We start from the raw sequence: 57,671 nt of genomic DNA on the forward strand, positions 1-57,671 counted from the left end.
ATCACGAATCACTTTTTCTTCCTGTGAAAAGGCCTTCACGATGCGCTGTCCGGAAATTGTTTCTTCAATGAATCCATTCAATTCACCCAGGTTTTTCTGCTGTTCCTTGAAAAGCCTGCCTGTCCGGTTCGTAATCCATTTCAACCCAAAGAACATAAGCGGGACAATGAAAAGGGTTAGAATCGTCAGTAATGGACTCAAATACAGCATGACAGCCAGTGTCCCGACAAGAGTCAGGACGCTTGAAAAGATTTGAATGACCGAACTGTTCAATGTAGAGCTGACATTTTCAATATCATTCGTGACCCGGCTCATCAGTTCCCCATGCTGGCGACGGTCAAAAAAGGGAATCGGCAGCTGCTGGAGCTTCTTGAACAGCTGGTTGCGCATCAGATAAACCGTATCCTGGGCAATCCCGATCATCCAATAGTTTTGTAGCCACATGGACAGTGAATAGAACACATAAACCGCAAGGAGCCCAAACAGCAGATTGATCAAACCATCGCTGTCCTTCGTGACGATATAATCGTCGATGGCCATTCCGACAAGAAATGGACCAAGCAGTCCTAACACTGAACTGACCAGGACCATGAACAGGACCATGACGAGCATACTTCTATTCGTCGTTAAATAAGGGAGGATACGTTTGACCGTGCCTGCAGAATTGGACGGCTTTTTAGCGGGAGACGTTTTTCGTTTCATAGGAAATCTCCTCCTCCCCATATTGTGATGCAACGATTTTCCGATAAAGGGCATTCGTTTTACTCAACTCATCATGCTTGCCTTCCGCGAGTACCTCGCCATCTTCAAGCAATAAGATTTTATCGGCTTTCATCGCTGTACTTATTTTTTGCGTAATGATGAGCGTCGTGCACGTATAGGATTCCAATGCCGTAAGCAGCCTACTTTCCGTATTTAGATCCAAGGCGCTTGTGCTGTCATCCAAAAGGAGGATCTTCGGCCTGCGGACCAATGCCCTCGCAACCGATAGCCGTTGCTTTTGCCCGCCTGAGAGATTCACTCCTTTTTGTCCTAACCGCGTTTCATATTGCTTTGGCAGTCTCATTACCGTTTCATGGATTTGGGCATGTTGGGCAGATATCATGATTTCCTCCAGTGACGCGTCTTCTTTCCCCCAGGCGATATTGGACTGGATGGACCCGGAAAATAGCATCGCTTCCTGCGGCACGTAGCCAATCCTTTTTCGGAGTGAGTCGAGAGGAATGTCCCTCACATCCTGCCCATCTATCGTGATCGTTCCACTCTCCACTTCGAATAAACGTGGAATGAGCTGAAATAGGGAGGTTTTCCCCGACCCAGTCGCACCGATAATCGCGAGAGTTTGTCCCGCTTCGACGGTGAAATCCAAGTGTTTCAATACCTGTTCATCGCCGCCAGGATAGCGGAATGACACATCCTCGAACTCGATATGCCCCTCTTTGATAAGGTCCCCCCTGCTTTCCACCCTACCTTCATCGAGATCAATGGGCGTCTCGAAAATTTCGGTCACGCGGTCAGCTGACGCTTTTGCTCGGGACAAGACCATGATCAACCAAGAAAAGACCGATAAGGAGCCTGCGATTCTTGTGGCATAATTGACAATCGCCACGACTTCCCCGACCTGGATATCTCCCGTCGAGATAAAGCCGCTACCGAACCATAGGACTACAAGGATCGCCACGTTCATGACCAGCATCAGCACGGGCATCGTCGTTTCAATCAAGCGAAGCGATTGGACGGTCTTCATTTTCAATTCATCGTTTGCCCCGTCAAAACGGCCGATTTCATGATCCTTACGAAGAAATGCTTTGATCAACCTCATCCCAATCAAATTCTCACGCATGACACTATTGACGTTATCCAGCCTTTTTTGGACAAGTCGAAACAGCTTTGCCGCACGTTTCATGACCCATCCCAGGAACAGCACGAGAACGGGAATCGAAATGATCAATACAAGGGATAACTTCAGATTGACCGTTATCGCCATGATTGTGCCCCCAAGGACAATCAGCGGTGCCCTTGCCATGATACGCAATCCCATAAATACCGTATTCTGAAGCTGCGTCACATCATTCGTCATCCGGGTGATCAAGGAAGAGGTCGGGATGTTGTTTAAATTGGCAAAAGAAAAGGCCTGGATTTTGCCGAAGAGATTTTTCCTTACTTCATGTCCAAAACTTTGGCTCACATGAGAAGCTGTAAAGGAATTGACGATTCCGCCAAGGAACGAAAATATCGACAGGCCGACCATGATCGCTCCCCACTTTATCACGACGGAAAGGTCTTTTTGTAAAATGCCATCATCAATGATCTTTGCAATGAAGAGTGGCTGTAATAGCTCAACACCGAGCTCGACTAACATTAAAAATAAAGCAAGAGCGATGAAGAGACGATATGGTTTAAGGAACGAAAACAGTTTTTTCATCTACGACACCCTTCAATCTTCATATGTAGGTAACATTTTTATCTTTTCATTATACATTTTTATACAGATTTAATAAAAGAATTAGCAAGCTTGGTTAGCATTGGAAAAAGTTTTTTAATTTTTTTCGAGATCCTCTTGACAAAAAACAGGAAATAAGAGAAAATTCTAATTGATAATGATTTTCAATTTCATTATCGATCTCTGAATTTTGTTAAGTACTACGATAATTTCTTATCGTACCCATTTGATATTGTACATAGATACAATGTCGCCCCGGTCTCTCTGTGCCTAGTAAAAATTATATGCTTAGTTGCGAATGCAAGTCACTAGAATATTGCCCCCTCTTTATTCAAGTCAGTTTATTCAATTTAAAGCATATTAGGCATCCGGGGTCCTTTTTTTTTCAAAAAAACAATTCCTATACATAGATCATTAAGAATAAGGAGAAATACAAATATGAAACTAGAACAAATCATAAAAGAACGACGGAGCATCAAACGATTCAAGGATCAGCCTGTTCCCCTCGAAACCATTCAATCACTTTTGGAAACTTCCACGTGGGCACCCAATCATAAAATGACCCAACCGTGGCGCTTCGTCGTTGTTCACGGTGACAGCCGCGTGAAGCTAGCAGAAGCGACACAGGCCTTTATGGCAGGTAAAGAAAAGGATCCGTCAAAGAAGAAAGAAGCCGGTCAGCGTGGGTACAATAAACTGAACGGCGTTCCGATGTTCGTTACGGTTATCATGGAGGAAAATCCGAATCTCATGACCCGCGAAGAGGATTATGCAGCCACGAGCGCCTTGATCCAGAATTTCAGTTTACTTGCCTGGGAACAAGGAATCGGCATGATTTGGGAAACGTACGGCATGATTCACAGCCAAGAATTCCGCGAAGCCTTAGGCGTAAAACCCGGGGAGAAAATCGTAGGAAGCCTGCACGTCGGATACCCGGACATGATTCCTACGCCCCGTCCGCGTACACCAATAGATGAACTGCTCACCATAATGGATTGAATCGGGAGGAGCCTCCAAGCTTATTGGAGGCTCCTTTTTCAACCCGTTTTTGTCTTTTATCGGTCAAATTAAGTCCTTTATCGGTCAAACTGGACTTTTTATCAGTCAAGTCGCCCCATTTATCGGTCAATCCCTGCATTATATCGGTCTATTGGAAAAAACTCATATGGGGCTTTTCCTGTTTATAATAATCTAGTCTTTCCTTTAGCGTTCCCGTATGGAATTCGAACTTATGGCCATCCAAGTCAGTAAAATAGATGGATTTATTATCACGCTTATTTCTCTCTCTGCCGCTAAGAATATTCACCTGTAAACGCTCAAGCCGGTCCTGGATGCCATCAAAATCCTTTTCGGTAATGGAAAATGCGACATGCGTATACGATTCTTTTATTTCGTTTCTCGGAATATCCTTTTCCAGATTAAGAGCCAGCCATATCCCATTCAGGTCGAAGTATGCCGTTTGGTTCCCTTTCACTAACAATTTCGCCCCAAAAACGGCCTGATAGAATTCACTGGACTTCTCTAAATCCGAAACGGAAAATAATAAGTGATTCAATCCTTGAATATGGATGACCATCCTCCTCCCTTTTCGTACATATAATCTCTTACACGATGGCCGGGACCTTGATTTTCAATATGAATTCCTCGTTCTTATATGTGAAATCCAAATGGCCTTGATGTTTCTTTACGATATCTGAGATGATTTTCGTTCCCATTCCTTCATGTTCCCCACCCTTCGTCGTTTGGCCATGTTTCTCAAACATGGTATCCAAGATAGGGTGAGGAATCGCCAGGCAATGATTGGTGCAAGTCAGAATGTAGACCCCACTTCGTTTGTAAAACTGAAGCGTAACTTGAGCACTCTCCCCTTTTCCTTCCTGCCATCCTTTTGCCGCTTCCACTGCATTGGCAAGCACATTCCCAATCAAGGCGACAAGGTCCTGGTCATAAAAAGGGAGGGACGAGAGCGGCACATCGAAGTGATAGGTCATCTGGATCCGTTCTTCCTTGGCCTTACGGAACATTTGATGCAGGATCCCGGCGACGACCCCTTTTTCTCCTTTAATGGATAGATTCGTTTCTTCAAAGCCATCCACCAACTCATTCATATATTCTTTCGCTGCAGCCATCTCGTCCTGCTCCATCATAAACTGCAACGCTGATACATGTTTCAGGAAATCATGGCGCTGACTGCGGACCACCCGGAACGTTTCATTGACCTGCAGTCGCTCCTTTTCCATTCCTTTTTGCTCTCTTTCTAGACGATCCCCCATTCCAGACATATGGAGGCGGACCGTTTCGATTCCTATAAAAGTCGCAGCTAATCCTAAGTACGAAAGGGAGGGTGGCATGGAAAAATAAAGAAGAATGACGACAAGCTGCATGCCCCATAGAGTTCCTTCCATATAGATTCCTAGGGAAGCTTTTTTATATAAGGGGCGGAACTTGAGGTAAAGTCCCATGCCAATCAGACAAATCAGAAGGATGACTATCGAAGGAGAAATCTGCCAAGGTAATAGTCTAATTATTTCGTAGAGATGCCATACCCCCAATATGGCTATAATGAATGCATGCATAGTTTTCACACCTTAAAAGTATTGGACTTGCAGGAAGTCCACCCTTTCCTTCGTGATCATCGCCTGTTCCTGGATCCCGTCAAAGCTGACGACATACGAGTTTTTGGCGTACAGTGAAAAGTTCTTCACAAAATGAATATTAATGATGAAAGAACGGTGTGAACGGATAAAGTCCCTTTCCCGCAGTTCTCCCTCCAATTCATTCAATGTTTGATAGGTTTTGATAGGACCGTTTTTAGTATGTATGGTCGTTGAACGCCCTGAACGTTCAATGAAAATAATGTCCTTCTTCTGCAAAATATGAATATCATTTTTCTGTTTTATAAACAGCCTTCCCGCCACTTCAGCGGTTCTTGACTTTTCCCGGAACCGTTCGATTGATTTGATGAGCCTGTCTCTCGAATAGGGCTTCATGATATAGTCATGCACATTGAGCTCAAAGGCATGGACGGCGTACCCGCTCGTACCTGTCACGAAAATGACCGCTATGTTCAATGCATGGGAATGGATGATGTCGGCCATTTCATATCCGGACAAGTTAGGCATTTCGATATCCGCAATCAGCAAATCTATCGTTTCCTGTTTGATCTGCTCATACGCATATTCAGCGGAATCCGTAGAAAAAACCAATTCGATGCCAGGCATTTGGGCCACGATCCCATTCAACTTATCCAAATCAATCTTCCGGTCATCCACAAGGCCTACCTTCATCTACAACTCTCCTTCTCTGAAATTACCTTTATTTTACCATCAAAATATGGAAAAACGATACTTTCGCGACATAAAACGGCACTTTCGCGACATAACTACAGATTCCCCTCTCCTTTATTTGTATGATTGAGTTAACCAAAAGAGATGTAGGAGGTTAGAAAAATGATTGAAATACATGAAGTCACAAAAACATTCCAAGATAAAAAAACATTCATCACCGCCCTTAAACACGTTTCCCTTACCATCGGAAAAGGCCAGATTGTCGGATTACTAGGGGAAAATGGTGCCGGAAAGACCACGCTGTTACGTTCGATTGCCACACTCCTGACACCGACAGAAGGGTCTATCAAAGTGGCCGGATTCGATACATTGGATCATCCCAACGAGATCAAGAAAAAGATTGGTGTCCTGTTCGGAGGGGAAACCGGCCTGTACGACCGCTTAACCACACGTGAAAATCTCGCCTATTTCGCCACTCTGTACGGTTTGAGCAAGCACGAAACTAAGGTGAGGATAGAAGAACTGGCCGTCATGTTCGGGATGAAGGATTATCTCGATCGTAAAGTCGGCGGATTCTCTAAAGGCATGCGCCAAAAAGTGGCCATATCGCGGACGCTCATCCATGACCCAGAAATCATCCTGTTTGACGAGCCGACGACAGGACTCGATATCACTTCATCGAATGTATTCCGCCAGCTTGTTCTTCGGCTAAAGAATCAAGGCAAAACCATCATATTCTCAAGCCATATCATGGAGGAAGTGACCCTGCTATGTGACTCTGTAGCCATGATGCACAAAGGGGAAATGGTGTATGAAGGCCAGTTGGAATCTCTATATAAGGAAGAGAATAGCCGTGATCTGAATTATATATTCATGTCCAAACTTGTAAGGGGGAATCAGTCTCATGTTTCTTAATATGTATATAAAAGAGTTGAAGGAAGCTTTACGGGACCGCCGGACGCTATTATTAAGTGTATTTCTTCCCATCCTTTTGTTGACGGGACTGACGTTATTTTATGAGAGCATGATGGCAACGGATGAAGAGGAAACCCATACCCTTGCTGTAGATCCATCATTCACGACGGACGCCAAATCACTACTGAAGGGCTTCCCTCAAATTGATGTCCAATCGTTCAAGAGTCCGACAGACGCTGTCCAAGACGGAAAAGCCGCTGCTGCCCTACAGGTTAGTGATAAGTTCATGGAGCAAATCAAAAAGGGGGAACAAGTCACATTCAGCCTTTCAGGTGACTCCTATAGCCAAGATGGCTCCTTCGTCCTTTCACAGGTCGAGTCAGCCTTAACTCTCTTTGAAAAACAAATCATCCAGGAGCGCTTGCAATCGATCAATGTGGATACTAACATGATCAGCCCGCTAAAGGTCGACTTCAAAGAGGCCGGGATAGATAGCGATAATGGTGCCTCCTTGAGCATACTATCGCTCTTTCTCCCCATGATCATCACGATGGCGATCAGTACGGGTGCCTATCCGCTTGCCTCTGACTCATTTGCCGGGGAAAAAGACCGGAAAACGATGGAAGCTTTACTTATGACACCCGTTAGCCGGGGAAAGATCCTGCTAGCCAAATGGCTGACGATCTCTTCCATCGGGGCCCTGGCAGGAATCGTCTCGATCCTTGTCGTCACCTTGGAACTCATGTTTTTAACGGAGGAATTGAAAAAGGGCTTTCATTTCGGTAGCGACCTATGGTTGATTCTTCCTACCGCCCTATTGATCACCATCTTATTTTCTCTATTCGTAGGGGCCCTGCAAATGTCAGCCAGCATCCTATCCAAAACCGTGAAAGAGTCGCAGAACTACCTATCGCCGATTACGATGCTCGGTGTCCTGCCTGTCCTATTCCTAGGAGGCACTGGCCTGCACGAATTGACGACCAAGCATTTCTTGATTCCATTCTTCAATATATTCGCCCTTTTTAAGGAACTACTTTACGGCGTCATCGACTACCAGAATATCGTACTGACAGCAGGTAGCCTTATCGTCTCCATCGCCATTTTCTTCACTGTATCAAGACTATTATTCTTGAAAGATAAATGGGTATTGAATTAAGCAAAAGACGCGCTGAACTCACCAGCGCGTCTTTCTCATTCAAAATGGATCTTCCGTATGCCTACCAATAAAAACACGAGTCCGAATAACAGTAAGATCGCGATGGATTCAATAGGGAAGGACCCATTGCCCGCAATATCCATCAGTCCCTTCATGGCCCACCTCTGAGGCAGGAACTCCGCCATCTTCTGCATAAAGGCAGGCTCGATTTCCAGTGGCCAATACACACCGGCAATCATGCATGTGGAGATGACGACAAGGTTTCCGATTGCAGACTGTTGCTCGACCGTCTTGACAAAACCCGAAATCATCAGGCCCAGGCCTACAATCGCGAACAACATGGCAGAAACGAAAAGCACCAAATAAATAGGATTCCCCCAGCTTACATCAAAAAAGATAGAAGTCGCCAGCATCAAGATGCCAAATTGAATCCAGCCAATCATGAAGAATGAAAGAAGGTAACCGAAAGCTATCTCAAAACGCGAGGCAGGGGTGGACAGTAAACGGTACCATACGCCGTTACTTCTCGCCTCTAAAATCGTACCCGTGACACTCATCATCGTAATCATCAAAAACATGATGGAAAACCCGGAAGCGCTGCTCGAAAAACCTCCCTGCTCATTAACCTGGCCTCCACCGAGGGTAACCTGTTTCAGACCTGATTCTTCCGTAGCCGATTCCTTTCTCAGCTTTCCATATAGCTTTTTCCAGTCTTCGCCGCTCTGTTCACTCCAAACGAGGGAACCGGCCATTTCGATATTCAGTTTCGAAAGCTTATTTGAAAGATACCCGGTGATCGTTTGGGGCGTGGTGAACTCGGGAATATGTTCAAACCGGACATTGGGAAGGTCCTCCTCCAACATTTTGGCTTCGAATCCCTTACCGACATGAATGACTCCGACAATCTTTTTATTATCAAGATCCGTGAGCGCATCCTGGTTAGAACCCTTTTCCAAGGTGAACAGGGCATTCTTCTCATGCAATTCTTCAAATAGCGATTTCGATAACAAGGACTTATCTTCATCCACGAATGTAACCGCTAGCGGATCTCGATCATCCGATCCCATTAAGGTACCGAATAAAAGTGTAAAAATAAGAGGCATAGCAAACATGATAAGATAGCTCTGCCGTTCCTTAAAGACCCGCTGGATTTCAAAGCGGCAGATGTTCCAGATTTTTCTCAAGCATATCTCCCCCTTAAGCGCCAAGCACCAATCAGCATGGATACAAGCCCTATTAGCCCCAAAACCGAAAACGGCAACAACAGTCCACTCCAGCCCACGCCGGACATGATGTCCAAGAAACCGGTCAGTGCCCAATTATTCGGCGTTAGTGCTGCAATTGTTTTAAGCCGCTCAGGAAACGCATAGATTGGCAGCATCGAACCCCCGACGATTGCAAATAGTTGGATGCCAATCCCGCTGATCAAGTCGGCTGTCTTCTCTTTCCTGATGAAGGCGGCCAACAACATGGACAGACCCGCGACGGCGACGGAATACATGAAACCGAACGCCACCACCTGCCCTCGACTTTCTCCCCAATTGACGTTGAAGAAGAGAGAAGTGGCTACGTAAAAGAGCAATAATTGAATGAATGCGAAATAGAGGGTGCCCAAGAACTTCCCGATAAGGATTGAATATTGATTCATGGGGGCACTGTTCAATCTTGCCAGCGTGTCTGTATGACGTTCCTGGATCATGGATTTGGCTCCCAGAGTCACATTAAAAAGCAAAAACATGACCAGCATCGCGGCCGCATAATACTGCATCGACGAAATGGATGTTTCGCCGACCGATTGATTCCCGACTTCCATGTCCACCTTTCCACTTTCCGTCAACTCCATGGATACTCGCTCTGCAGTTTCCTTGCCAGCGCCTTCGCCCGTAGCGACTGCTTGTGTCTGCGTCGCATTTTTCATGACAGCCTCAGATGTCTTTGAAATCGTCTGTACCCGCTCGGTAAAAGAAGAGACGATCGATTCGACGACCGTCGCTTTTAGTTGAGTATCTTGATTCGAGTAAAGAACGGCCTCATCAAGGTTTGCACCCCATTCAGCCGGGATAAGGATTCCAACTTCAACTTCCTCCTTTTTCACCATTTCTTTAAGCTTCTCTTCACTGTCTACCGTTTTTAGTGTAAGGAACTCCGTCTTTTCTAAGACATCTTGCTTCAATGCATCGGCCATCGGGTCTTTTTTATCCACGTACAGCCCGACCGATGTTTCCTGAAACCCTTCATCTCGACCAAATATATCCTTCAAAGCCATTCCTAAAATCAACGTCAAGATTAAGGGCATAATCAGCATGGTCATGAAACCTCGCCTGTCCATGGCCCGTATCTTAAAATCCTTCCATGCAATCAGAAAGCTCTTCATTCTCCACCCCTCCTAATCACGTAGCGATCTCCCCGTCAATTGTAGGAAAAGACTCTCTAAATTCGGTTCTTTCCTTTCAAAGGACAGCACTTTAACAGTGGACTTCACAGCAGAAGCTATAATATCAGAGACGATATTCGGGTGATTGGTCACCATGACTTCTAGTGTGTGTGTTTCTTCATTGATCACGACTCTATCCACATTCTCCATCCCTTCCAATTCCTTAAGCCACATACCATTGAGGGAATCGACCTGTAGTTTGATGAATATTCCCTCCGCCAACGTGTCACATAAGGCTTCTTTCTTGCCGAGCGCAATGATTTTCCCTTCATCGACGATGGCGATCCGGTCGCAAAGGTGCTCGACTTCCTCCATATAGTGACTGGTATAAATCACCGTCATCCCTTCCCCATTCAACCGCTTCACCGTTTCTAGAATATGGTTGCGCGATTGCGGATCGATTCCGACCGTTGGCTCATCCATGATCAGTAGCTCAGGCTCATGCATTAAAGCGGCTCCGATATTCAGCCTCCTTTTCATCCCGCCCGAGAAGGTTTCGACTTTATCTTTGGCCCTATCCAACAACCCGATGATTTCAAGCACAACCCCTGCCCTTTGTTTCCCTTGTGCCCTCGTCAGTCCCTGCATCCTTCCCCAGAACAGTAAATTATCCTGTGCGCTCATCGTCGGGTACAGGGCAATTTCCTGTGGAACGATTCCAATTTTCTTTTTAACGTCCCTTGGCTGTTTTTTCACCGAAAGACCATCGATAAGGATGTCTCCCGAGTCATAAGGCAACAACCCGCAAATCATGGCAATCGTCGTTGACTTACCTGCTCCATTTGGTCCCAACAAACCGAAGGATTCCCCTTTATCCACCGAAAAGGAAACATCCTGTACGGCCACATGCTTCCCGTATGATTTCCTGACCTCTTTCACCTTTAACACGATACATTCCCCCTCGTATGACGCTTCCCCCTAATTCTATGACCAAAGTAAAAAAAAACCATCTGCCTCAAGGAAGAATTCCACAAAAAAAATGACCTTCGTCTATGCCGAAAGTCATCTATCTTGGATGATATGGAAGTTTCACTCTGTAAACGTAGTGACCCCATATCGTACGGCAAAAACGGCAGCCTGGGTGCGGTCACGTAATTCAAGTTTGGAAATGATATTGGAAACATGGTTTTTCACGGTGCCCTCCGTGATGCACAAAGTGGCTGCGATTTCCTTGTTACTTTTTCCATGGCCAAGATCCCGAAGGACATCATATTCCCTGTTTGTTAAATCACCAAGGACAGCAGGCGATTCACTCGCTTTCCTTTCTTTTTCGCTCCTTAACTCTCGAAGCATGTGTATGGTGATTTCCGGGGGCAGCACCACCCCACCTGATTGAACGGTCCTGATGGCATTTGCAATCATGTCCGCTGACATGTCCTTCAGCAAATACCCGCTCGCCCCTTCCTCCAATGCTGAGAAAATGAGGGCACTATCTTGAAACGTTGTAAGCATCAGCACCTTTGTATGGGGAAGTTTTGATGTAATCAACTTTGTCCCTGCCACACCATTCGTCTGTGGCATCCGGATATCCATCAACACAATATCCGGTTTCATTTCCACTGACCGTTCATAAGCCTCCATGCCGTTACTTGCCACGCCAACCACTTCCAGTTCTGGACGCAAATTCAACAAAGCCGCCAAACCGTCACGGATGAGCGGCTGATCATCAACCACCATTACCCTTATCATCACGTTCCTCCTATCGCCCATTTTTTCTCGTTTAACGGGAACTCTGCGGTCATATGGAACCCTTGGGCTTCCTTGCTTCCATATGACAACACCCCACCCATTTCATTAATCCGGTCTTGCATCGTCTTCAACCCGAACCCTGGAATGATAAGGCTTGCACCCTTGCCGTTATCCTGGATCTCAACCCTCACCATTTCCGGAATGCAGACCAGCCTGATTGAACTAACCGTTGCATTTCCATGACGTTTTGCATTGGTTAGACTCTCCTGAATCACACGGATGAGTGTTGGCTGAAGGGTATGGGGAATATGGCTGGAATCCCCCGAAAGTTCTACAGTCGATTTCAGGCCTGTCGATTGGTGAAATTCATTCAGCAACCTATTCACACTTGTCAGGAAAGCCGTCTCGTCTTCATTCAATGCCTGAACGGAATAGCGAACCTCCTCCAAGGCACCCTGGGCCAAATCCTTGCAAATATTCATCGTACCCTTCGCCTTTTCCAAGTCATGGTCAATCAGTTCATAAGCTAGCTCCATCTGCACGAATAAGGCCGTCATCTTATGTCCCACCGTATCATGTATCTCCCTTGCAATCCGGTTTCTCTCTCTGATTTTTGCCGTTTCCTCTGCCTGAAGGGAATATTCCTGCAACCGTTTATGGGCCACAGACAGCTCTTCATGCGCCTCATTCAATTGTAAGTATTGCTCATTCACCACATCACTGGCCTCAGTGAGTTTCCGGATCAAATTGCCGACTACAGACGTAAAGGCGACAAATGAGAAACTCATGAGGTTATCCATGATATCCAGCGTACCTGTTTGTAAATAGGTCGAAATCATAACCAAACCCCATAGTAATACAAAAAACAAGCCAAATATTCTATGTTTCTTAGACTCCGAGACAAGGATAAACACAGTAATCGCAACGACACCGACTAGAATCATATAAAGGGTAGTCTGGGGGAACAAAAATCCATATACAAAACTGAGGATGCCATCGAAATAGACGATTCGGAGATCATGTTGAATTGAATCCTTATAAAAAAGCAAATAATGATTCAGGATAAAACCAATAGCGATCAAGATGAGCAGGCCTTTTACATATGGATTGGAATCCGGAATCCTCCAGTAATACATAAAGCTGATCATCAAGAACATGGCAATCCGTAGATTGACTAACCACCCCATACCGTCCGCCCTCTTTCCTTCTCTCTTCTACCATCATGCCTAAATTATGGTAGAAAATAAAGAGCTTATTTTTCCAAAAACGAAAAACCCCCCTGTTCAGGAGGGTCTCATATTCTCTTATTCTTAAAAGAACTCATGATATAGCGCCTGGATGGCCGTCTCTTCACTATGACCCTTCACACCGAACATCATGCTCACTTCGGAAGAACCTTGGTTAATCATTTCAATGTTGACCTTAGCATCGGCCAACGCTTTCGATGCCCTTGCCGTTGTTCCCACATTATGACGCATGCCTTCACCGACGACCATGATCAAGGCCAGATTATGTTCAACAATGACTTGATCGGCATGAAGCTCCTGCTTAATGCGCGAAACAATTTTCGCCTCGGCCTCTTCACTCATTTGATCTTGACGGAGGATGATCGTGACATCATCAATGCCAGATGGGGCATGTTCATAAGATACACCGTAATCTTCAAGAATATGAAGCAATTTACGACCGAATCCAACTTCACGGTTCATCAAGTATTTATTAATGTAAATACTGCAAAACCCTTTGTCACTCGCAATCCCTACGACGGGCCCATTCATATTATCACGGGTACTCACAATCCTTGTCCCCTGTGCACTCGGATTGTTCGTGTTCTGTATATGTACTGGAATACCAGCACGGAATGCAGGGATTAACGCTTCATCGTGAAAGACCGAAAAACCGGCATAAGACAGTTCTCGCATTTCCCGATACGTCAATTCACGTATTCCCTTCGGATTGGACACCACATGTGGATTCACTGCGTACACGGCATCCACGTCCGTAAAGTTCTCATATAAGTCTGCCTTGACGCCATTTGCAAGAATCGAACCCGTAATATCCGATCCGCTCCTTGAAAAGGTTAAAACATCCCCATCCATTGTATATCCGAAGAATCCGGGGAATACCACGATACCCGGCTCCTCACGAAGTGCATATAAACGCTCATATGATTCAGGAAGCACCTGTGTATATCCGCCCTCATCCGTCACAATCAAGCCGGCTTTCATCGGGTCCATATACTGAGCCTCTACCCCACGACTCCGAAAATAGGCTGAAACCAGCTTCGCATTATTATCTTCTCCGCTCGCCTTCAAGGCATCCAAATAACGCTTCGGTTTACTCTGGTCTGCATGCAGCAGGCTATATAAATTGTCACGTATCTCCGCAATGACCTCTCCTGAAATGTCTAACTCCTCAGCAATACTCGCATATCGAGAAACGACATCTTCTATTAAAAGCCCACCATCATCCCCATGCAACTGGCGTTCCGCAGCGGCAATCAGTAAATCCGTCACCTTTATATCATCAGAATTGCGTTTCCCTGGTGCTGAAACAACGATGACTTTTCTCTCTGGATCTGAAACCACAATTTCGAATACCTTCTTCAATTGTTCTCCCGACGCGAGTGAGCTCCCGCCAAACTTTGCTACTTTCATCCCGACAACCCCTATTTTTAGAAATATTCTGTCAAAATCAACTCTCCCTATTATTACGCTTTTTTACGAAACAATCAAGGATTAATTCCATTATATGAGGACATATGTATTTTTGATAAAGACAATTCGAATGAAATTTTCATGATGGTTAAATTGCCTTATCCTATCCGCCCAATTTAAGTTCTACACATAAAAAAGCTTCCCGAAAAATCGAGAAGCTAAATCATTAAAGCCCACATTTCACTTACCGATTATCCACAGTTTCTGGATACAAGTCATGGTTCATCAACCGGTAACTCGCCATTTCTTCAAACTTCGTCCCTGGTTTTCCATAGTTCGTATAAGGATCAATGGAAATGCCACCCCGTGGAGTGAACTTGCCCCAGACCTCAATATACTTCGGATCCATCAATTCGATTAAATCATTCATGATGATATTCATGCAGTCTTCGTGAAAATCTCCATGATTGCGGAAAGAGAACAAATACAATTTCAACGACTTGCTTTCGACCATTTTCACACTCGGAATGTAGCTGATATAGATGGTCGCAAAATCAGGCTGCCCCGTAATCGGACATAAACTCGTAAACTCCGGGCAATTGAACTTGACGAAGTAATCCCTGTTCGGATGCTTATTATCAAAGGACTCCAAAATCTCCGGTGCATAATCAAAGGAATATTGTGTACCCTGGTTTCCTAGTAGGGTGATATCCTTTAATTCTTCTTCTTTTCTTCCAGACATATAAACGTCCTCCTCTTCCACGTATCCAGGGAGGTTCATAATGGGGCCTCTACACAAATAAAAACCATATCTCCTTAAAGATATGGTTGATTCGCAAAATATCAAGCCATAGTTTTTTTAAGAGGGTGATGCTATGAACCTCTCCCGTTTATCGGGAATTCATTTGATTTTATCATGTGTAAATATAGTAGATAAACTCAATTCTGTCAATATCAAACTTTGAAACTTTCTTATCTTAAGCTAGAATATATAAAGAGTTTATCCTAAATGAAGGAAGAGATTACAGCCATGTGGATTTTTGCAGCCCTCATCACCAGTTTTTGTTTCGGCATCAATAACAGCATTTTCAAATGGAGTGGAACAAAAGGCCATTCCAAAATACATATCCAGTTCTTCTTTTATTTTGTTGCTTTCATTCTATCCATTATGTATGGTGTGCTCGTCGATGGGCTGAACCTGAATTGGGTCTCCATCCTGCTAGGTGCGGCAATCGGGGTCCTCAATGCTAATGGGAATATCCAAATGGCAAGTGCCTTTGAAAAAGGCCCGGCAAGCCTGACTTCCCCTTTAATCGCGGCGAATACCATTTTCCCGATTCTCTGTGCAGCGCTCATTTTTCATGAGCACATTTCTCAGTTGCAATGGAGCGGCGTCATCTGTATGTTGCTCGCCACCTTGATCATCCAGTACACGCCAAATGCCAAAGGGAATCATCAGTATGTCCCTTGGATGATGCATACCTTATTTGCCATCTTCTCCTTTGGCGTACTCGGCATCCTGATGACGACAACGACACGCCTTCACCTGAGCTCCCTTGATATCCTGGTATCCATGTACGGAGGAGGAACGGTTTACCTCATGGTCGCGATGGGCATTAAACATGAGAAAATTAAATCTAAAGAAATCAAGATTGGTTCCTGTGTAGGCCTCTTGAGCGTAATCGGATACGGCTGCTATTTCTTCGCCCTGAATACCGGCATAGCAAGCATCATCTTTCCAGTCGTCAGCCTCAACTGCCTGATCGTCGTATTCGCTGGTTGCTACCTATTCAAAGAAAAACTAAAAACCTACCAAATCGCCGGCGTCTTCGCAGCCCTGATCGGAATCATCCTAACCAAAATCTAAAATCAAACCCCATTCCCGAGCCACCTTGGGAAATGGGGTCTGACCCCTTAACCAACTGCCATGACCCCTGTCGTACCAAGCTTATTTCACTTGAATGAATTCTGGGAAATAGGGTCTGACCCCAAAAAGTGTTGACATCTCGTTTGATTTATCAGATAATTATGAATATTAAATATTTTAGAGAGCAGCATAGGCTAAATGTTTGATTGCCCGGTAAGAATGGGTATATAGTAAGTGTGTACTTCGAAGGTACCATGATAAAGAAAGGAAGATGGAAAATGGTTAAAGTTACTGTGAAAGTGGATTACAATGGAAAGTCATATCAAACGAATGTTCTTGCAAAACCAGGTGCTAATGAGCAGGAAATTTTCCAAATGGCACTTCATCAAGTCGAGAAACAATGGAAGGAATAAAAAAGCAGGCATCGCCTTAGATACCTGCTTTTTTTATTGCCTTTTTTGGATCCCCTTACCCTACCATATGAAATTTCCTCCAACAAAAAAGAGCGCCTTTTGAAGGACGCCCTCTTTTGATAGATTCTCTTACAAGTAACCCCAAGTCATAGCTAGTAAAGTACCGAAGACCGTGAATAATGCAATGAACATACCGTAATAAACGTTTACGTAAATTGCTTTTCCATCTTTCGTTTCACCAGCATGCATGAATACAACAAGTTGAAGACCTGCTTGTATAAATGCAGTAACAAGAAGTACCGTCATACCAACTGGGAATGACATATCAAAGAAGTAAACGGCAAGAGCCACTGCAGTAAGAATCATTGAGAATACAAAACCCATTACTTGTTTTCGTGGGAACAATTCAGACATTATGAGATCATTCCTTTCAGATAGATGAAGCTAAAGATAAAGATCCAAACCACATCCAAGAAATGCCAGTAAAGAGAGAAGATAAACGATTTATTAGCTGTCGCTGGAGTCAATCCGCGCTTTTTAACCTGAAGGATAATGAACGTTCCCCAGAATAGACCAGCGGTTACGTGAGCTCCATGAGTTCCTAATGTTGTCATCAGCATGGCTGTGAAAGCACTAGTTTGTAATCCTGCCCCAATATGAACATAGTGGATAAACTCGTAAACTTCTACGCATAAGAATCCTAGGCCTAGCAGAAGCGTGATAGCAAAGAAAGTTATCATCGCTTTCTGTCTGCCAAGACGCATGGCGTGAATACCAAGACCGATAACAAAACTACTTGTTAAAAGTAAGATTGTTTCAGCTAGAACTGGAGTGATTTCAAAAATCTCCACTCCAGGGCCTCCAGCAGTACGGCCCTGTAATACGAAATATCCAGCAAAAAGTGTAGCGAAAAGCATAATTTCAGCACCAAGGAAAATCCAGAAACCAAATATCTTCAGACTATTCTCTTCAGTACTATATTCAAGTGGCAGCGAGTTATCAATTTTCATTATTTAGCACCTCGCAATTTTGATTCTGTCTCTTCAATTTCTTCAACTGAAATGTAGTGACCATGATCTTCCTCGAATGACCGAAGCGCCATACAAACAAAGATCGCGATTGTAGCAACGATAGCAGGAATCCAAAGTGCAAATATGAATGAGAAGCCCCAAACAAAGAAAATCGCACTCATGATGATCGGCATTCCGCTATTATTAGGCATATGAATTTTTTCATACTTGCCTGGGAATAAGTCATGTCCCTTTTTCTTAGCATCCCAAACAGGTTCGATTGAATTAACCTGTGGTAATACGGCAAAGTTATATTCCGGTGCAGGGTTATGAGTAGACCATTCAAGAGAACGAGCATCCCATGGATCTGAACCGATGTTTCTTGGAGAGTAACGTACACTGTAGTACACGTTATAGACGATTACTACAAAACCTACAGCAAGTCCAGCTGCTCCAATGAAGGAAATCATATTCATCAACCCGAATCCAGTTGATTCAGAATATGTGTACATACGACGTGCTTGACCATCTAATCCACTGAAGAACATTGGCATAAAGGCAACTAATGTACTCATTGTAATGATCCAAGCTGAAATCTTACCAAGCTTTTCATTCAACATGAAACCGAACATTTTTGGCCAGTAGAAATGCAGACCAGCTAGCATCGCGAATACAACACCAGGAATAATAACCATATGGAAATGGGCTACCAAGAACATTGTATTATGGTACTGGTAATCGGCTGCTGACATACCAAGCATTACCCCAGTAACACCACCGATAGTAAAGATCGGTAAGAATAGTACTGAATAAATCATTGGAGTGGTAAATGTAATCTTACCTTTCCAAAGCGTGAACAACCAGTTGAATATCTTAACTCCGGTTGGAACAGCAATCGCCATCGTTGTGATAGAGAAGATACTGTTTGTAAGTGCTCCTTGACCCATAGTAAAGAAGTGATGCACCCATACTAAGAATGAAAGAAGCGAGATAAGAACCATTGAAGCTACCATTGATTTATAACCATATAGGTTACGTTTGGCAAAGGTTGAGATAACCTCACTATAAATACCGAATGCCGGCAAGATTAAGATATAAACCTCAGGATGTCCCCAAACCCAGAAGAAGTTGGCCCAAAGCATATCCATACCGCCACCAGTTGTTGTAAAGAAGTGGGTTCCGAATAATCTATCCATTGTTCCCATGATAAGCAACACTGTTAATACAGGGAAAGCGAAAACAATGATTAAGTTAGTGATTAAAGCTGACCAAGTAAACATTGGCATTTTCATCAATGTAATACCAGGTGCTCTCATTTTCAGGATTGTAGTGATGAAGTTAATACCCGTCATCAATGTACCAAGACCTGAAATCTGAAGAGCGAACATGTAATAATTCGAGCCTACCGACTCACTGAAGTCATTACCTGCCAGTGGGAAATAAGAAGTCCAACCTGCATCAGGAGAACCACCGACTACGAATGAAATGTTTATTAACATCGCACCCATAAAGAATAACCAGAAACTTAGTGCATTTAGACGTGGGAATGCTACGTCACGTGCACCGATTTGAAGCGGAACAACGATGTTCATGAACGCCATGATAAATGGCATTGCCATGAATATGATCATTACGACACCATGTGTCGTGAAAATTTCATTATAATGCTGTGCATCTAAAAGAGTGTTATCTGGTACGGCAAGTTGTGCACGCATCATGATAGCATCTGCGCCACCGCGGAAAAGCATGGCTAAAGCAGCAATTATATACATGATACCGATACGTTTATGGTCAACCGTTGTTAACCATTCACGCCAAAGATAACCCCATTTTTTGAAATAGGTCAAACCAGCAATTATGGCAAGAGTAGTAAGACCAATGGCAACCATCGATGCGTAAATCGCAAGACTTGGATGAGGTACGGCAAATCGATCAAAGAATTCCATACTATCGTGACTCCTTTTGGAAATTTATTGTTTACCCTGTAAGGTTAGTTGTATAACTAACCCCACATCTTAATGATTGCTATGTTCTTCGTGTTCTTCGTGTTCTTCGTGCTCTTCGTGTGAATCATGTCCTTCGTGTGAACCTTCGTCTGATCCATGATCATGTCCACCATTTTCACCCTCAGGAGCAGGACTGAATTCTAGATGAGTTCCAGTGTAAGTGGATGTACCAAGATGACCTGGTTCTAATAACTCATCGAATTTATCTTCTGTAAGAGGTTTAGCAGTTTGATGCACTTCATCTACCCATTCATCAAACTCGGCTTCAGGCATTGCTGTAACGTTGAACGTGTTCTCAGCGAATCCTTTACCACTAAAGTTTGCGTTTCTACCCATGTATTCACCTGGTTCGTCAGCTGCTAGGTGCAGAGTGTTAACCATGTCGCTCATTGCGTATTTTTGACCACCAAGTTGTGGAATCCAGAAACTTGTGATTGGTCCATAAGAGTAAAGTTTGAATTCAAGCGGACGGTCTGTTGGAATGTATAAATAGTTAACCGTTTCAATATTTTCTTCTGGATAACTAAAATGCCATTTCCAGTTAGATGTTGAAGCGTAAACAACCAAAGGCTCTTTATCTTCATATCCTTCAGGTGTTGCCTCTACTTTATAGTTACTTTGAGTAGAAACAATAGAAAGGAAACCTACAATTAAAATTGGAACACCAACACAAATTGTCTCTACAAGTTTACTTCCTTCAATATGAGGCGGTTCGTAATCCTTACTTTGTTTAGAAGCTCTGTACTTGACTAACATATAGATTAAAATTCCAAAAACGACTAGAACGATAATCGACATTAATCCAATAGATAACATTATGTCCTTAGCTTGCGTTTCAGCTTGAGGCCCTTTTGGATCTAAGACCATTAATGGTTCGCAGCCTGTTAACACTGTGGCAACAGTAAAAAGGATGGTTAAAAAAGCCCACTTTATTTTCATCGTGCTACCCCTCTCTTAGTATAATATATTTGACATTGGTAATTATTCGGAGAAAACATTTACCAATCTTTAAACCTCTTATTCTCATATCTTAGTTCCAAGTGGAAAAAAAGACAATATGAAATGAAGAATGTCATAAAAAGTTCATTTAAAAACCGTAAATATGTGGTAAATGAGCAGTTATATTGTATTATTTTTTTCTTATGCCCTATAATAAATCCTTATAATGAAAAACGAGACAGCTTCCCAAAGTACAGGATTGTCCCTACCTATGTCTATTTTATTTTATATTAATATAGTGAAATAAACAATTGTAACATTATACATCATGGGGAAATATGCCTCAAAATCACCTCTAATGTTAAATATTTCACAATACGAGTAGGATAATATGTCTAATCTGGTATAAACATCCTTTTTCTTCACTTACTTATTTTATACTGATATAAATTATTGTAAGTGTTTTTCCCTTAGCCATTGTGGAAACTAAAAAATCATACTTTTTTATCATTACCTGCATACGGTTTTTTTAAAGTAAATAAGCGTTTCTTCTATTGAAGAAACGCTCTATTCTCCTAATAAAAAGAAGAAAGGTGTCAAATTGACACCTTTCTTCTTTTTGTTTTGGACTTGAATTTTATAAGCTTCGTTGTTTCCGGTATAATTCTTTCCCCTTTTTTGGTGTTCGCCGTCATTTCTTCTGCCAAGACAAATAATATACCAACCAAGAAAATACTCGCTGCACTTAACGCTATGGTTATCCCTATTGTTGACAGCACATACCCTCCGTTGTAACCGCTTACAGAAAAACTGATTAAAAACAATATAATTCCGATTGTACATCCTGTGCCTGATACCCATTTCAATGCATCCATGATCTTCTGATTAGCTTCCATCCTGTCAGCTCCTTTTCTTTCTATTTTAACAATTTTCACATTTTTGTCAATATTTATACTATTTTACATTATAAACACGTTGTTTTCCTTGACAAATCATTTCTCTTTATTGGAAGGGAATATAGATATGTTCCCTCATGGTTATATTATTAGCTATACTAAAAATTCTACTCTAAAAGAAAAGACTTCGGACAGTTTTCAATCCGAAGTCTTTTCCTATTAAGAACCTTTCAAGGTTATCGTCAACGTCTTTTCTTTTGCCCCTCGATAGATCTTGAATGTAACCTTGTCACCTATTTTCTTATCTTTGTACAGTTGTTTTCTCAATTCAGCAGCCGTGCCAATCTTGGCGCCCTCAATCGCCACGATGACATCCTGTTGCTGGAGACCTGCATCCGCAGCCGCCGAACCTGGTTCTACACTATTGACCATTACCCCGGTTTTTGCAGGCTCAGGCATTTTCTGTAGATAATATTGTGGGAGTTCCTCTGTATTGTTAAGACTGACACCTAAATAGGGTCGCGTAATTTTTCCCTTTTCGATTAGCTCTTTTACTATCGGGATGACCTCGTTACTTGGAATCGCAAAGCCTAAGCCCTCCACTCCACTTTCCGATATTTTCAAGCTATTGATGCCAATCACTTCACCAGCCGTATTGATTAAGGCACCCCCGCTATTTCCAGGGTTGATGGCCGCATCCGTTTGTAACACATCCAGCTCCCATTCGCCGTCCGAAGTATCAACCGAAATCGCCCTTCCCGTTGCACTAATGATTCCTTGTGTTACTGAGCGCGAAAAATCAAGTCCGAGCGGATTCCCGATGGCCAATACCTCCTCACCTGGTCGAATGCTATCAGAATCACCAATACTGACGGCTTCCGGAGCAATTGAATCATCAATCGTCAACACCGCTAAGTCCGTTAAGGCATCAGCACCGACCACCTCTGCTGTTGCCTTTTTCCCATCATATAACGATATTTCCACTTCCTTAGCTCCTTCGATTACATGGTTATTCGTGATGATATAGGCTTTGCCATTGTCTTTTTTATAAATGACCCCTGATCCCGTGCCGCTTTCCACCGTTTCATTTTCCGTACTTTGCTGCTGGAGGGGATACCGACTTTGTGTTTCTTGAAAGTTGACGACACCTACAATCGATTTTGAAGCTGTTTCAACCATATCAGCCCTCTGATTGGAATCTGTACTCGTCGACAATTTCTGTGGAGTGACCGTTTGCTCTACGGCTGCGGTTTGAGAGGTTTCATTCACGGCTTCTTTCTCGGTATCCCCAAACTCACCCCCGAATACAAATACAGAAGAGGTTACTAAAGAAGCGACCACTCCAGAAACAAGACCAGTAAACACATGTGACTTTACTTTTTTCGGTTTATCTTTCACCCTGACTTGTCCTTCACCATTATAGTTCTCCATCTTCTTCCCTCCTATTTATGACTTTCACCTGCCTCCATCATAAACAGGAATTATTAAAAAATTCTTAAGAAACCTTGAAAAAATATAAATTTCTTAGATGGACCGATATATTTGCGGCTTGGACCGATAAAGGTCTGGTTTTGACCGATAAATCATCCAAATTGACCGATATATTTACGACTTTGACCGATAAACTGCTTACAACCAAAAAAAAGACGCCTCTATTAAAGGCGCCCCTCCTTACATCACTTCATACACTTCTTTTTTCTGCTTATTCACGCCATACCAGCCAAATGTGGCAGTATGTCCACCTTCGTTACTATCATTGACGACTTCAAAGACTTGAAAAATATAGTCTCCCTTTTCATCATCATGATCATATTGGATTTGTAGATGCGGATTATTTTCGGCATCCACATAATCCTTCACCAGCTGCTCCGCTTTCGCTTTTGTAAAGGCTTGGTCCGGGTCCTTCTCCTCTTCAACCGGTCCTTCTTCGGCTGGTTCTTCCTTAGCGGCTTTTTCCTCTTCTTGTGCTTCCTTCGGCGTTTCTGTTTCTACTGCCGGTTTATCTTCAACTTCCGACTCGGGGATTGCTTCTGATTCCTCCCCCGTTTGGTCATCCGTCGTTTCCTCTAAATCCGTCTCCTCTTCAACTGGTTCTACGTCGGCTTCTTCCGTTTTCGCCAACATTTCCGTAGCCTTTTGAACCATCAACTTGCCTTCTTCAAACTTTGCCTTATATGCGGCTGCCTCTTCGAAAAAAACCTGTGCTCCTTCTACATCCTGTTCTTCATATTTTTTCATTCCATCGTAAAGTATGCCTGATAGCTCCATCAGCTCTTTCGCTTCCGCAGTGGGATCATCTTCATAAGCCAACTCAAATGCTTCATGTGCTTCTAAATAATTCTCTTCCTTTAGTTGGCTTTTCCCCAATTCCATGTTTGAATCATACATCCTCGTTGCACAACCTGAAACGATAAATACCATCAATACAATACATACGGATAATTTCTTCATTGTAGCACTCCCCATCCTTGTTAAATGTCCTAAGTTGTCCTATCAATCTCTAAATCTATCTTACCCTATTTCATAAGAAATATCTGACATCTATGTATGAAAGCGACTTTTTTATGGGATATTCATTTTCAGGGTTACTTTTTTACAAATAGTGGTACATCATAATTAAACACTTGAAGGGGTGGTATAAATGAGTCAAGAAAAGCAGACGTATCATGTGGATTTAGTGAGTGGAGATATTCTGGCACAGAAACTAGATGAAAACCCAAGCTTCACCATACAAGCGAATGATGACGAATTAGCCGAGTTAAAGCAATGTTTGGACGACCATCTGAAAGATGATCTTGAAGCTTTTGCCCGTTCTCACGTACCTTATCTTCTCTACCATCATGACCGGGCCAATGATAAATATGATGCGGCCATGAAAAAACTATACCGGATCATATACAGATTAGGTGACGAGGCCGCCCGGAATCACATTGAGGAGATTGGCATATTGGAGGATAACAAATTCGAGGGAGACAGTGAAATCCAGAAGTTTAAATAAGCACCCCATTAGAACAGGATCTTATATATGAAGATTCTGTTTCTTTTTTCATATAAGGAGGTAGGGATGATAAGAGCGATGAAGTTTGTCCTATTGGCTTGCTCTCTTTGTCTACTGTATGGCTGCATGCAAAATCCATCCAGTAAAAAAACCGTGGAGGAAAGTGAAGCAAGCCCAACAACGGAAGAGTCCTCTGAAGAAAGCGGCCTCGAGCAAGGGGTCAGCCAAGTGGCGGAAGGATATTCACAGGCACCCGGGGAAAACGATGCAATCGGTTCAGATAAAGAAAAAGAAATTTATCTTTACATGAAGTCACTATACAACACTGGAGGACAGAATACCCAAGACGCCATCACGGAAAAGGTGAGTAAGAAATTCGAGATTACACAAGAACAGGCCGGTACGATTTATATGCAGTATGAAATGAAGTTATCCAAGCCCAAATGAAAAATTCGCCACACTGAAACAAAAGACCAGCAATCATGGCGACTGCTGGTCCTTAATGTTTCAGTGTTTTTGTTTATAATAGGTCACAGCCAAGGCAAGGGCGAGAACTGCGCCTTTCACGATGTCCATTGCATAATATGGGACCGACATCATGATTAGCCCATTTTGCAGGATTCCAATCAAAACGGCCCCGATGAACGTTCCGAAAGCATTCGGTTTACCTGCTCCTAGAACAGAAGAACCAATGAAGGCCGCCGCCACCGCATCCATTAAATAGGGAGAACCTGAATTGATTTCCGATGTCATGACGCGGGAAGCAAGGACGATCCCGCCGATAGCAGCGAACAGCGCCGACAGAAGATAGGCCACTACTTTATATTTATTGACCGAGATTCCCGAAAGTCTAGCCGCCTCCTTATTTCCCCCAATGATGTACATATAACGGCCATGCTTCGTGTAGGTCAAAAAGATATGAGTCGCAACGACAATGACGCCCATGATCAGGATAATCCAAGGCACTTGTCCGATTTTGGCGAAAAATGGGCTGATTAAACCTGTAGCGAATGTTCCGTCAGGCATCACCATGTTTTGTGAAACCGTGGCCCCTTTTGTATAAGTAAGGGCAAGCCCTTGAATGATGAACATGGTCGCCAATGTCATCAGCATGTCCGGGATCCTTAACTTTACAATCATGAATGAATTCAATGCGCCCACCACAAGCGAAGCACCAATGGCCGCTATTATCGCAATCAACGTATCCTGGGAAAACCAGACAAACATCGAGATGACGATGGCATTGGCTAATGAGGCAACGGAGCCAACTGACAAATCGAAGCCGTCAACCGTCAAGGAAATCGTGATCCCGATGGCGATGATCGTCACGATGGAGATGGAACGTAAAATGTTAATAAGATTATTCGTTTGAATGAACGATGGATTCGCAATAGCAAAAACGGCAATCAAGATGATGATCGTCAGAATCGTTCCATATTTATAAAAGAATTCGAACAGATCAACTTTTTTCCTGGCTGGCGTTGTTGGTTTCTCTGTAAGAACCGGAATTGGTGTACTCATCCTATTTGCCCCCTGTTGAGTAGAATAGTAGTTCTTCTTCATTTGTCTTGCTTGTCTCTAGCTCCTTGACCATCCTTCCGTCATATAAAACATAGGTCCTGTTTGTGATTCCTATGATTTCGGCCAATTCGGATGATGCATAAATAATCGCTTTCCCCTTTTGGGCTAACTTTGCGATCAGTTCAAAAATATCCTTCTTGGCCCCGACGTCGACGCCTTTTGTCGGCTCATCGAATATGTATACATCCGCATCAGCCAATAACCACTTTCCGATGGCGATCTTTTGCTGATTGCCCCCTGATAGGTTTTCGACCTTCGCTTCCTCTGAAGGCGTTTTGATCCCAAGAGTGGCTATCAGGTCTTTCGCCTTTATCTTTTCTGCCTGGCGATCGACGAAGCTGAATGCCTTACTGAATTTCCCGACACTTGCAGCAGTCAAGTTCGTAGTAACAGACTCCTGTACGAGAACGCCTTCTTTCCTCCGTTCTTCGGGGACTAGTGCCAAGCCGCTCTTCACAGCATGATGGGGCGTTTTCAGAATAAGCTTCCTTCCATTCAACACAACATCCCCCGTTATAATGGCCGTATGGCCGAAAAGCGTTTTACAAAGCTCCGTTTTTCCTGCCCCGACAAGGCCCGCTAAACCGACTATCTCACCGGCCCTCACATGAAGACTGACATCTTTGACTTTATCGGCATCCGACAGTCGGTTCACTTCAAACATCACCGCACCTAGCTCGGCATTCACGACGGGAAACTGTTCTTCCATTGACTTTCCAAGCATCTGCTCAATCACTTCGTTTTGTGTGATATCACTGATTCTACTGCGCCTCACACTCTTCCCATTTCTCATGATTGTAATGTCCTCACACACTTCAAATATCTCGGGTAGACGATGAGAAATGAAAATAATGCCTACACCACGTTGCTTCAGCTCATTCACAATCCGGAATAGTTCCGTTGTTTCCGTATGGCTTAACGGAGCAGTCGGCTCATCGAGAATCAAGAATTTACATGCGGTTGAAACGGCCCTAGCTATCAAGACCATCTGCTTTTCGGCCAACGTAAGGTCCCTTACCAGTTTTTTCGAAGACACATGGATGTTCATTTCTTCCAAGATTTCCGTCGCTTTTCTATGTAATTCCTTCCACTTGATGATTTGTTTTCTCCCCATGTTCTGTACGGATTCATTCAGCATCACGTTCTCCGCAACCGTTAAATAAGGAATGAGGGCCGTATCCACTTCCTGATACACAATTTGAATGCCAGCTTCCTGTGCCGACTTTGGCGACCGGATATCCTGTACCTGGCCATTTAGAAAAATGTCGCCGGTATAATGGACATGAGCTCCTGATAAGACTTTCATTAGCGTCGATTTCCCTGCTCCATTTGCGCCGACCAATGCATGTGCTGTTCCCGACTGTACTGAAAAATCAACTTCACTAAGCGCTTTTACACCTGGAAACTCAATCGATATTTGTTTCATTTCTAGTTGAATGCCCATGTCCAATCCCTCCCATTAAACAGACACTCTCTTCAACTTGAAAGAGAGTGTCTACTGATTCTGATCGTTACTTCTTATAATGTTCTTTCAATACTTTCATCCAGTCTTCTTCAAATTCCGTTGATACTCCCCAGCCTTGAACAATGCCGGATAGATTGGTCATATTGACAGCGTCCTTCGATGATTGAAGCTGTTTTTGAGATATCAATGATGCTTCTAAATCATAGGTTTGCGGCGTTTCTTCCCCCGCTAGTTTTTTCGCTAGCAGTCTCATATTCACTGCACCAATCAACTTCGGATCAACCGCTGCGGTATACGACCATGAGCTTCCTTTTGTTTGAATCTCCTGAAGGTCGGCATTGGACACGTCAATACCATAGATTTTCACTTCATCGCGCCCCGCTTCTTTTATCGCACGAGCTGCTCCGATAGCGAATGCATCCCATGTTGCGAAAATTGCGTCTAGTTTACCTTTTGGATACTTGTTTAACATCGCCGATACCGCGTTTTGCGTCTGGACAGAAGTATCTGAAGATGCCACTCCGAATCTTTCAATTTCATGAATGCCAGGATTTTCTTTCAGCTTTTCTTGATACACGGCATTTCTTCTCACCATAGGAGGGAAACCATCTACCCAAAGGTATGCAATGTTCGCTTCGCCTTTTTGCTCTTCAATCAATTTGTCAAAAGCAAGAGTTGCCAATGCTTCGTCATCTTGTGAGGTTACTGTTACCCCATCAATTTTCGTTAAATCGCCGATGGAATCGAATGTGACTACGCTTTTCCCTGCATCAACCAACTTTTGTACGTCATTCACTGTCGCTGCATCATCACCATGGGAAATGATATAGCCATCATAGTCTTCCTCCAGAGCCTGAGCGATGGCATCATGGAATTTAGCCGTATCGCCATTGGCCGTAAAAGTATCTACTTGGAAGCCAAGTGCTTCTCCTTCTTCTTGCGCCCCTGCTAAGTATTGGGCCGTGTGATCATCGCCGCCAATTTTACGAATGACTTTAATTTTAGCTCCCTCGCCTTTCGCAAATCGTTCTGGAACATTTTCAAAAGATACCTTTTCCTCTTTTTTCGCTTCCCCTGTACTTTGTCCCGAAGAACACCCCGTCAAAAGCAACGCCGAAGCGATGACGGAAACGAAAGCTCCTTTTAAAATTGATTTTCCCATTTTAATTCCCCCTATTTTTTACATTATTCTTATCTGTTAGCTCGGCATAAACACAAAATAAAAACCTCTCTAAAATAGAGAGGTTTAATCAGCTGGTTTGCAGACTTATCCCTCTCTTATCTGTCAAAACATTTCTGTTTTGCAGGATTTAGCACCAATTCCTAATTGGAACGGTTGCTGGGCATCGTAGGGCCAGTCCCTCCGCCACTCTTGATAAGAGAATATAATGTGTTACGTTTCGTTATGGTAAGTACCACTTTATAGGGATATAGTCATTAAGTCAATAGTTTTTAGAATATTTTAAATGTTTTATTTTCCTTGCAGTTTCGCCAGGCGTCTTTTCTCGATTTTTTCAAGGCGTTCGAATTGGCGCAGTTTCACTTCGAACAGGGTAATCGGATCACGGTAGACTTCAGGATTTTGTCTCATATGTTCCAATGTAGCCTGCTGTTCTTTGATTTCGGCTTTCGTCTGTTCGATATTTTTTTCAAGGATGGCAAATGGATTGCGGTAGAACAGGGATATGTCACGTTCCAAGGATTTTTCGAACAATCCAAACTGAGTAAGGAATCGGTCACTGATCATATCGGCAACATCCTGGAAGTCTTCATTTTCCAAGAACTTCTTATATCGATTGTACATATTCGCTTTATTTTGCGGAATGGCACCAAATAGCTTCCCGGCTCCCTTAAGAATCAACTGAGATGGGGTCCTTCTTAGTAATATGTTTACATTTTCTATCCGGATGCTGCTTGTCATCCGGTCCGCATCACGGCGCCAGTCATCCAAGACCCGGAAGTCCCCGGCCAGTACAATACGTTCTTCTTTGTATAGCTCATTGAAGCCTGCGCTCATCTCATCCATGAACTGTTGGCTTTGCGTGAATTCTAACTCAGATGTAGCAATCCAGTCTTGAAGCGAGCGGAAATACTGCGGCATGATTTTATCGGATATAAATGCCTGGATCCGATCGTTCATTTCCTGATTCAACTGTATATGCACTTGGCTAAAGTCACTATTCTCAGATAATGTTTTAGAGCAATCACGCAGTAATTCAGGAATTCGTGTGGAAAGCTGTTTTTTCACTTCTTCTTTTAATAAGCGATAAGATCTTGTAATGTTTTCGGTTTTTTCTTTTTCCAAATCAGTCAACTGATTCGTAGCGCCATTCAACTTCACTTCCATCTGTTCATTCCAAGAAATCGAATGCTCGCATTTCCGTTCATTCGCTGCCCGTTTTTCTAATAGATAGGATAAAGTTTTACGCGTGAAGGCAAGGAGCTTCTCCGCCCTCATTTCCTTCCAATTGCTATCTTGATAGTTTGCGTGAAGGAAGACGGCTAGATCCTGCAGTTGCTGTTTGCTGTCATAAAGCTTGGAGAAAGCAAATACCTTCGCGTTCGGGAAATAAGCATTCACCTTATCCCATGTTTCATCTTCCATCCTGACTGCCACTTGATCACTATAGATGGTATCCATTTTATTCAGCAAGAAATGAATAGGAAGTTTAGGGGCCATTTGTTGCATTTCCAATAGCAAATCACGTTCACTGCCCGTGAAAGGTGCCCGTGCATCCAGAACGAACATCACTCCATCGCTCTCCAGTAAGTAATTTTGGAAGTCAGGGTCTACGCTTTTCTCTCCATTAAATCCTGGAGTATCCAGTAGACGCAGGCGATTATTTCTCAAATAATCACTGATGAGTGTCACATCGACAATCGTTCCGCGTTGACGACGCGTTTCATCCAACTCCGTTAACTCTTCGACCATTTTACGATCTGTATCGGTAATTTCATAGATTTCCAGGTCATCGCCATCTTTAACGCTCACAAGAGATGAATGGTCTTCCGCTGCAATGCTTTCACCCGCTATCGATTGAATGAAGGATGTCTTGCCATTTCCTGCACTTCCAACAAGAAGCAGATTGAAATTGCTCATATCCTTAATTCCCTCAACCATCCATTTCAGCTTATTGCCGACTGATAGATCATTGCTCTCTGCCCATTGAATGATGGAGTGAATCAGTTTTTCGCCTGCTTCGAGACCGCCTCCCAATCTAGGGGATTTCGCTAACAGACTTTCTGCATCTTGAACAACAAGTGCGCTCACTGTATCTGGGAAAATCTCATTCCAGGAAAGGACAGAGGCCGCTGCAAATAACGAAATCTCCCCTTCCGCGATTTTCAACCAATTTTCCAACAGTCTTGGTACGACAGGACTTAACTCTTTGACTAAATGCGTACCTTCTAGTAATCCTGCATAGGCATCGCGATAATAGACGGAAAGCTCATCCCAAACATCCCCGTTGTTCAATTCGATTTCATCGATCAATTTATTGATGACCTTAAGCCATTCAAAGTAAGAATCCGTATATTTATAGTTCTTCCAAAGGGCTACCGTCATTTTCTCAAAACGATCTTGGTCAAGATTATATAAGGATCTAAGCACGTTCGCGAAATAATCCGGAGCCGTCGATTGTGCAACGCCCTGCTGGATGTATGTTTTCAAAACATCGAACCAAGCCATTGACTCCGTACGGATACTTTCGTTGGCCGCTAAAACTATCGCGCTATTCCAATCCTTTTGCGCTTCAAAGAAGGAGCGCGCAATTTCCGTGACATTTGGATAATCCGGTTGGAAATCGACTGCTTCCTTCACCACTTTGGATGCCAGATCATTTCTTGTTTCTACTATGTATAGTGAAAACAGTTGCAGAAGGACTTCCGTCTTTAATACAGGTTCGCTCGTATTAATGGCTTTATAAATATCTTCTGCCGTCGAATACATCTCTAGCTCAAAGTAGGCATCAGCAATATTCTTCTTAGCCCATTCAGCAAGATTACCCTCTATATTCTCCCATTTAAATATGGCCGCCTCAAAGTCATGATGCAGGAAGTACACTTCCCCCTGGGCAAACCTGATTGTGGTTAAATCCGATCTTTCCTTTTTTTGTTCCACGAGAAACATTTCTCCCAAGGCTTGAATCGGATGCTTATTTATGTCATCAATCATCGTTTCATAGAACTTTTTGCCAATCAGCTGTTCTTCCATCGTAATTCCCCCGATATATTTCATATTTTCAAGTAAAGGATCAAATCAATAGGTTCCTTTAGATAAGAAAATGATCTGTCAAAGCTCCAAATTATTATTTTAACAAAACAATATGGTAACAACATGTCATAACTCTTACAAGTTTAAAACAGAAACCGCCGGGCTTGTAATGTTTTTAACAAATCGACTCTCTCCCTTAAAATATGCTTTTATGGATTTCACCAGGATATGAAGCAATGCGAGGGATATTTCCTATACCATTAAATTACCAGAATCCCCGTTCACACACTACCTTAAAATGGTAAAAAATAAAATAATATAAAAAAAGCAGCACCTTTGATCATGAAGGATACTGCTCTCTGATAAGCATTGAACAGTAATTGTCCTTTGACAAATTGGGATTATACCCCTGTGCGCTTACGTTGATTATTGGGCTTTTTAGTTAATTGGCTTTTAAGCGGTTTTGTTTTTTTCACAACACCGGTTTCAAGTTTATCTTTACTTGTTTCAGCTTGCTTTTGCGCCAATTTCTGCTTGACAGCATCCGCCAGGCTCAACTTTTTATTTTCAGACATCATATTGTCTCCTTTAGTGTTCTACTTCTATTATAATATAGATGAAGGTAGAAAGATAATAGGGAGTTTTTACGATTCTTTCGATTGATCATAAACCGTTTTAAACCATACCAGATTCTCTAGGACTAATATCCTGTCCTAAAGAAGACTTCATCCTATTGACTTAGTATACTGAATTTGCTAAATTATCTTTAGATTATAATAGCTCCGTATGGACCGTACGTTGACTGATTGCCGTGGCTTTTAAAAAAGCGCGGATATGGGTGGTAAAGCGAGCACACAACTCGTCCCTCTAAGTAGGGGCGTTTTTTTATTTTCTTAGTAATACTTTCACATGATCCCGTTAGTCCATTCGGCGAGTTTTTCACTAGATCGTAAAAAGGAGACATCATCATGAAAAAAACAGACGTATTATTTATCGGGCTTATGCTTTTCTCCATGTTCTTCGGGGCGGGCAACCTGATTTTTCCTCCATTTTTGGGAGCCTCATCAGGGACTTCCTTCTGGCCGGCCATCGCAGGATTTATCGTCACAGGCGTCGGACTCCCGATTCTAGTTCTGGTCGCCGTTTCCCTCGTCAAAGGCGGGGCAGAAACGATTGGGTCGCGTGTGCACCCAACTTTCAGCAAGATTTTCATGATCGTCATCTATTTAAGCATCGGACCTTTCCTTGCCATACCCAGAAATGCTAACGTCGCCTATGAAATGGGATTCAAACCCTATCTTGGCGACACGATAGGCCAATCGCTCTTTTTATTCCTATTCACGATTGCATTCTTCTTGATCGTTTATGCCATATCGATGAATCCTGAAAAAATGGAGACCATCATGAGCCGTTGGAGCACGCCCACTCTATTAGGGTCTATTGTCATCCTTTGTATCGTTGGCTTTATAAAACTGGATGCACCCTTCCAGGCACCAACAGAGGCGTACGTAACAGGTGCTTTTTCAAAAGGGTTCATTGAAGGTTATAACACGATGGATGCTTTAGCCGCCCTGGCCTTCGGGATTGTCATCCTGACCTCCATCCAAAAGAGAGGGGTATCGGACCGTAAGCAGCTGACTAAGTACACCATAAAGGCTGGAATGGTCACAGCAATCTTCCTATCTCTTGTGTATACATCCTTAGGTTTCATGGGAGCACGCATGGCTGCGAACGGTTCTTATGAAAATGGAACCGATATCCTGACCGCCGCTTCTACCCTATTACTTGGGACAGGCGGGAAAACCCTTTTGGGGATCATCTTCCTATTGGCCTGTATCGCATCCGTAGTAGGATTAACAACAGCCTGTGGACATTATTTTTCCAATCTAATTCCTAAGGCCAGCTACAAAACGGTCGTCCTGCTCATCACGCTAATCGGGTTCACTCTATCCAATCTAGGATTGAATCAAATCTTAAAAGTATCCGTACCTTTCCTAGTGATGGCCTACCCTTTAACAATTGTCCTGGTCGCTTTGACATTCTTCAGCCGTCACTTTAAGAATCCAAAAAAAGTATACCGGAGCGCTATGATTTTCACCGGTATCTTTGCCCTGATCGATGGACTGAGCGCTTTTGATGTACCATTAGGACTCGTGGAAACATTCACCGAAGCCCTTCCGTTTTCTGAACATGGAATGGAATGGGTCCTACCAGCCTTGGTTGGCACGGTCATTGGCATTATTCTAAGCCAAGCAGGGAAAGCATCACCCACCGAAGACATGGAAACCAAATAAGTGGAGCAGATGAGTCCGTTGATTCATCTGCTTTTTTCTCGCCTTCTATTGCTTATTTTTGGAAATTTCCACCCTATTTTTGTTATGATAAGGATAGAGGAGATGATCAATAAATGTCAAAGCAAACACGTATTGGTAAAACGAATTTGTATGTGAATCAGATTGGTCTTGGTACGAATGCAATTGGTGGACATAACCTATTCCCTAACCTGAATGAAGATACCGGAAGAGATGTCCTGCGGACGGCTCTTGAAGAAGGCATCAACTTTTGGGATACAGCCTACATTTACGGGCCCGGACGCTCGGAGGAACTGATTGGCGAAGTGCTGAAGGATACCGGCAAACGCGAGGAAGTGGTACTCGCTACGAAAGGTGCCCATAAATTCGTGGATGGTAAAATGGTCATTGACAACTCTCCCGCTTTCCTTAGAGAGTCTGTAGAATCCAGTTTAAAGCGGCTCCAGACTGATTATATTGATTTATTTTACATTCATTTCCCTGATGAAGCTACACCAAAGGATGAGGCTGTCGGGGCTTTAAAAGAATTGAAAGATGCCGGAAAAATCAAGGCGATTGGCGTCTCGAATTTTTCGTTCGAGCAATTAAAAGAAGCCAATAAAGACGGCTATGTCGACGTCTTACAATCCGAATATAACCTGTTTAAGCGGGGAGCCGAGCAAGACTTGCTTCCATATACAGCTGAAAATCAAATTTCCTTTGTCCCTTATTTTCCGCTTGCATCCGGCCTGCTTGGTGGCAAATATAATGAAGAATCGAAGTTTGACGACCTGCGAGCTAAAGATCCCCTTTTCCAAGGGCAAGCCTATGCAGGAAACTTGCAAAAAGTCGAGGAGCTTCGTGAAATCGCCAACCGAAAAAACGCAGAGGTTGCGGACGTCGCCCTTGCCTGGTATTTAACACGTCATTCCATAGATGTCTTGATACCCGGGTCCAAAAAGCCTGAGCAAGTCTCGCGTAATTTAAAAGCATTGGACGTTGAATTAACCATCGATGATATTGCTGAAATCAGCGCGATTTTCGCTTAAAAGATAAGAGAGAAGCTGTTCAATTTCGATTGAACAGCTTTTTTCTTTATTTCATATTCATGGTCTCCCGCAATGAATGAATAGCATCCCTTCCTGGACAAGAATAATCCCTCAACGTAATCTTCACTATTTATATTGCTTCCCTTTTTCTACATTGGTATATTTATTGAATATTCAATCATTAAAGAAAGAGGCTACCCCATGAAAAAATCTTATATTCTTTTATTTCTTATCTTGGCTAACTTATTCTGGGCCGGTAATTATATTTTCGGCAAATACGTCGTTGCTGAACTTTCGCCGATTCACCTCACGTTTTCACGCTGGCTAATTGCTGTTATCTTATTATTTCCTCTTGCTCATTGGATTGAAAAACCCGATTGGAAAAGTGTATGGAAAGCATGGAAAGTACTATTACTGATGGGCATGCTCGGCATCATCGGCTATAATTTTTTCCTGTATTGGGCTTTGACCTATACGACTTCCATGAATGCCGCTCTCGTTAATTCGATTACCCCTGCGGTCATCGTCCTGTTTTCCGTCTTACTATTAAAAGAGAACATTTCATTCCTACATGTGATTGGCCTTATTCTATCCTTATTCGGAGTATTATTGGTCTTAACGAATGGACATCTTCAGACCATTTTCCATCTTACCTTCAATAAAGGAGATCTGTTGATGATTCTGGCGATACTTGTCTGGACCTTCTATTCACTCATCGCCAAAAAGATAAAAAATATCCCGGCCATATCAGCCACCGCCGTATCCGTTTTACTTGGACTGATTCTGGCTGCTCCGTTCGCCTTTAGTTCGGGGCTGAACCTTGTTGTAAGTACTCAAGCGATGGTAGGCATTTTATATATTGGAATCTTTCCATCCGTTGGTTCCTTCATTTTCTGGAACATTTCACTGCGTCATATTGATGCAAGCCAAGCTGGCGTTTACCTTAATCTCATTGTCGTCTTCACTGCGATTCTAAGCTTGATGTTGGGTCAAAACATCACAATAGTCCAAATTCTTGGTGGCCTTCTTGTCTTCTCCGGTGTCTACTTAGCCACTAAAAAGAAGAAGGATAAAAAAGCTGTGGCTTCTGCTTAAGTAGACATTTTAGCTTTCCCCTTGTTTATCTAGCATGATTTACGTTATCTTTATAGAAGAAAATCTGAATGTAAAGGTGTGCTTTAGTTGAGAATCAATAAATATATTAGTGAATCAGGGATTACTTCGAGACGAGGCGCCGATAAATGGATTGCTGAAGGTCGAGTGACCATAAACGGAGCTGTAGCCGAACTTGGCAGCCAAGCTGAACCGGGCGATGATGTTTGTGTCGATGGCAAACCGATAAAAGTAGAGCAGCAGTATGTATATATTGCACTGAATAAACCAACAGGCATCACAAGCACGACTGAAAAACATATCAAAGGAAACATTGTCGATTTTGTTAATCATCCGCTACGCATTTTTCATGTGGGTCGTCTTGATAAAGACTCAAGCGGTTTGATTCTGCTTACAAATGACGGAGATATCGTAAATGAAATCCTCCGGGCAGAAAACAAGCATGAGAAAGAGTACATTGTCACTGTTGATAAGCCACTTACGGATTCCTTCCTACAAGAGATGTCATCAGGCGTAGAAATCTTGGATACGAAAACACTTCCATGTGAAGTCAAGCCGCTTTCACGCCATACGTTCAACATTACCTTAATGCAAGGGTTGAACCGGCAAATCCGCCGCATGTGTACAGCACTAGGTTATGAAGTCCGTGAACTGCAGCGCGTTCGCATCATGAACATCCACTTGGACAGGTTACCCCTCGGTCAATGGCGCGACCTGACAAAAGAAGAATTAAACAAACTATTTGCAGAATTGAATTACACACCAAGAAAAAGATGAGTGAAGAGGATGCCCCCAGATTTGGGAGCATCTTTTTTAGCTAGCTGCATTCCTTTTATCGGTCAAACTGCGTAATATATCAGTCAATTTCAACATTTTATCGGTCTAGTTGAAGATATATCGGTCTAATCCAGCTTTTTTCGGTCAAAGTCCAATTCGACTCCAAAATAAAAAGCAACCATTAGGCTGCTCATTATCGGTTATACCCACCATAGATCAGTTGGACTTTCGTTGATCAGGACGGTTTTCAAGTTCGTCACGGCTCGTTGGAAACCTTCTTCGATCGACATGAGCGGATCTTCGTGTTCGATGCTGACGACGTAGTCATAGCCATAAGTACGAAGGGCACTCATCATGTCGGACCATTCTTGGAGGCTATGGCCGCAACCTACTGAGCGGAAGTTCCAGGCACGTGTCTGGATGTTGCCGTATGGTTGCATGTCGGTGAGACCGTACATATTGATATTATCTTGGTCCAGATAGGTGTCTTTAGCATGGAAATGATAAATGGCTCCAGCTTTTCCAAGAATTTTAATGGCGCCGACAGGTTCGATTCCCTGCCACCAGAGATGGCTTGGGTCAAGGTTGGCACCGATTGCGTTCGATGTGGCTTCCCGTAGCTTCAACAAGGTGTATGGTGTGTGGACGAGAAAACCCCCATGCAGTTCGAGTCCAATTTTAATATGATGTTCATCAGCAAGCGCAGCGATTTTTTTCCAATAAGGAATCAGTTTTTCTTCCCATTGCCATTTCAACACGTCCGCATATTCGTTCGGCCATGGAGCAACCGGCCAATTCGGATATTTGGCACCTTCGTGATCACCTGCGGTACCGGAAAAGGTATTGACGACAGGTACATTCATCAAGGCAGCTAACTTAATGGACTTTACTAGATTTTCATCACTTTCCCTAGCCCAGCTTTCATCTGGGGAAATAGGGTTGCCGTGACAGCTGAACGCACTGATGGCTAGCCCCCTTGATTGGATGGCTTCCATGTAGTCCTGCCGCTTTTCTTCACTCTCCAATAGCTCATCCAGTGGACAATGGGCATTACCTGGGTACCCGCCTGTACCGATTTCCACTGTTTTCAATCCAGAGGCTGCCACATAATCAAGCATTTCCTCAAATGTTTTTTGTCCGAATAGTACTGTAAAAACGCCTAGTTTCACTCGCCTCACCTCACCTTTGCATTAATTGATGCTCATGACTTTTCCGCTTGCGGAACTTTGGTAAATAGCTTCAATGATTTTCGATACTTTCATGGCTTCCGCTGGTTTTACCAACGGTTCGGCAAAACCAAGGCAACTATCGATAAAGTTCGCCGCCTGTTGAAGATCCGGTGTGTCCTCACCTGGCATCCAAACCGCTTCACTATTCAAAAGCATCCCGTGCTTCGCCTGATTCAATATGAGTGGGAACACATCTAGACCACCCTGTGTTCCGGATAAACTCAAGACTGTCGCTTCTTCGCGGATATTTGCGGCCCATGACGTTTCAAATAACAAAGAAGCTCCATTTGCAAATTTGATATAAGCCGTTGCATGGTCATCCACTTCAAAAACGGAAGCATCGAAATTGCCCCATAGATTGACTTGATCGACACCCTTACTGACATAATTATATGTCGAACCTACAATTTCGATTGGTTCTGGGTCATCCATCAGCCATAAAGCCAAGTCAAGCAAATGACAGCCATAATCGATCACACTGCCTCCGCCTTGCAATTCCTTGCTCGTAAATACGCCCCAACCGGGGACTTTCCTTCGTCGAATGGCCTGAACTCGTGCCACATATGGCTCTCCAATTTCACCTGCTCGAATCATTTTTTTGGCAGCCTGGGCTTCCTTCATGAACCGGTAATGATACGCAATGGAGAGCACTTTTCCAGATAAGTTTGCCGCATCGGTTATTGCCTTACATTCCTCAGTCGTGATGGCCATCGGCTTTTCACATAAAACATGTACACCAGCCTGCAATGCCGCGATGGAAATCTCGGCATGAAACTTGTTCGGTGTGGCTATCGTGACCGCATCCACTTCGGCAAACATATCTTCATAATTGGTAAAAACTTTTTCAATATGATGTTGCCTGGCGACATCTCTCGCCTTCAATTCATCAATATCCTGAATTGCATATAAAACCACTTTATCCTGTAATGTTTGGAAGGCTGGGATATGCCTTTTTTGGGCAATCCCCCCAGCACCGATAATACCCATTTTCAATTTGTACATGATGACTATTAAACCCCTTTATAAGCGGACGATTTGTCTGGATGCATTTGATTCCATTGCGCCGAGAATGACTTTTAGTGATTGTAATCCTTCAATTCCTGTGACAAGAGGCTCTTCATTGTTTACCACACTTTTTATAAAGTGGCTGATTACTCCAGTATCATGCTGTCCGCCAGAGTCATTTGTCTGGATGCCCCCTAATTCGAAGGTTTCGGTCTTCCCATTCTTATGATGGATAATCAGTGAATATTTAGGGTCGTCTTCTAGACGCAATACGGCTTTTTCCGCATAAATGACCGTTGCGTTGTCTTCTTTTGCGTACGACCAGCTTGCCGTCAGGGTACCAATAATACCGCTTCCCGTTCGCAGGATGCAGGCAGCGCTATCATCAACATCCGCCTGTTGCTTTGCACTCGTTTCCACAAAAGCTCCGACTTCCACAAATTCCTCGCCTAACACATATCGCAGTAAATCGGCTTTATGAACACCTAAGTCCCCCATCGCCCCGATGACCGCTTGATCTTTTTTAAAAAACCAGCTGTTCTCCCCATCGACACTCCAAGTTTCAGGTCCTGAATGTCCAAAAGCTGTCCGGAAGCTGTAAATCTTTCCTAATTCCCCACTCTCAATTAGCTTTTTGGCTTTTTGATGTGAAGGGACAAACCGCTGATTATGACCAATCATTAATATCTTGCCGCTTTTTACAGCTGCTTCATTCATTTTTTCCGCATCTTCTAAAGAGGTCGCCATGGGCTTTTCACAAAGAACATGCTTTCCAGCTTCAAGAGCAGCGATCGTGATGGGGGCATGCAGGTAATTCGGTGTACATACACTAACCACGTCAATATCCTTATTCTTTAAGAGTTCTATATAATCAGTATATGCTTTTGCGTCATACCTTTGTGCCGCTGCATTCGCCCTGTCTTGCGCAATATCACAAACGGCTACAATATCGGTTTCCTGATGCGCTTCATATTCCGGAAAATGCCTATTTTTCGCAATGCTCCCACAACCAATGACTCCCACTTGTACTTTGACCATTCTGCTCTCTCCTTCACTTCATCTCTTGGATGAGATATTCTCCAATGGTACCGCTTTTCCATAAACCACATTGTTGTGAGAACGTGGCTTGACCCACTTGACCGCATTCTTTATCACCCGCTGTATCTCTGGGTTATAGTAGGTCGGATACGTTTCATGGCCAGGCCGGAAATAGAATATCCTTCCTTTTCCACGTTGGTACGTGCATCCGCTTCGGAAAACTTCGCCGCCTTCAAACCAGCTCATTAAGAGCAATTGATCTGGTGCCGGTATATCGAAATGCTCCCCGTACATTTCTTCCTTCTCAAGCTCAATATATTCACCGATTCCTTCAACGATGGGGTGAGCGGGATCCACGACCCAGAGCCGTTCCCTTTCATCCGCTACGCGCCATTTCAGATCGCAGGTCGTTCCCATTAATTGTTTGAAGATTTTCGAAAAGTGTCCTGAATGGAGGACGATAAGGCCCATCCCTTCGAGCACCCGCTTATGAACACGTTGAACGATTTCATCCTGCACTTCATCATGTGCAATATGCCCCCACCAGAGGAGTACATCCGTTTCCTTCAGTACCTCTTCCGTCAGACCATGCTCTTTTTCGTCAAGCGTAGCCGTGTTAACCTCAATCAGATCTTCTTGTAAGAACTCGGCAATCGCGCCATGGATCCCATTTGGATAAATCTCTGCTACCTCTGGCTTCGTTTGTTCATGGCGATACTCGTTCCATACCAAAACCTTCATCAGAATCTCCTCCATATGTTTTTTCGGCGACTTCCCCTGCATGTTTAACTAATACCTCTTATTTTGTTACGCAAACGTTTGCGTTAGAAACAATAAAAAAATAATTTTGAATAATAAGATTAAATACATTGGTAATCTATATTGTAAATTTATGTTAGGAAAAATCAAGCTTTAATTGCTAAAACAATTCTACAATTTCTCTGTAATTTCTTTTTCAATAGCGGAATGTGACTCACGCTGTACGATTTTGGTAGGAACCCGGATACTCTTTTCCATCATTTTAGGATCGGCTATTAAATCAAATACGCACTTTGCTGCTTCATAGCCCAGTTGGTACGTATGAATATCGACCGTGGTTAGTGGTGTACTTAAGAATTCGATAAACTCCGAGTGATTAAAGCAGACGACACTTATTTGTTCCGGAACTTTCAACTTCTTTTCCGCTAACACGCCCAATAACAGCACACCCAATAATAGGTCCATGACTATAAATGCCGTTGGTGATTCAGGTAAATTCAGCAGTTCCTCGATGGCTTTTATGCCATCGGCGCGATTCAATGGAATCAGTTTAATACTTTCCTTTGGCACGCTTAACTTCGCCTGTTCCATTGCTTGTCGGAATCCGCTTAAACGCGCCTGGATCACTTCGAATTCAGGACTGCCCCCTAAAAAGGCAATTCGTTGATGACCAAGATTGATGACGAACTCCGATAATTCCTTAGCCGCTTGAACATTGTCGTTATCAATGAAAGTGATGCCACTCATATCCGTCCTTGGCTTCCCTACCAAGACAAATGGGAAGCTTTGTTTCACTAGATAGGGCACCACTTTATCATCCTGCTTCGAATACAAAACAATCATGCCATCCACGCGTCTACCTTGAACCATTTTAACGACGTCTTCAAAAATGGCATCCTCGGTTTCCCCAGTCGTTAGCGAAAGGCTATACCCCTCTTTATTACAAAAGTCGCCAATGCCTCGGATCACTTCTGGAAAGAATGGATTGTACAGGGATTCCCTAGCCGAATTTTTCATTACGATTCCAATGGTCTTCGTGGATTTTGTAACCAAATTCCGGGCATTTTCATTCATATGATAGCCCATTTCCTTCAATACCTTCCGTACTTTACGCTTTGTCTTTTCACTAATGGTCGGACTGTTATGAATAACACGCGATACCGTGGATGGAGCGACATTCGCTTTCTTGGCAACGTCTTTGATCGTTACAGACATTTTCATCTACTCCCGTTCATCGCACAGGGCTTATTATTCCCTATATCTAAATAGTTATTTAACCGCACCGTCAGCAATTCCTTTAATAATTTGTCTTTGGGCAAAAAAGTACGCAATGATGACTGGAATGATTGACAAGGTAAGTCCTGCCAAGGCAAGATGCCATTGTTTCGTATATTGACCGAAAAAGAAGAATAATTTAAGTGGAATGGTCTCAGATCCCGCACCCCCGATAACAAGCGATGGCAAAAGGTAATCATTCCAAATCCAGATGACATTCAAGATTCCGACCGTGATTGACATCGGTTTCAATAATGGAAAAATGATATACCAGAATACTTGAAAACGGTTGGCTCCATCTATTTTAGCCGCTTCATCCAGCGTGATGGGGATCCCTTTTAAAGTACCATGATATAGGAATATGGAGAGACTGCATCCAAAACCTAAGTACATGATGATCAATCCGGTGCGATTCAACATACCCATCTGACCAAATTGGGCTACAAGCGGGATCATCACCGATTGGAATGGAATAAGCATGGCTGCCACAAACACGAAGAACAGCAAAGAACTAAATTTACTTTTATTTCGTGATAGCGCATATGCGGCCATTGCTGAAAAGATAATAATTATCACGACACTGACAACCGATATAAAGATGGAATTGAATAAAGTCCGAAGAAAATCCAATTGTTCGAAGGCCTGAGTGAAATTTTCTAGTGTCCAGGTATCCGGCAAGCCCAATGTGTCAGAGAAAATCTCGCGTTTCATTTTAAAAGCATTTACGATCATTAAATAAAAAGGGGTGAGCCATAACAAGGCCAATACAAACCCGATCAATCCGACCAGCCAAAGCTTCCAATTCTTTCTCATCATAGCTCAACCTCCCTTTTCTTATTGATATATACCTGTGTCAAGGAAACGGCTGCCACAATCACGAAAAAGATCACGGCCTTGGCCTGTGCATAAGCCATATCATTTTCGGTAAACGCGGATTTAACAATGTTCATTGCGACCATTTCTGTTGAATTGTATGGCGCACCGTTCGTCAAAGAAAGGTTTTGATCATATATTTTGAAAGAGTGTGAAAGCGTCAAGAACAAACTAACCGTGAAGGCTGGTGCCACAAGCGGAAAAGTTATATAGCGAAAACGTTGGAAGCTATTGGCCCCATCGATTTTAGCCGCTTCAATCAGGTCTTCAGGAACTGCCTGTAAATAAGCGATATAAATGATCATGATATATCCCGCCATCTGCCAGGACGTTAAAATAATCAATCCCCAAAATCCAGTCTCGGTTGTGGAAAGCCAACCATTAAATGCCTCTATGCCGGTTACATCGCCAATGGCACCAAAGACTTTGATGAAGATGAACTGCCAAATGAAACCAAGAATCAATCCACCGATTAAGTTCGGCATAAAGAAAATGGTCCGAAGAAGGTTGCTCGATTTCAGTTTTGAAGTCACGATAAGTGCCAAGCTCAAACCAAGAACGTTTATGACCACAATCGCTGTTACAGAAAATTTGATGGTGAACCAAAATGTATCCAGGAAGCCCTTGTCCGAGAATAGGTTTATATAATTTTTGAGACCCGTGAAATCGGGCGTACCCAAACCGTTCCAATTCGTAAATGAATAATAAAACCCGTAAATGAGCGGCACGATCACGACCAAAATGAGCGCGGCTAGAACAGGTGTCAAGAACAGCCAATATGCAGCATCTCGATTTCGCATTTGAAACCGACCTCCTAATATAGTGTGTAAGTAGCGGATATATTTATAGAACAAACAACCAATCGACACAAGTTAGGCTCGATTGGTTGTTTCCCTATTTAACGGAATGCCTATTTACTGTGGATTTTCTCCCAGTTTTCAATGTTTTGTTTGACGAGTTCATCCCATGTCATTTTACCGGTTACATATTTTTGGACACTTGCACCCAGATCATCGTTCCACCCGACTGGATATCCATTGAACACCCATCCAATGGTATTTCCCTCTTGTGAATACTTATAAATTTCTTTTGATAGAGGATCGGCAATTTTTTCAACGTCATACCCTTCATAGGCTGGAATGAATTTAAAATCTTCTAATACAGCTTTTTTACCTGCATCGGATGTATACATCCAGTCTAGGAATTTCCTCGCTTCTTCCTGAACTTTCTCATCCGATTTCTTATTTACTGCCCAATAGTTCGGTACCCCGACCGGCATGGCTGCCGTGTCCCCATTCGGAATAGGGATGATGCCTATGCCATTTTCAGCTAATTCGGGATCCATGTCATACACTGTGTTATACACCCAGTTCCCTTGCTGGATGATTGCAACCTTTTCAAGGGAGAATAACTCTTCTACTTGTTGGGAGTAATCAAGGCTTGCCGTTGGCTGAACAGAATATTTATTTTGAATATCGACCAGTTGTTTGAACTTGTCTCCATCCGAGAACTTGACAGTTTCCGCCTTGCTTGCCGTCAACACGTTTCCATCAAACTCCGGTGCTAAAAAGACATTGGATAAATGGTTTCCCGTTACCCATTTCTCTTTGACCGGATACGCGAATACTGCATCAAGCTTCAATTTACCTTTCTGTGAATCCAGCTTCTTCACTGCATCCTCTAGAGCTGTATAGCTTGTAAGGTCTTCTGCCTTGATACCGGCTTCTTTAAAGATCCTTTTGTTATAAATCAGGCCATATCCTTCCTGATTGAATGGAAGCCCAAGAATCTGCCCGTCCTCTTCAACGCCATCCAACGTCCCATCCAGTGCTGCCTCTGCAGCTTTCGTATCCTTCAAATCTGATAATCTATCTTTATATTGTTCCACATCGATCGGTCCGCCAATGTTAAACACCGCTGGTTCCTCACCGGAAGCAAATTTTGCGGTAATGGCTGATTTATAATCATTCCCGCCGCCAACTGTCGATACTTCGATCTTCACATTTGGGTTCTCTTTTTCATACTGCTTGGCCAGAGTCTCAAATTGCGGCTTAAACTCTACTTTAAATTGGAAAATATCCAGCGTCACTTTATCTTTATTATCGGAATCACTGTCCCCGCCAGTAGAAGAAGAGCAACCTGCCAAGACCACACTAAATATCAATAAAATAGAAAAGATTCCCCCATACCATTTTTTACGCTTCATGCCTATCAACTCTCCCTTTTTCCGTAAATTCCTATACCTTTTAAGAAAACGTTTGCATAAAGTATGAAAAGTAGATATCTTATAAACTGTCATTTCACTATTCTATTGAAAGATAAACCACCACCTTACAAACCTAATTGTAATCGGTTACATTTCTTTTTCTTTATATTACCACTTAATTACATTACTTACAATTAAATGTATAAGTCTACGAATATATTACGTTTCTTCTTCTAAATTATATGATTGAATACCCAAGAATTATTCCTTCTCCTGATTATATAATTTGAACGGATATCCATTCTAGGTATTTCTTCATCTTTTTCAACCATTCAGAATGCAAGCTGTATTTCATTAGAGAAATGGGAAACCAAAAGGCTTCCCTTCCATTCACTTCAAAACCATTTTCACGTTGGAAGACCCATACTCTTCCTTCAATTCGTAATATTTATCACTTGCTTGTCCAAATTCCTCGAACACACCACTAATAAGTAATTCATCCGTTTCCTTATCCACTATGCTGTACTTAATATTGCTCTTCCCAAACTTTCTGTCATCCACTTTTAAAAGAATCATGCTAAACACCTCCATATATAATGGCTGTATTCCTCATGATGGTTGGATTCTTACTTACATAATATAACAATTTATTCAAAATTCACAGATTTTTTTGTCATTTTCAGGGAAATAAAAAAAGACCTGCCTAGGCCCCTTGAAATAAAGTCCGTTTATCCATATAAAAAAGGAGCCCAATCCGGCTCCCAAAATGATTTTATGACTTCGAAATATCCACGAACCCCTCACCAAATACATCCCTTACATCATGTATCGCGATAAAAGCTTGGCTATCGGTAGACTGAACAATTCTCTTTAACTTGACGACCTCTTGTTTACTAATGACAATATATAGAATTTCCTTCGCATCTTTCGTATAGTAGCCATGTCCATCAAAAACCGTGACCCCTCTATCCATTTTAACCGTTACTTGTTTCGCAATGAGATCTGCTTCTTTCGAGATGATGGTGATTGCCTTTTTCGGATTTACACCCTCAATGATGAACTCCATTACTTTCGTTCCAATATATAGCATAAGGATGGTTAGCATGAGACCTTCCGCACCGATAATGAAATAGGATGAGACGGCCACGATTATATCAAAGAACAATAACCCATAACTTATGCTCCAGCCTAAATATTTATTTGTGATCCGAGCAAGAATGGTAGAACCTGCCGTCGTACCGCCCACCCGGATGATCAAACCAATTCCTACACCAGCAAACACACCGCCAAATATGGCATTGATTACGATTTCATCCGACGAAACGTTCCAATTCTCCGTCAAATGTAGAAAAAGAGAATGGAAGGTGACGGCAATAATCGTATAAATGGTTGTAATCCTCGATAAAAATTTATATCCGACAATCAGAAGGAATGCATTCATAATGAAACTTACCAGGCCCGGTGACCACTGGAATAAATAGAATAAAATGATGGTAATCCCCGTTACTCCACCTTCACCGAGATCATTGGGAATAACGAAAAGATTGATTGCCAACGCAAAAATGAACGCACCTATTATTATAATGAGAACATCTAAAGAAGTCTTTTTCATATGTAACTTACCCGCCTTTATATAAACAATTTCCTTGCTATATAGTAACACGTAATTTCTTGATTCCTTCATTGATTTTCTTAATCTGTTAAAATAATTCATCTCTTAAATCAGGAATGGTAAAAGGCCACTGTACTCCCGATAAACCGGAATACAGTAGCCTGCATACTACCTTTTATAGAAGAATCTTGCCATCCGTAATGTTGACGACACGGTCACACAAATCTAACATTCTCTCATCATGCGTCACCATGATGGCTGCCTTGTTTCTTAACTTCACCTCGGTCGCAAGCATTTCCACTACCTCTCGCCCCCGCTTTGAATCAAGGCTTGCAGTGGGTTCATCTGCTAAAATGATGTCTGGATTATTCATCAACGACCGCGCAATGGCTACCCGTTGACGCTCACCGCCTGAAAGCTCTTCTGGCAAATGATTGCACCGATGACTAAGCCCGAGATGACTAAGTAATTCATCAGCTTTTTTCACAGCTTTCTTGTCACGTTGCCCAATCAGTTCTGAAATAAGCAGAAGCTGGTCACGTACGGTAAGATACGGAACAAGATTGGATGATTGAAAAACAAAGCCAATTTTCTCTAGACGGACACGTGTTAATTTCTTCGGAGAAAATGATGTTATATCCTCATTATTTAAAAGCAAACTACCTTTACTTGGGGAAAGTAAAGCACCTGCTATAGAGAGGAAAGTACTTTTCCCCGAACCTGATGGACCAACAACGGCCACAAATTCCCCAGCTTTCACTTGAAAGGTAACATCGTCAAGAGCCCTCACGATATTCTCACCTTCACCGTAAATTTTGCTGACGTGATCGAATGATAGTTTATGATTCATCATGCTACCCTCCCAATGGCTTCAATGGCATCAATTTTTGAGACTCGATATAGTGATAACAAGGAACCCAATACCGAAACAATCAATAAAAGAATCGAATATTGAATGACCAAAGAAGTACTTAATTCAAAAGGCATTCCTTCTGGCATGATGAAAGTGACCCCGTATGTTAGTGCAACACTACTTGCTATACATACCACCGCAAGCATGAACACTTGGCCCACGATACTTTTTGCAAGGTAGCCAGTACTTGCTCCGAGTGCTTTCATGACTCCAAATTGATTCGTCTTCTGTAAAGTGATGACATAGAAGAACACAGCAAGAACAAATGCAGCAATCACAAACAGAAAGGCTATCATCATCGCCAATGTACCTTGTTCTTCTTTAAATCCCGGGATACTTTGAAGCATCTCATCCTTCGTAATGAGTTCCACATCAGACACAGACTTCAACGGACCTACTTGATCCATTTGAACCGCAATTGTGCTAATTGCGTCCGTGTTTTTCAACTGAGGATTAATCCCCTGCCATCCCTTAACGTTCATGTATACAACAGGTGTATGGCTGTAGGATTGATTTTCGGTGAATCCTACGATAGTGAATTTGTTACCGGATAATTCATCTACTACCGTATCCCCTACCTTATAGCCGTCCTCTTTTAAAGAATCATTGGCTACTATATCGCCTTTCTTCTTATTATCATAGCTTTTCCCTTCCACGATTTTGGGTGCAAGGAACCCATTGGCATCCGTTGCAAAAATCGTGACATCCGTCTTTTTCGATGTACCTTCTTTATTGAAGGTCAACATCATTTGACCCAGGGCCTCCGCTCCTTCAACACCCGTTGAAGAACGAACCTCACTTAATGTATCCAGCGGAATAGTAGATCGGTTTAGTTTATGCTCCACGTTAGACTCCATCATGAAATAGTCAGCATCCATGCCTTGTATCGATGAAGCATTTTCAGCTGAAAGTCCATTAGCCAATCCAGAAATGATAAAGACCAGCCATGCGACCAAAACCATGATCAACCCGATCAGTAAGTAACGCACCTTTGAATGTTTCAGCTCACGTATTGCTAAAAACATTTTTTCATCTCCCAATTCTTTTGTTACCGTTTGAACATCCAATCCCTTATGTTCATGTGGTATACATCGATTGTAATGAATCATTATGAATGGAAGATGAACAATTGATTACATAAGCGGCAAACGAACATAAAAAGTAGACCCTTCCCCAAGTTCACTCTGAACCGCAATCGTTCCACCGTGAAGTTCCACCGTCTTTTTCGTAATGGAAAGACCTATGCCGCTCCCGTTCTCACTGCGATTACGCATTTTATCAACTTTATAAAACCGTTCAAAGATATGAGGAAGCTCTTCATCGGCTATCCCCATACCAGTGTCTTTAATGATTACTTCGACCATCCGGCCAATTTTTTTGATGCGTATAATGATCGAACTCCCGCTATCCGAGTATTTAATGCTATTCGTTATCAGGTTTGTCCACACCTGGCTTAAAAGCTTCTCGTCTGCAGAAATCATGGTGGATGGTAGATCCATTTCAATCATCATGTCTTTTTCCCGCCAACTCCATTCCAGCATGAACAGTACTTGTCTTATTTGCTGAGCTAAATCAAAGCTTGTGGGCTGGAGGGGATCGTCTCCTTTATCCAATGAAGCGAGCATCAGAAGTTGCTTACTCATCGCGGACATGCGCCGACTCTCCTTTTCAATAATGGACAAGTACTCCTTTCGTTTTTCCTTCGTTAACTCTTCCGATTGCAGGGTTTGGGAGAAGCCCTGAATCGAGGCGAGAGGAGATTGAATTTCATGTGAAACATTGGAAACGAATTCCTGTCTCATGTCTTCCAATCGTTGGATGCTCTGAGTCATTTTCGAAAAATGTTTCGCCAAATCCCCAATTTCATCACTACGGGTAACGTTCAATTCACCACTATAATCCCCATCAGCAATCCTTTTTGTCGCTTCCGTTAATTTGGTAATGGGCTTAACTAGAAAACGTGTGTTAAAAATAATGAAAAAGAAACTAAGTAAGATCATAAGAACGAGCAAAACGGCCAGGAAAAAGCGAATTTCCCCAAACTGCTTTTCAATATCAGGCCGAACGAACAAGGCGTATTTTTCGCCATCCACGTTCAGCGGAACCCCAATACTATTTTCTAATGCATCTTCAAAAAAACCGGTAATGAACAGCCCGTTATTATAGGTTTCAATCCCTTCATAGACTTTCCCGTTCAAGACATCAGAAACCGTATCCCCATCCAAATCCGTTTGATGAAACGATTTGCCATAAGAAGTAGCCTTACCCTGTTCATTGATTAAGTACAGCTGGTAATGCAATCCTGATACATGGTTTAAATAAGCATCAATATCCTGATCAGGATTTTCCTCATACAAAGAAACGATCTCCCTTGCGACCTTGCTGATTTTCTCTCCATTGTAGGGTTTAAGAACTTGATGGTAATACACATTAGAAAGTAAAAAAGCAATGACGCTAGCAAGCACCATGATTAAGATCGTTTGGACAACGATTCGAAAATAGAGTGTTTTCACTATTTTTTGACCCCCAGCTTGTATCCCAATCCCCTGACAGTCGTGATGACAAAATCATCCGTACGTCCTGTGAATCGTTCACGTAACCGTTTGATATGAACATCCACCGTCCGGTCATCCCCTTCAAAATCTGCTCCCCACACAAGTTCGATAAGTTGCTCCCGCGTAAAAACCTGATCGGGAAAACTCCCTAATTGAGCAAGCAGTTCAAACTCCTTAAGCGGAAGAAGCAATGTATTTCCCTGAATTCGGACTTCATAACTTCTTCGGTCGATGATGGTTTGATTTAATGTTATTAACTCAGCATTCACCATACGGTACCGTCGCAAAAGCGCTTTTATTCTAAATAAAAGCTCTTGTGGCTCGAAGGGTTTAACGAGATAATCATCCGTCCCGGCATAGTATCCCTTTTCTTTATCAATGAGCTGATCCTTAGCCGTAAGTAAAATAACCGGTAAATCATATTGATCGCGTATCTCCTTACAAAGATCCAGTCCATTTTTATAAGGCATCATGATATCCACAACAGCCAGATGAATCCGTTCTTTCTCTAATAATAAGGAAGCCACATTCCCATCCTTCGCTTCGAACACCATGTATCCTTCTTTTTCTAAGTGAAATTTGAGTAACTCTCGAATATGCCGATCATCATCTGCAATTAATATATGTATCAAAGAAACCACATCTCCGCTTCATAATATGAATATCCCTACAATAGCAATATTCGAGCTCTTAAAACAACCCAAGCCTATTTAAAATAAAACAGGTAGAGGGTTTTTATCCCTTCATCAAAACCTATAAAGAAGTGATATATCCTTCTGAAGCTAAAAACCTTGAAGTGTATATTAAACACATATAAACCTAGACCACTTATTCGTCTAGGTTTTATGTTTTGCCTATTAAAATTATTCCTTCCAAATATGTTTTACTTACCTTCGTATTTATTCAATGTCCACAAGTAAGATAAACTAAAAAGTCTGCGGATAACCAAACATCCCTCATCATATTTAGTTAGAAAATTATCCTCTAAATCAGTTGTCCCTTAGGTATAGCTTTGGAGAATAAAATGGTGGTAACTGATGATATTATGGTTATTTACTTAACAAAATTAAGAGTAAATTGGGCATACGTTTAAAAGGTGTTGTACGTACTATATAATTTGTAAAAACATCAAATTTGGGATTGCAAGGGTTATCTCTATTCTGTAAGTAATAAATAGTTCATTCGTCACTAGGTATCTCTTCAAACTTTGCCAATCAAGGTTTCACATAAATTACATTATCTCAGGTATATCAATCTCTTTGCCTGGAGACTTACTAATTAGAACCTTTAAGAGTTCTCTTATTCATAATTAGTAGTAGCAATAAAATCAAAAGCACCAGTTGAACTAATTTCATTGTTATATTCAAAATTATATATTAAAATTACTGCATTATATGATTTCTTTAGGTTTATACTTTTCTGGATTTTTGGGATGACAATTTCTTCATACGAACACCCATCTAATAATGCTGATATATCACTACTACTATTCTTATAGACTGCTTTTTCTATTGTATCCTCATCAGTTTCATCCATATCAATATTAAAATCGATAAAGAATTGGGAAGGGACAGACTCGCCATCCTCATCATACGTTAAATCAACATACTCTCCTATTGGGTCCTCATCGTTAATATTCCCTAACCAAATTGAAACCCATCCTTGTTTTTCCATTATAGTACCCTCCTACTTTAATCTTAGACCTTGTGGTAAAGACGAAACTCCACCCTCTAATCTATAATTAGCCCAATTATTAAGCCGTCTAACAAATGTATTATAGTCGCTAGAAGTATCTATTATTGCTAACAATTCATTATGTGCTTTAGTTGAGCCTAATCCTCCGTGAACACCCTTTGGATTGACAAATTTGACATCGGATATAGCTGTTCTTAAGTCTTTAATCTCTTCAGCACCAATATTCCAACACTTAAATTGCGGAGCTCTTGAAACTAAGTGCCATTCATGTAAACCTCCAGGTTCTCTAAGCTGACGTTCAATTTTCTTTCTAATCTTTTTATCTTTCCAAAGTTCGTCTAGTTCATTACTTGTAAGGGAATTGAAGAATTTATTAAAATTCCCACTCTTTGCAGTTGGTATATCATCAACAGTTAATTTGTTTATATCTTTAGCATTATCTATACCCTTACCAGCATCCTTAATCTTAACACCTTTTAGCACATCATGACCCTTATCTAAGACTTTTGTGGGTTTAATGAAAGTGAACGCTGCAGCTGTTATTCTTTCATTTGTAGTGGAACCGGGACCAATCATAGTAGCTATATCGCCTAGAAGGAAATCAGTTGCCGCTATGGCATATGGGGCTAGGCCATCCGGAGTTCCTGAACCGTTACCACCAAGTACCTTCCTTTTCCCTTCAAATGTTAAAGCATAGTCCCCAGTATTTGAATCCATTATTGAATCATCGCTTCGATTGCTTTTAATATTCTGTTTGGCCAGCCCTGCATAGATTGCTTCCATTTCCTTTTCGAGCTTCCGGGCTTCGGCCTCTTGTTTCTTAAACTCCCGGTAGCCTTTCATGTTCTCGGCCACTTCATCCTTCACTTGATAGGCTGCACTCACTTGAAAGGCGCTTTGGTTGAAGTTCATCGGGGAAATGGTACCGTCCTGACTGGTGGCTTCAATGAGAGCCTGCACAAGTCCAATGGCCACTTTTTCCTGGTCCTCGCTCACTTCATATTCCTCGACCAGTTTACTGTCTACATCCTTCACTTTCTTGATGGTCGTATTCTTTTCTTTTTCAGCACTCTCCATTTTCTCATGGAAATCATCTTGTTTGAATACGCTAAGCTGAAGGATATCTTCAATGTTTTGGAAAATCTTTTGGAGATCGGTAGACTGCTGGTTCACCATCGACTTGGCATTGGTAAGACCATGGGCCACTTCTCCCTCTAAAAAGGGCACCTCGACCACGGTCTCACCGGATAGGTCCGCTTCTTCCAATATGGCCGGAATGCCTTTTAGGAAACTGATTTGTGTGGAGAATAATTCGATCCAGGCATTCGCCACGGTGACCTGCGCCCGGTAAAAGTTCTTGATGGCCGTCGCCCCGACTCCGGCCAATTCTTCATCAAGGTCGACGATTCCCTGGAATTCCTTTTTAAGCGTTTCGACCTGTCCCTTGAGGTCCTCATATTGCTTGGCCCGTGACTTGACGGCCGACTTCAAAGGCTTAGCTTCGAATATCGTCATAATGGCTGATACCCCTGTGCAGTATGGGTGATGGCTTCATCCTGCTCTTTCAGTAAATCCACGTTGGCCCGGGTGTCTTCCAGATTCTTTTTGACGATCGTCAGATATTGATTGAAGGTCTTTTCCAGATTGGTTTCCCTTTCCTCCCATTTCGATGTGAAGCTCAGATCGTTATTGCCGAGCTGATCGACCGGCAGTGCTCCGATTGTCGTCCCATCCACGCCCGTTTTCACCTGGCCGACTTGCTTGGTCACGGCGGAATGATTCAGTTTAATCGTCGTCATTTACAACACCAACTTCTTGAATTCGGATAATTCTATATGTATCCTTCTGTTCTAATCGGGTATTCCTCCCATTCATACTATCCATTTCACTAAAGAAAAACGTAGAGTGAGCGTCACTCCGTCCTTGTACATATCCCAAAAGAATCACCTCATAAATAATTCCTCGAATAAACAAATGTCATATTTTACATATTTTTCATTATAAGGATTAAAGTCCGAGAGATAAATAGGGATAAATACGCTACTTTGATAGTTCAACAGGAATTTCCTCACAGCAAGTTCGATATGCGACTAAGTCTTTTTACCTCCTTTTTTTAAAATAAATCAAAAGAAGAGGATGCAACCTGCATCCTCTCGGCATTCTTTATTTATCTAATATCCTGTTTGAAGTGTAAATGAGGCATTCTTTGTTTCTTACCTTTTTTATGTTTCGGTTTCGGTTTTTTCTCTTGCACTTTTGCTTGGTCATAGACCGCTGTCCCCGCAATTCGTGCTACATCTTGAAGCTTTTCTTTTGAGATTTTATCAATCGTATCATCTGGGGAATGATACCAAGGCTCTGATGGATTGTGTATGAACAAGGCAGCAGGGATACCTGCTTCAGAGAAGGATACATGGTCACTTCGACCTCCCTCTCCATAAGGGGTAGCTACACCGTTCAGTCTCTTGCTAGAAGCCTGTGCAAGATCCGTTACTAGATTCGGTTCTCCATCGTTCGTCAAGAGAATCAAGTCCCCAGCATCCTTACTACCGACCATATCCAGATTGAAGTTTGCAATACTTCTGTTGATTTCATCTTCTGATAGATTGTCCACATAATCCTGCGAACCTAGCAATCCATTTTCCTCTGCTCCAAAGGTGATGAAGCGAATTTCCGTGTCTGTAGGCAGATCCTTCAGAACACGGGCAAGCTCAAGCGTGACGGAAGTCCCTGATGCATCATCATTTGCACCTGGTGCCCCAGCTACTGAATCATGATGTCCGGTTACATATATGATGTCACTCTTCTTCGCCTTTATATTCTTGGTTGCTTTTTTCGTTGCTACTACATTATAGGACGTTTTTTCTCCCGAAGAAGCACCCTCGATTTTCAAGGAGGCCTTCACCTTTTCTCCATTTTCCAATTTTGCTACGACTGCTTCACCTGCCGTTTTCGTAATTGTGACAGACGGTGCATATTGGTCATTGACTCCTCCGAGTGTCCCGTTTAAATCTCCCTCTGCATTATTGTAAATGATGACTCCCACAGCCCCTTTTTGAGCTGCATTCACTACTTTCTCAGCAAAAGAAAGGCTTCCTCGTTGTATGAGAGCAATCTTTCCGGCAACATTGGCTTGTTCAAGCTCCTCCAACGTTCCTAATCCAGCGTATACCACATCACCTGAAACGTCCCCATTTACTGAATAGGTTAAATGTTTTGGTTGAACTTCCCCATCATATCCGTCGAAAGCCAGTTCCACCTTGTCAGGATCTGTGTAGGATAAGAATTGAAACTCTTCAATATCCGCTTTGTAGCCATATGACTTAAACTGCTTTTGGATGAACTGGACCGCTTTATACTCCGATTCTGTGCCAGCCACGCGAGGTGTTTGCGAGAGGTATTCAATATTCTTGTAGATTTTGTCGACATTGATTCTCTTAACAATTTGCTTATCTGTGGAGGGGGCTTTTTCACTCGGAGATGAATGAGCAGGTGCCGCCAATGCAGTGGTACTACTAACGCCTCCCAACGCTAACGTAGTAGCTAATGTAAGAGATAGAAATGGTTTTTTCATAGATTTCCTCCTAATTTCAATAGATTCTTATAATCCATTGTAAATTATTCAGAATATTTAAAATAGGTATATTCATCCTAATTATCCCATTTCCCCGCTAGTCTATAATACCTTTTATAAGCGTTTACGCTGGGATACGATTTATTTTTTTGTCATCCTATATAAAAATTCTTTTGAACGTACAGGAATTTAGCTTTTTTTCTGGAAAGTAGTACAAAGAGAATACGACTTTAATCAGGGAAGAAGGGGCGAGAATGTCCATTACTAAATTCGTGATGCCTGAAGTGATTTTTGGAAAAGGTTCGATAGAGCAAGCGGGAGAGGCATGCCTACGTTTAGGGGCCAAAAAGGTGCTGATTGTAAGTGACCCTGGTGTAGCCAATGCCGGCTGGCTGGATATCGTCGTAAAATCCTGTCAAGATGCAGGACTTGCCTACGCTTCCTTTATCGATGCAACGACAAATCCTAAAGACCGTGAAATAGAAGCCGGCTGTTTGACGTTTCATAATCATGAGTGTGATGCCATCATAGGGGTTGGCGGAGGAAGTGCGCTGGATGTCGCCAAAGGGGTCGCTTTATTGGCATCAAACGGCGGAGTCACCAGTGATTATGAAGGGGTCGATAAAGTCCATTCGCCTCTTCCACCCATGGTGATGATTATGACCACGGCTGGATCCGGCTCGGAAGTCTCCCAATTTTCGGTGATTGTCGATTCGTTCCGAGAGAAGAAAATGACGATCATCTCAAAGTCGCTCGTACCCGATATTGCCATCATCGATCCGGCTACGTTGACAACTTTGGATCCAGACTTGACTGCGGCAACGGGTATGGACGTTTTGACTCACGCCATTGAAGCCTATGTTTCTATCGCAGCAACACCACTTACTGATGTTCAAGCACAGAACGCCCTCTCCATCGTCTCCCGTTACCTACGCCCTTCTGTTGCATCTAAAAATAATGAAGAAGCAAAAGAGGCGATGGCCATGGCTAGCCTGCAAGCCGGACTTGCCTTTTCCAACGCCATTTTAGGAGCCGCCCATGCGATTTCCCATGCCATCGGCGGAAAGTACCTGCTTCCGCATGGGGAAATCAATGCAATCCTTCTCCCCCATGTCATGGATTTCAACCGAATTGCTTCCCCTAGGCGATTCAGCGATATTGCGGAAATCATGGGAATCGACACACGGACCTTAACAGAGCAACAATCAGGCGCCGCCGCTGTTGCCTTCGTTCGGGAGTTATCCCAAGATATAGGCGTGCCTCTAAGTTTAGGGGATGTCGGCATTACTACGGATATGATTGAACTAATAGGCATGACCGCTATTGATGATGCCTGCATGATTACAAATCCTCGTGATATGTCCATAGAACAGATTAAACAATTGCTCCTTACAGCCCTATAGGAGGTGCAACCATGAACAAAAATGAAATGATAGATTTAATGACCGGTGTACGGTCTTCGAAAAAAACATACTACACTGAACTAAAGAAGACCGTCGATGAGTTAAAAAAGAAGAATCTACAACTTGAAATCATGAATGATATTACCAAGAACATGAACGGAGACTTGGATATTCATCTTATTCTTCGAAATGTAGTCGATAAACTAAAACGACTGGTCTCATTTGATGACTGTCATTTCATTATTTTATATGAAGAAGATCCGACTCTACTCCATATATGCCCTAATGAACCATGCGAGCTTAACATTGAATCCAAAGACCAATTACATTCGATA

General features: G+C 42.6%; 55 protein-coding genes and 1 riboswitch (2 of these 56 running past the window's edge). Of the genes, 13 read left to right on the forward strand and 42 right to left on the reverse strand.

The window, feature by feature from the left end; all coding sequences use genetic code 11:
- Together ACIQXU_RS11035 and ACIQXU_RS11040 are read right to left on the reverse strand one after the other, a co-directional pair.
- A protein-coding gene (locus ACIQXU_RS11035) for an ABC transporter ATP-binding protein (RefSeq protein ID WP_402989195.1) crosses the window boundary here: on the reverse strand, window positions 1–702 show its start. It extends 1,080 nt beyond the left edge of the window; only the first 702 of its 1,782 coding nucleotides appear in the window; it begins with the start codon at window positions 700–702; its stop codon lies off the left edge, out of view.
- Window positions 677–2,425: an ABC transporter ATP-binding protein gene (locus ACIQXU_RS11040; RefSeq protein ID WP_402989198.1), complete on the reverse strand. Its 1,749-nt coding sequence runs from the start codon at window positions 2,423–2,425 to the stop codon at window positions 677–679. Before ACIQXU_RS11040 ends, ACIQXU_RS11035 begins: the two co-directional genes overlap by 26 nt.
- 456 nt (window positions 2,426–2,881) lie before the next feature.
- Between ACIQXU_RS11040 and ACIQXU_RS11045 the strand changes: the two genes are divergently transcribed.
- Window positions 2,882–3,442: a nitroreductase family protein gene (locus ACIQXU_RS11045; RefSeq protein ID WP_402989201.1), complete on the forward strand. Its 561-nt coding sequence runs from the start codon at window positions 2,882–2,884 to the stop codon at window positions 3,440–3,442.
- A gap of 148 nt (window positions 3,443–3,590) precedes the next feature.
- On the opposite strand, the gene fosB is transcribed toward ACIQXU_RS11045, so the two are convergent.
- From fosB to ACIQXU_RS11060, 3 genes are read right to left on the reverse strand one after another with little or no spacing between them, the layout of a single operon-like run.
- Complete coding sequence (fosB, locus tag ACIQXU_RS11050) at window positions 3,591–4,019, reverse strand: metallothiol transferase FosB (RefSeq protein WP_402989203.1); 429 nt, start codon at window positions 4,017–4,019, stop codon at window positions 3,591–3,593.
- Between the two features lie 28 nt (window positions 4,020–4,047).
- Entirely contained in the window at window positions 4,048–5,019 is a 972-nt protein-coding gene (locus ACIQXU_RS11055) for a sensor histidine kinase (protein ID WP_402989206.1), read from the reverse strand.
- A 12-nt stretch (window positions 5,020–5,031) separates the two neighbouring features.
- Window positions 5,032–5,730, reverse strand: a complete 699-nt coding sequence (locus ACIQXU_RS11060) for a LytR/AlgR family response regulator transcription factor (protein WP_402871991.1) — start codon at window positions 5,728–5,730, stop codon at window positions 5,032–5,034.
- Window positions 5,731–5,892: 162 nt separating this feature from the next.
- On the opposite strand from ACIQXU_RS11060, the gene ACIQXU_RS11065 reads away from it, so the two are divergent.
- Both ACIQXU_RS11065 and ACIQXU_RS11070 read left to right on the forward strand, forming a co-directional pair.
- Window positions 5,893–6,645, forward strand: a complete 753-nt coding sequence (locus tag ACIQXU_RS11065) for an ATP-binding cassette domain-containing protein (RefSeq protein ID WP_402871994.1) — start codon at window positions 5,893–5,895, stop codon at window positions 6,643–6,645.
- The gene (locus tag ACIQXU_RS11070) at window positions 6,635–7,801 is read left to right on the forward strand and encodes an ABC transporter permease (RefSeq protein WP_402989209.1); all 1,167 of its coding nucleotides are present in this window, start codon (window positions 6,635–6,637) and stop codon (window positions 7,799–7,801) included. Before ACIQXU_RS11065 ends, ACIQXU_RS11070 begins: the two co-directional genes overlap by 11 nt.
- A gap of 35 nt (window positions 7,802–7,836) precedes the next feature.
- Here ACIQXU_RS11070 and ACIQXU_RS11075 read toward each other — a convergent pair whose 3' ends face one another.
- The 7 genes from ACIQXU_RS11075 to queF form a co-directional block, all read right to left on the reverse strand.
- Window positions 7,837–8,985 carry an ABC transporter permease gene (locus ACIQXU_RS11075; RefSeq protein WP_402989212.1) on the reverse strand — a complete coding sequence of 383 codons (1,149 nt, stop codon included), beginning with the start codon at window positions 8,983–8,985 and terminating at the stop codon, window positions 7,837–7,839.
- Entirely contained in the window at window positions 8,982–10,175 is a 1,194-nt protein-coding gene (locus tag ACIQXU_RS11080; RefSeq protein ID WP_402989215.1) for an ABC transporter permease, read from the reverse strand. The genes ACIQXU_RS11075 and ACIQXU_RS11080 overlap by 4 nt, the downstream gene beginning before the upstream one ends.
- Before the next feature lie 12 nt (window positions 10,176–10,187).
- Window positions 10,188–11,123, reverse strand: a complete 936-nt coding sequence (locus ACIQXU_RS11085) for an ABC transporter ATP-binding protein (protein ID WP_402989217.1) — start codon at window positions 11,121–11,123, stop codon at window positions 10,188–10,190.
- A gap of 141 nt (window positions 11,124–11,264) precedes the next feature.
- Window positions 11,265–11,924 carry a response regulator gene (locus ACIQXU_RS11090; RefSeq protein WP_402872008.1) on the reverse strand — a complete coding sequence of 220 codons (660 nt, stop codon included), beginning with the start codon at window positions 11,922–11,924 and terminating at the stop codon, window positions 11,265–11,267.
- Window positions 11,924–13,111 carry a sensor histidine kinase gene (locus tag ACIQXU_RS11095; protein ID WP_402989220.1) on the reverse strand — a complete coding sequence of 396 codons (1,188 nt, stop codon included), beginning with the start codon at window positions 13,109–13,111 and terminating at the stop codon, window positions 11,924–11,926. The genes ACIQXU_RS11090 and ACIQXU_RS11095 overlap by 1 nt, the downstream gene beginning before the upstream one ends.
- 123 nt (window positions 13,112–13,234) lie before the next feature.
- Window positions 13,235–14,581: an aspartate kinase gene (locus ACIQXU_RS11100; RefSeq protein WP_402989223.1), complete on the reverse strand. Its 1,347-nt coding sequence runs from the start codon at window positions 14,579–14,581 to the stop codon at window positions 13,235–13,237.
- A 244-nt stretch (window positions 14,582–14,825) separates the two neighbouring features.
- The gene (gene queF, locus ACIQXU_RS11105; protein ID WP_402872017.1) at window positions 14,826–15,323 is read right to left on the reverse strand and encodes a preQ(1) synthase; all 498 of its coding nucleotides are present in this window, start codon (window positions 15,321–15,323) and stop codon (window positions 14,826–14,828) included.
- A gap of 267 nt (window positions 15,324–15,590) precedes the next feature.
- On the opposite strand from queF, the gene ACIQXU_RS11110 reads away from it, so the two are divergent.
- Both ACIQXU_RS11110 and ACIQXU_RS11115 read left to right on the forward strand, forming a co-directional pair.
- On the forward strand, window positions 15,591–16,448 hold the full coding sequence (locus ACIQXU_RS11110; RefSeq protein ID WP_402872020.1) for an EamA family transporter: 858 nt from the start codon (window positions 15,591–15,593) through the stop codon (window positions 16,446–16,448).
- Between the two features lie 278 nt (window positions 16,449–16,726).
- Window positions 16,727–16,861, forward strand: coding sequence for a BA3454 family stress response protein (locus ACIQXU_RS11115; RefSeq protein ID WP_402872021.1), 135 nt, complete (start codon window positions 16,727–16,729; stop codon window positions 16,859–16,861).
- Window positions 16,862–16,990: 129 nt separating this feature from the next.
- Here the strand turns inward: ACIQXU_RS11115 and qoxD are convergent, their stop codons facing one another.
- The 7 genes from qoxD to ACIQXU_RS11150 form a co-directional block, all read right to left on the reverse strand.
- Window positions 16,991–17,275 (reverse strand): cytochrome aa3 quinol oxidase subunit IV, encoded by a 285-nt coding sequence (gene qoxD, locus ACIQXU_RS11120; protein WP_402989226.1) that lies wholly within the window; start codon window positions 17,273–17,275, stop codon window positions 16,991–16,993.
- Window positions 17,275–17,871 carry a cytochrome aa3 quinol oxidase subunit III gene (qoxC, locus tag ACIQXU_RS11125; RefSeq protein ID WP_402989229.1) on the reverse strand — a complete coding sequence of 199 codons (597 nt, stop codon included), beginning with the start codon at window positions 17,869–17,871 and terminating at the stop codon, window positions 17,275–17,277. The genes qoxD and qoxC overlap by 1 nt, the downstream gene beginning before the upstream one ends.
- The gene (qoxB, locus tag ACIQXU_RS11130; RefSeq protein ID WP_402872029.1) at window positions 17,871–19,817 is read right to left on the reverse strand and encodes a cytochrome aa3 quinol oxidase subunit I; all 1,947 of its coding nucleotides are present in this window, start codon (window positions 19,815–19,817) and stop codon (window positions 17,871–17,873) included. The genes qoxC and qoxB overlap by 1 nt, the downstream gene beginning before the upstream one ends.
- Window positions 19,818–19,886: 69 nt before the next feature.
- Window positions 19,887–20,816, reverse strand: a complete 930-nt coding sequence (gene qoxA / locus ACIQXU_RS11135) for a cytochrome aa3 quinol oxidase subunit II (protein WP_402989232.1) — start codon at window positions 20,814–20,816, stop codon at window positions 19,887–19,889.
- A gap of 596 nt (window positions 20,817–21,412) precedes the next feature.
- Entirely contained in the window at window positions 21,413–21,712 is a 300-nt protein-coding gene (locus tag ACIQXU_RS11140; RefSeq protein WP_402872035.1) for a hypothetical protein, read from the reverse strand.
- Window positions 21,713–21,931: 219 nt separating this feature from the next.
- The gene (locus tag ACIQXU_RS11145; RefSeq protein ID WP_402989235.1) at window positions 21,932–23,143 is read right to left on the reverse strand and encodes a S1C family serine protease; all 1,212 of its coding nucleotides are present in this window, start codon (window positions 23,141–23,143) and stop codon (window positions 21,932–21,934) included.
- A gap of 240 nt (window positions 23,144–23,383) precedes the next feature.
- Window positions 23,384–24,163, reverse strand: coding sequence for a COG3014 family protein (locus tag ACIQXU_RS11150; protein WP_402989239.1), 780 nt, complete (start codon window positions 24,161–24,163; stop codon window positions 23,384–23,386).
- Window positions 24,164–24,353: 190 nt separating this feature from the next.
- On the opposite strand from ACIQXU_RS11150, the gene ACIQXU_RS11155 reads away from it, so the two are divergent.
- Both ACIQXU_RS11155 and ACIQXU_RS11160 read left to right on the forward strand, forming a co-directional pair.
- Window positions 24,354–24,710: a hydrolase gene (locus ACIQXU_RS11155; RefSeq protein WP_402872044.1), complete on the forward strand. Its 357-nt coding sequence runs from the start codon at window positions 24,354–24,356 to the stop codon at window positions 24,708–24,710.
- 66 nt (window positions 24,711–24,776) lie between these two features.
- Window positions 24,777–25,157 carry a hypothetical protein gene (locus ACIQXU_RS11160; protein ID WP_402989241.1) on the forward strand — a complete coding sequence of 127 codons (381 nt, stop codon included), beginning with the start codon at window positions 24,777–24,779 and terminating at the stop codon, window positions 25,155–25,157.
- 60 nt (window positions 25,158–25,217) lie between these two features.
- On the opposite strand, the gene ACIQXU_RS11165 is transcribed toward ACIQXU_RS11160, so the two are convergent.
- The 5 genes from ACIQXU_RS11165 to ACIQXU_RS11185 all read right to left on the reverse strand — a co-directional run bounded on the left by ACIQXU_RS11165 (window position 25,218) and on the right by ACIQXU_RS11185 (window position 32,544).
- Window positions 25,218–26,231, reverse strand: a complete 1,014-nt coding sequence (locus tag ACIQXU_RS11165) for an ABC transporter permease (protein WP_402872050.1) — start codon at window positions 26,229–26,231, stop codon at window positions 25,218–25,220.
- Window position 26,232: 1 nt separating this feature from the next.
- Window positions 26,233–27,735 carry a sugar ABC transporter ATP-binding protein gene (locus tag ACIQXU_RS11170; RefSeq protein ID WP_402989244.1) on the reverse strand — a complete coding sequence of 501 codons (1,503 nt, stop codon included), beginning with the start codon at window positions 27,733–27,735 and terminating at the stop codon, window positions 26,233–26,235.
- Window positions 27,736–27,802: 67 nt separating this feature from the next.
- Window positions 27,803–28,918, reverse strand: a complete 1,116-nt coding sequence (locus tag ACIQXU_RS11175; protein WP_402989247.1) for a sugar ABC transporter substrate-binding protein — start codon at window positions 28,916–28,918, stop codon at window positions 27,803–27,805.
- Between the two features lie 113 nt (window positions 28,919–29,031).
- Window positions 29,032–29,138: riboswitch (SAM riboswitch) on the reverse strand.
- Between the two features lie 89 nt (window positions 29,139–29,227).
- Entirely contained in the window at window positions 29,228–31,969 is a 2,742-nt protein-coding gene (locus ACIQXU_RS11180; protein ID WP_402989250.1) for a GTP-binding protein, read from the reverse strand.
- Window positions 31,970–32,370: 401 nt separating this feature from the next.
- The gene (locus ACIQXU_RS11185; protein WP_402872063.1) at window positions 32,371–32,544 is read right to left on the reverse strand and encodes a hypothetical protein; all 174 of its coding nucleotides are present in this window, start codon (window positions 32,542–32,544) and stop codon (window positions 32,371–32,373) included.
- A gap of 393 nt (window positions 32,545–32,937) precedes the next feature.
- Between ACIQXU_RS11185 and brnQ the strand changes: the two genes are divergently transcribed.
- From brnQ to rluF, 4 genes are all read left to right on the forward strand, one after another.
- Window positions 32,938–34,263 carry a branched-chain amino acid transport system II carrier protein gene (gene brnQ, locus ACIQXU_RS11190; RefSeq protein WP_402989253.1) on the forward strand — a complete coding sequence of 442 codons (1,326 nt, stop codon included), beginning with the start codon at window positions 32,938–32,940 and terminating at the stop codon, window positions 34,261–34,263.
- Between the two features lie 113 nt (window positions 34,264–34,376).
- Window positions 34,377–35,309 carry an aldo/keto reductase gene (locus ACIQXU_RS11195; protein ID WP_402989255.1) on the forward strand — a complete coding sequence of 311 codons (933 nt, stop codon included), beginning with the start codon at window positions 34,377–34,379 and terminating at the stop codon, window positions 35,307–35,309.
- Between the two features lie 201 nt (window positions 35,310–35,510).
- On the forward strand, window positions 35,511–36,404 hold the full coding sequence (locus ACIQXU_RS11200) for a DMT family transporter (RefSeq protein WP_402989258.1): 894 nt from the start codon (window positions 35,511–35,513) through the stop codon (window positions 36,402–36,404).
- Window positions 36,405–36,491: 87 nt separating this feature from the next.
- Window positions 36,492–37,199, forward strand: a complete 708-nt coding sequence (gene rluF, locus ACIQXU_RS11205; protein WP_402989260.1) for a 23S rRNA pseudouridine(2604) synthase RluF — start codon at window positions 36,492–36,494, stop codon at window positions 37,197–37,199.
- Between the two features lie 200 nt (window positions 37,200–37,399).
- Here the strand turns inward: rluF and ACIQXU_RS11210 are convergent, their stop codons facing one another.
- The 18 genes from ACIQXU_RS11210 to ACIQXU_RS11295 all read right to left on the reverse strand — a co-directional run bounded on the left by ACIQXU_RS11210 (window position 37,400) and on the right by ACIQXU_RS11295 (window position 55,933).
- Complete coding sequence (locus ACIQXU_RS11210) at window positions 37,400–38,368, reverse strand: sugar phosphate isomerase/epimerase family protein (protein WP_402989263.1); 969 nt, start codon at window positions 38,366–38,368, stop codon at window positions 37,400–37,402.
- Between the two features lie 21 nt (window positions 38,369–38,389).
- A complete protein-coding gene (locus ACIQXU_RS11215; RefSeq protein ID WP_402872084.1) occupies window positions 38,390–39,430 on the reverse strand; it encodes a Gfo/Idh/MocA family protein in 1,041 nt (346 codons plus the stop codon).
- 18 nt (window positions 39,431–39,448) lie between these two features.
- Window positions 39,449–40,471 (reverse strand): Gfo/Idh/MocA family protein, encoded by a 1,023-nt coding sequence (locus tag ACIQXU_RS11220; protein WP_402872086.1) that lies wholly within the window; start codon window positions 40,469–40,471, stop codon window positions 39,449–39,451.
- 18 nt (window positions 40,472–40,489) lie between these two features.
- Window positions 40,490–41,212, reverse strand: a complete 723-nt coding sequence (locus ACIQXU_RS11225) for a ThuA domain-containing protein (protein WP_402989266.1) — start codon at window positions 41,210–41,212, stop codon at window positions 40,490–40,492.
- 189 nt (window positions 41,213–41,401) lie between these two features.
- A complete protein-coding gene (locus ACIQXU_RS11230; protein ID WP_402872092.1) occupies window positions 41,402–42,445 on the reverse strand; it encodes a LacI family DNA-binding transcriptional regulator in 1,044 nt (347 codons plus the stop codon).
- 54 nt (window positions 42,446–42,499) lie between these two features.
- Window positions 42,500–43,321 carry a carbohydrate ABC transporter permease gene (locus ACIQXU_RS11235; protein ID WP_402872094.1) on the reverse strand — a complete coding sequence of 274 codons (822 nt, stop codon included), beginning with the start codon at window positions 43,319–43,321 and terminating at the stop codon, window positions 42,500–42,502.
- Window positions 43,318–44,178, reverse strand: coding sequence for a carbohydrate ABC transporter permease (locus tag ACIQXU_RS11240; protein WP_402989271.1), 861 nt, complete (start codon window positions 44,176–44,178; stop codon window positions 43,318–43,320). Before ACIQXU_RS11240 ends, ACIQXU_RS11235 begins: the two co-directional genes overlap by 4 nt.
- A 110-nt stretch (window positions 44,179–44,288) precedes the next feature.
- Window positions 44,289–45,584, reverse strand: coding sequence for an ABC transporter substrate-binding protein (locus ACIQXU_RS11245; RefSeq protein WP_402989274.1), 1,296 nt, complete (start codon window positions 45,582–45,584; stop codon window positions 44,289–44,291).
- Window positions 45,585–45,974: 390 nt separating this feature from the next.
- Window positions 45,975–46,160, reverse strand: a complete 186-nt coding sequence (locus ACIQXU_RS11250) for a hypothetical protein (RefSeq protein WP_402989277.1) — start codon at window positions 46,158–46,160, stop codon at window positions 45,975–45,977.
- Window positions 46,161–46,356: 196 nt separating this feature from the next.
- On the reverse strand, window positions 46,357–47,196 hold the full coding sequence (locus ACIQXU_RS11255) for a YitT family protein (RefSeq protein ID WP_402872314.1): 840 nt from the start codon (window positions 47,194–47,196) through the stop codon (window positions 46,357–46,359).
- Window positions 47,197–47,371: 175 nt separating this feature from the next.
- On the reverse strand, window positions 47,372–48,049 hold the full coding sequence (locus ACIQXU_RS11260; RefSeq protein ID WP_402958533.1) for an ABC transporter ATP-binding protein: 678 nt from the start codon (window positions 48,047–48,049) through the stop codon (window positions 47,372–47,374).
- Entirely contained in the window at window positions 48,046–49,134 is a 1,089-nt protein-coding gene (locus ACIQXU_RS11265) for an ABC transporter permease (RefSeq protein WP_402989280.1), read from the reverse strand. Before ACIQXU_RS11265 ends, ACIQXU_RS11260 begins: the two co-directional genes overlap by 4 nt.
- A 108-nt stretch (window positions 49,135–49,242) precedes the next feature.
- Entirely contained in the window at window positions 49,243–50,622 is a 1,380-nt protein-coding gene (locus tag ACIQXU_RS11270) for a sensor histidine kinase (protein ID WP_402989283.1), read from the reverse strand.
- Window positions 50,622–51,296, reverse strand: coding sequence for a response regulator transcription factor (locus tag ACIQXU_RS11275; protein ID WP_402958539.1), 675 nt, complete (start codon window positions 51,294–51,296; stop codon window positions 50,622–50,624). The genes ACIQXU_RS11270 and ACIQXU_RS11275 overlap by 1 nt, the downstream gene beginning before the upstream one ends.
- Window positions 51,297–51,963: 667 nt before the next feature.
- The gene (locus ACIQXU_RS11280) at window positions 51,964–52,338 is read right to left on the reverse strand and encodes an immunity 22 family protein (protein WP_402958541.1); all 375 of its coding nucleotides are present in this window, start codon (window positions 52,336–52,338) and stop codon (window positions 51,964–51,966) included.
- Between the two features lie 12 nt (window positions 52,339–52,350).
- Complete coding sequence (locus ACIQXU_RS11285; RefSeq protein ID WP_402989286.1) at window positions 52,351–53,874, reverse strand: T7SS effector LXG polymorphic toxin; 1,524 nt, start codon at window positions 53,872–53,874, stop codon at window positions 52,351–52,353.
- Entirely contained in the window at window positions 53,871–54,158 is a 288-nt protein-coding gene (locus ACIQXU_RS11290; RefSeq protein WP_402989289.1) for a YwqI/YxiC family protein, read from the reverse strand. The genes ACIQXU_RS11285 and ACIQXU_RS11290 overlap by 4 nt, the downstream gene beginning before the upstream one ends.
- 368 nt (window positions 54,159–54,526) lie before the next feature.
- On the reverse strand, window positions 54,527–55,933 hold the full coding sequence (locus ACIQXU_RS11295) for a M28 family peptidase (RefSeq protein ID WP_402989292.1): 1,407 nt from the start codon (window positions 55,931–55,933) through the stop codon (window positions 54,527–54,529).
- A 254-nt stretch (window positions 55,934–56,187) separates the two neighbouring features.
- Between ACIQXU_RS11295 and ACIQXU_RS11300 the strand changes: the two genes are divergently transcribed.
- Both ACIQXU_RS11300 and ACIQXU_RS11305 read left to right on the forward strand, forming a co-directional pair.
- Window positions 56,188–57,336, forward strand: a complete 1,149-nt coding sequence (locus tag ACIQXU_RS11300; protein ID WP_402872125.1) for an iron-containing alcohol dehydrogenase — start codon at window positions 56,188–56,190, stop codon at window positions 57,334–57,336.
- An 11-nt stretch (window positions 57,337–57,347) separates the two neighbouring features.
- On the forward strand, window positions 57,348–57,671 hold the 5' portion of the coding sequence (locus ACIQXU_RS11305) for a sensor histidine kinase (RefSeq protein WP_402989295.1). 1,272 nt of this gene lie beyond the right edge of the window; 324 of the gene's 1,596 nt are visible here — the first part of the coding sequence; its start codon is at window positions 57,348–57,350; its stop codon lies off the right edge, out of view.

This window comes from Peribacillus sp. NPDC097284, from assembly GCF_044761765.1.
Taxonomy (GTDB): domain Bacteria; phylum Bacillota; class Bacilli; order Bacillales; family DSM-1321; genus Peribacillus.

Coding starts and splice junctions, on each gene's coding strand:
- ACIQXU_RS11040 (WP_402989198.1), bottom strand. CDS start 2,425: ATGAAAAAACTGTTTTCGTTCCTTAAACCATATCGTCTCTTCATCGCT.
- ACIQXU_RS11045 (WP_402989201.1), top strand. CDS start 2,882: ATGAAACTAGAACAAATCATAAAAGAACGACGGAGCATCAAACGATTC.
- fosB (WP_402989203.1), bottom strand. CDS start 4,019: ATGGTCATCCATATTCAAGGATTGAATCACTTATTATTTTCCGTTTCG.
- ACIQXU_RS11055 (WP_402989206.1), bottom strand. CDS start 5,019: ATGCATGCATTCATTATAGCCATATTGGGGGTATGGCATCTCTACGAA.
- ACIQXU_RS11060 (WP_402871991.1), bottom strand. CDS start 5,730: ATGAAGGTAGGCCTTGTGGATGACCGGAAGATTGATTTGGATAAGTTG.
- ACIQXU_RS11065 (WP_402871994.1), top strand. CDS start 5,893: ATGATTGAAATACATGAAGTCACAAAAACATTCCAAGATAAAAAAACA.
- ACIQXU_RS11070 (WP_402989209.1), top strand. CDS start 6,635: ATGTTTCTTAATATGTATATAAAAGAGTTGAAGGAAGCTTTACGGGAC.
- ACIQXU_RS11080 (WP_402989215.1), bottom strand. CDS start 10,175: ATGAAGAGCTTTCTGATTGCATGGAAGGATTTTAAGATACGGGCCATG.
- ACIQXU_RS11090 (WP_402872008.1), bottom strand. CDS start 11,924: ATGATAAGGGTAATGGTGGTTGATGATCAGCCGCTCATCCGTGACGGT.
- ACIQXU_RS11095 (WP_402989220.1), bottom strand. CDS start 13,111: ATGGGGTGGTTAGTCAATCTACGGATTGCCATGTTCTTGATGATCAGC.
- ACIQXU_RS11100 (WP_402989223.1), bottom strand. CDS start 14,581: ATGAAAGTAGCAAAGTTTGGCGGGAGCTCACTCGCGTCGGGAGAACAA.
- queF (WP_402872017.1), bottom strand. CDS start 15,323: ATGTCTGGAAGAAAAGAAGAAGAATTAAAGGATATCACCCTACTAGGA.
- ACIQXU_RS11110 (WP_402872020.1), top strand. CDS start 15,591: ATGAAGGAAGAGATTACAGCCATGTGGATTTTTGCAGCCCTCATCACC.
- ACIQXU_RS11115 (WP_402872021.1), top strand. CDS start 16,727: ATGGTTAAAGTTACTGTGAAAGTGGATTACAATGGAAAGTCATATCAA.
- qoxD (WP_402989226.1), bottom strand. CDS start 17,275: ATGTCTGAATTGTTCCCACGAAAACAAGTAATGGGTTTTGTATTCTCA.
- qoxC (WP_402989229.1), bottom strand. CDS start 17,871: ATGAAAATTGATAACTCGCTGCCACTTGAATATAGTACTGAAGAGAAT.
- qoxB (WP_402872029.1), bottom strand. CDS start 19,817: ATGGAATTCTTTGATCGATTTGCCGTACCTCATCCAAGTCTTGCGATT.
- qoxA (WP_402989232.1), bottom strand. CDS start 20,816: ATGAAAATAAAGTGGGCTTTTTTAACCATCCTTTTTACTGTTGCCACA.
- ACIQXU_RS11140 (WP_402872035.1), bottom strand. CDS start 21,712: ATGGAAGCTAATCAGAAGATCATGGATGCATTGAAATGGGTATCAGGC.
- ACIQXU_RS11145 (WP_402989235.1), bottom strand. CDS start 23,143: ATGGAGAACTATAATGGTGAAGGACAAGTCAGGGTGAAAGATAAACCG.
- ACIQXU_RS11150 (WP_402989239.1), bottom strand. CDS start 24,163: ATGAAGAAATTATCCGTATGTATTGTATTGATGGTATTTATCGTTTCA.
- ACIQXU_RS11155 (WP_402872044.1), top strand. CDS start 24,354: ATGAGTCAAGAAAAGCAGACGTATCATGTGGATTTAGTGAGTGGAGAT.
- ACIQXU_RS11160 (WP_402989241.1), top strand. CDS start 24,777: ATGATAAGAGCGATGAAGTTTGTCCTATTGGCTTGCTCTCTTTGTCTA.
- ACIQXU_RS11165 (WP_402872050.1), bottom strand. CDS start 26,231: ATGAGTACACCAATTCCGGTTCTTACAGAGAAACCAACAACGCCAGCC.
- ACIQXU_RS11170 (WP_402989244.1), bottom strand. CDS start 27,735: ATGGGCATTCAACTAGAAATGAAACAAATATCGATTGAGTTTCCAGGT.
- ACIQXU_RS11175 (WP_402989247.1), bottom strand. CDS start 28,918: ATGGGAAAATCAATTTTAAAAGGAGCTTTCGTTTCCGTCATCGCTTCG.
- ACIQXU_RS11180 (WP_402989250.1), bottom strand. CDS start 31,969: ATGGAAGAACAGCTGATTGGCAAAAAGTTCTATGAAACGATGATTGAT.
- ACIQXU_RS11185 (WP_402872063.1), bottom strand. CDS start 32,544: ATGTCTGAAAATAAAAAGTTGAGCCTGGCGGATGCTGTCAAGCAGAAA.
- brnQ (WP_402989253.1), top strand. CDS start 32,938: ATGAAAAAAACAGACGTATTATTTATCGGGCTTATGCTTTTCTCCATG.
- ACIQXU_RS11195 (WP_402989255.1), top strand. CDS start 34,377: ATGTCAAAGCAAACACGTATTGGTAAAACGAATTTGTATGTGAATCAG.
- ACIQXU_RS11200 (WP_402989258.1), top strand. CDS start 35,511: ATGAAAAAATCTTATATTCTTTTATTTCTTATCTTGGCTAACTTATTC.
- ACIQXU_RS11215 (WP_402872084.1), bottom strand. CDS start 39,430: ATGTACAAATTGAAAATGGGTATTATCGGTGCTGGGGGGATTGCCCAA.
- ACIQXU_RS11220 (WP_402872086.1), bottom strand. CDS start 40,471: ATGGTCAAAGTACAAGTGGGAGTCATTGGTTGTGGGAGCATTGCGAAA.
- ACIQXU_RS11225 (WP_402989266.1), bottom strand. CDS start 41,212: ATGAAGGTTTTGGTATGGAACGAGTATCGCCATGAACAAACGAAGCCA.
- ACIQXU_RS11230 (WP_402872092.1), bottom strand. CDS start 42,445: ATGTCTGTAACGATCAAAGACGTTGCCAAGAAAGCGAATGTCGCTCCA.
- ACIQXU_RS11235 (WP_402872094.1), bottom strand. CDS start 43,321: ATGATGAGAAAGAATTGGAAGCTTTGGCTGGTCGGATTGATCGGGTTT.
- ACIQXU_RS11240 (WP_402989271.1), bottom strand. CDS start 44,178: ATGCGAAATCGAGATGCTGCATATTGGCTGTTCTTGACACCTGTTCTA.
- ACIQXU_RS11245 (WP_402989274.1), bottom strand. CDS start 45,584: ATGAAGCGTAAAAAATGGTATGGGGGAATCTTTTCTATTTTATTGATA.
- ACIQXU_RS11250 (WP_402989277.1), bottom strand. CDS start 46,160: ATGATTCTTTTAAAAGTGGATGACAGAAAGTTTGGGAAGAGCAATATT.
- ACIQXU_RS11255 (WP_402872314.1), bottom strand. CDS start 47,196: ATGAAAAAGACTTCTTTAGATGTTCTCATTATAATAATAGGTGCGTTC.
- ACIQXU_RS11260 (WP_402958533.1), bottom strand. CDS start 48,049: ATGATGAATCATAAACTATCATTCGATCACGTCAGCAAAATTTACGGT.
- ACIQXU_RS11265 (WP_402989280.1), bottom strand. CDS start 49,134: ATGTTTTTAGCAATACGTGAGCTGAAACATTCAAAGGTGCGTTACTTA.
- ACIQXU_RS11280 (WP_402958541.1), bottom strand. CDS start 52,338: ATGGAAAAACAAGGATGGGTTTCAATTTGGTTAGGGAATATTAACGAT.
- ACIQXU_RS11285 (WP_402989286.1), bottom strand. CDS start 53,874: ATGACGATATTCGAAGCTAAGCCTTTGAAGTCGGCCGTCAAGTCACGG.
- ACIQXU_RS11290 (WP_402989289.1), bottom strand. CDS start 54,158: ATGACGACGATTAAACTGAATCATTCCGCCGTGACCAAGCAAGTCGGC.
- ACIQXU_RS11295 (WP_402989292.1), bottom strand. CDS start 55,933: ATGAAAAAACCATTTCTATCTCTTACATTAGCTACTACGTTAGCGTTG.
- ACIQXU_RS11300 (WP_402872125.1), top strand. CDS start 56,188: ATGTCCATTACTAAATTCGTGATGCCTGAAGTGATTTTTGGAAAAGGT.